Below are 56,525 nucleotides of genomic sequence, written 5' to 3'. Positions count from 1 at the left end.
TCTGCACAGCGTCAGCGCGGTGGGGCGCCCGGCGTAGTTTTTCAGCAGATCGTTGAATTCCGCCTGGAACGCCGGATCGCGCTGGGCACTGACAAAGGCTTCTTCCAGTTGTTGCAGTGCGGGCATCAGAATTTGCGGCACATACATGCCACCAAATTCACCGAAATAGGGGTTAAGCAGCGTCATTTTTTTTCCCGTCTTATCCATTAATTAGAATGATTGTGAATCAGTAGGCGCGTAGCGTCTGAAATACCGCAGCCAGAAGATTGGCATCTTTGATGCCCGGCTCGCTTTCCACGCCGGAGTTGAAATCCAGCCCGGCGCAGCCTAGCTGTGCGGCCGCGACGCAGTTGTCGGCGCTCAACCCACCGGCCAGCATGACGTTATCCAGCTTTTCGCCGTGCAACATGGCCCAGTCGAAGCGTTGCCCGCTACCGCCGGCACCGTTATCCAACAGATAGCGATCCACCTGCTGTAGGTTACGCGCCGGCAGACTGTCTTTCACACTCTGCGCCTTCCAGATCTGGCATTCGGCCGGCAGTTCGGCCCGCAGCGCATTGATATAGGCCTGGTCTTCCGCACCGTGCAACTGCACCGCGCGCAGCCCAAGCTGGCTGGCGGTTTGCGCCACGGTGCTCACTGGCGCATCGCAGAACACACCGACGTACTTCAGCGGTGCGCCGGCGATAATGCTGCGCGCACGGTCGATATCCACGCAGCGCGGCGAACGTTCGACGAAAATCAGCCCGCCGTAGTTAGCACCCGCCTGTTCAGCGGCGGCGGCGTCCTGTGGCCGGGTCAGCCCACACACCTTGTTATCGCCAAGCAGCACCTTGCGCACTGCAGCGCGCAGATTGTCTTCGGCCATCAGCGCGCTGCCAATCAGGAAGCCGTTGGCGAAGCGGCTGAGTTCGCGCACGTGGCCATAGCTGTTGATGCCGGACTCGCTGATTACCGTCACGCCGTGCGGCACGCGCGGCGCCAGGCTGCGGGTGCGATCCAGGTTGATGCTGAGATCCCGCAGATCGCGGTTATTGATGCCCACCACGCGGGCGCCGAGGGCGATCGCGCGTTGCAGCTCTTCTTCACTGATCACTTCGGTCAGCACGCCCATCTTCAGGCTGTGCGCTACGGCGGCGAGCTGACGGTATTGATCGTCATCGAGTACCGAGAGCATCAGTAAAATCGCATCGCCCTGGTAATAGCGTGCCAGGTAGATCTGATACGGATCGATGATGAAGTCTTTGCACAATACCGGCTGCGTTACCGTTTTGCTCACTTGCGTGAGGAACTCGAAATTGCCTTGGAAATACTTCTCATCGGTCAGCACGGAAATCGCCGAGGCGTAATCTTTGTAGACCGTAGCGATGCTGACCGGATCGAAGTCTTCACGGATCAACCCTTTGGAAGGAGATGCCTTTTTACATTCGAGAATAAACGCCGTTTTGCTGCCCTGCAGCGCATGGTAGAAACTGCGTGTGCTGGGAGTTATCTGGTTTTGAAAGCTGGCCAGCGGCTGTTGTTGCTGTCGTGCTGCGATCCATTGCGCTTTGTCACGAACAATTTTGTTGAGCACGGTTTCCTGCATCATTTATCCTCTTGCTGCCAATGCGGTCACACGCTGATAAGCCTGCCCGCTATGTATCATGTCCAATGCCTGCTGTGCGTTCTGCCGCAGGTCTTCATTACCGAAAAGTTTCAGCAGCAACGCCACGTTGGCGGCCACTGCGGCGGCATGCGCCGGCTCGCCCTTACCTTGTAACAACCGTGCCAGAATGTCACGGTTTTCTTCCGGAGAGCCGCCCTGCAACGCCTCCAGCGGGTAGGTTTGCAGGCCGAATGATGCCGGGTTCAGTGTATAGCTTTCAATCACGCCGTTATTGAGTTCGGCCACGTGGGTGGTGGTATGGATCGCCACTTCATCCATGCCGCCGCCGTGAACCACCGCTGCACGTTGGTAACCCAGCACGCGTAGAGTTTCAGCGATCGGCAACACCAATTCCGGGCTATAGACGCCAATCAGTGCCAGCGGTGGGCGCGCCGGGTTAATCAGCGGGCCCAGCACGTTGAAAAGGGTGCGGGTTTTCAACTGTTGGCGCACCGGCATCGCATGGCGGAACCCGGTGTGATACTGCGGGGCGAACAAGAAGCAAACGCCCAGATCGTCCAGCGCCTGGCGGGCTTCTTCCGCCGGCAGGTCAAGCCGGATGCCGAAGGCGGCCAGCAGATCGGAAGAGCCAGAGCGGCTGGAAACGCTGCGGTTGCCGTGTTTCGCCACTTTTGCTCCGCAGGCTGCCGCCACAAACGCGCTGGCGGTGGAAATATTGATGCTGTTGGTGCCGTCGCCGCCGGTGCCGACAATATCGGCGAACAGGTAGTCCGGCCTCGGGAATGGCTTGGCGTCCGCCAGCAGCGCCTGCGCCGCGCCGGCAATCTCTTCCGGACGTTCGCCGCGGATTTTCATGCTGATCAGCGCCGCCGCCAGTTGGCTGTTTTCCAACTCGCCGCGCACGATGCCGCCGAACAGCTGTTGGCTTTCCTGCTGGCTTAGCGGCTGGGCGCCGTACAGTTTTTCAAGAATAGGTTGCATGATGGTCACTCCTGTCTTTATTTCGCCAGCGCCCAGGCCAGCGTTTGCTCCAGCAAACGCGCGCCGTGGGTGGTCAGAATCGATTCCGGGTGGAACTGGAAGCCGCAAACGCGTTGCGCGTCATTGCGCACCGCCATCACCATTTCGCCAAAGTGCGCGTTGACGGTCAGTTCGGCGGGAATGTTGCTGCCGACCAGTGAGTGGTAGCGGGCCACCGGCAGCGGATTAACCATGCCGGCAAACATGCCTTCGCCGTCGTGGGTAATCGGCGATGCCTTGCCGTGCAGGATCTCGCCGGCCTGGCCGACATGGCCGCCGTAGGATTCGATAATGGCCTGGTGGCCAAGGCAGATGCCGATAATCGGCAATTGCCCACGCAGGCGTTGCAGCAGTTCCGGCATACAGCCAGCGTCGGCCGGCGTGCCTGGGCCAGGGGAGAGCACCAGCACCGGCTGCTCCATCTGTTGCAGGCGCTCGATGATGGTATCGGCGGCGATCTGGTTACGGTAAACCACCACCCGATGGCCGCTGGCGCGCAGTTGATCGACCAGGTTGTAAGTAAAGGAATCGACGTTGTCGAGTAACAGAATATCCGCCATCAGAACACCTCCTTGGCCTGATGCGCGCTGGCGATGGCACGCAGCACGGCACGTGCCTTGTTTCTTGTTTCATCCGCTTCCGCTTGCGGAACGGAATCCAGTACCACACCGGCGCCGGCCTGTACGGTCGCGATCCCGTCTTCAACATACGCCGAGCGGATGACAATACAGGTATCCAGATCGCCATGCGCGGTGAAATAGCCGACGGCACCGCCGTAGCTGCCGCGGCAGGAGCCTTCAGACGCGGCGATAAGCTGCATGGCGCGCACTTTCGGTGCGCCGCTGAGCGTGCCCATATTCATACAGGCCTGGTAGGCGTGCAGCACGTCCAGATCTTCACGCAGGGTACCGACCACGCGCGAGACCAGGTGCATAACAAAAGAGTAACGGTCGACTTTGGTCAAATCGGCGACGTAACGGCTGCCGGCCTGGCAGATGCGCGCCAGATCATTGCGCGCCAGATCCACCAGCATCAGGTGCTCGGCCAGTTCTTTATGATCGGTGCGCATTTCCAGTTCGATGCGGCTATCGAGATCCAGATCCAGCGAGCCGTCGGCGCGGCGGCCGCGTGGGCGAGTGCCGGCGATCGGGTAGATTTCAATCTGGCGGTTGTTGCCATCGTATTTCAGCGCGCTTTCTGGTGACGCGCCGAACAGCGTGAATTCGTTATCCTGCATAAAGAACATATAGGGGCTGGGGTTGTTTTCCTTCAGCGTTTTATACGCTGCCAGCGGTGCCGGGCACGGCAGTGAGAAACGGCGGGATGGCACGACCTGGAAAATTTCACCGTGACGAATAGCCTGTTGCAGGGTGCTGACGACGGTGCCGTATTCCTCATCACTCTGGTTGCAACTGAGCTGCATGTCTTCAATCTGCTGCTGGGGGATCGGCAACGGCGTTTGCTTGATTTGCGCCTGCAACTGCTCCAGGCGTTGCTGCAAGCGCTGTTCTTCGCCGGCGTCGGCGGTGAACAGGCTGGCCTGCAGGCGGGTAGTGCGGTGCTGGTGATCCAGCACCAGCAAGGTTTCCGCCAGATAGAAGCAAAAATCCGGGCAGCGCTGATCGTGGCGCAGCGCCGGCAGATCTTCGAACCCCGCCACCAGATCGTAGGCGAACAGCCCGCCGAGCAGCATGGCGTCACGCTCATCGACCGGCGTTTCGACCAGCGCCAGCAGGGTGCGCAGCGCATCGAATACCGATAACGAACGCAGGCGCGCGTCTTCGTCCTGCACGCTATCAATGACCGGGAACGTCAGCACGCGGCCATTGGGCTGCGCTTGAACCGCCACTTCCGCCGGTAATGCGTTGTCCAGCAGCGGCAATAAGGCCGCGCCGTTGGCGGTCAGCGCTTGGATGGTCACCGTGCGTTCCAGCGCCGTGATGCGCAGCGCACTGTCAACCACCAGCAGGCTTTTTAAATCTTCTTTGCTGTTGATCTCGGCCGATTCCAGCAGCAAGGTCGCCGGGCGCGCGCCGCACAGTTGGTTGAACAGACTGGTGGGATCCCCACGGTAGACGGCTTGCGCCGTGAGCAGTTTCAGCTGTGGTTTGGTGTTTATCATGATGATTCCAGTTGAATTTGGTCCATAAAAAAGCCCGCATGCGATGCGGGCTTAGGAAATCTGCAGTGTCAAATGACAGGTATGCGCGATTATACCGCCCGCGGAAGGGAGGTGCGCCACCAACGAAGAAGAGAAGTTTGCTTGCTCATTTATGTGCTCTCTTGAATTATCATTTAACCTGTAACTGGTGTACTAGTTAACTGGTTCAGTGAGGTAAAGTCAACCCCTTTCTGAAGAATGTTTTTGTCTCCCGCTGGCGGCACCTTTGCGGGCGCACAACCGGCGCGGTGATAATAGATTTCCGTCCGGCCGGGCATAACGGTTATGATAATCCTCCCAGCCATAGCCGGATATTTCTTTTGACACACACGCCGTTACCTTCTTCAGCATTCACCCTGTACGATCTCCACAGCCACACCACCGCGTCTGACGGCTATCTTTCGCCAACGCAACTGGTGCTGCGGGCGGTGGAAATGCGCGTCGGCGTGTTGGCGATTACCGACCATGACACTACCGACGGCCTGGCAGAAGCTGCTGCCGCCATCGCTCACCACCGGCTATCACTGCAACTGATCAATGGGGTGGAAATTTCAACCCAGTGGGAAAACCACGAAATACATATCGTCGGGCTGGGCATGGATATTCAGCACCCGGCGCTGCTTCAGCTTTTGGCCGAACAGGCCGAGCGCCGTCGGCAGCGCGCCCAGGCGATCGGCGAACGGCTGGCAAAAGCGCGCATTCCCGGGGCTTATGAAGGCGCACAGACGCTGGCGGGCAGCGGCGCGGTAACGCGCGGGCACTTTGCGCGCTACCTGGTGCAGTTTGGCGTGGCGGATAATCTGGCGCAGGTTTTCAAGAAATACCTGGCAAAAGGCAAAACCGGCTATGTTCCGCCGCAGTGGTGTACAATAGAACAAGCTATTGATGTGATTCATCAATCCGGCGGCCAGGCGGTCATGGCGCACCCTGGGCGTTACGATTTGTCGGCAAAATGGTTAAAGCGCCTGCTGGCGTATTTCGCCATGCAGGGCGGTGACGCGATGGAAGTGGCCCAATGCCAGCAGGCGCCGCATGAGCGCAGTCAACTGGCCGCCTACGCGCGGGATTACCAGTTATTGGCTTCCCAGGGGTCTGACTTTCACCAGCCCTGCGCCTGGATCGAACTGGGCCGTAAACTGTGGCTGCCCGGCGGCGTTGAGCCGGTGTGGCGCGATTGGTCGGCGCCAGGCGCCAACAACACAGAACAGATTTAACGCGGGCGGGGCCGCTCGCGAAGTGACTTTTAGGAGCAAGATATGGGCCAGCTTTTTTATATACACCCGGACAACCCCCAGGCACGCCTGATCAACCAGGCGGTTGATGTGCTGCGCAAAGGCGGGGTGATTGTCTATCCAACGGATTCCGGCTATGCGCTGGGCTGTATGCTGGGCGAGAAGAACGCCATGGAGCGTATCTGCCACATTCGCCAGTTGGGCAGCAACCATAATTTCACGCTGATGTGCCGCGATCTGTCGGAGCTTTCCACCTATGCTTACGTGGATAACAGCGCGTTTCGCCTGATCAAAAACAACACGCCGGGCAACTACACCTTTATTCTCAAGGCCACCAAGGAAGTGCCGCGTCGGCTAATGAATGAAAAGCGTAAGACGATCGGCCTGCGCGTGCCGTCCAATCCGATCGCGCTGGCACTGTTGGAATTGCTGAATGAGCCGATGATGTCGACCACACTGATGCTGCCGGGCAATGATTTTGCCGAATCCGATCCCGAAGAGATCAACGATCGCTTGGGCAAACAGGTGGATCTGGTGGTTCACGGCGGTTTCCTCGGCCAGCAACCAACTACGGTTATCGATTTGACCGAGTCTTCGCCGGTTATCGTGCGTGAGGGCGCCGGCGACGTTGCGCCGTTTCGCTGACAGGCCGCGGTCTCTGTCCGTTTTCTGAAAAAGTGCCAGCCTTGCAGTTATTTAGCATAAAAACCGCTATTCTGGTTGCCCTATACGGTTAACGGGCAGGATAGCAGGGCGATGATCAACAAAACACTTCTGATGCTGATGATCTTACTGGTGCCGGCGTTGGCACATGCCGGTTTCTATTCCGGCAGCACATTGTTGGCGCAAACGCAGGATTACACCAAACATAAGGCCGGGGCGGTGACCGCCAGCGAAGCCCTTAACAGCGGGCTGTTTATGGGCTACGTGGCCGGCGTGTTCGACAGTTATGCGATGCAGGGCAACCGCAATATTTGCCCCGGTTCCGGTATCAGCGTAGGCATGGCTGCCGATGCCGTCATGAAGTACCTTGATGATCACCCCGAACAACTGCACTACTCCGCGCCTTCTGTGGTGATGCTGGCGCTGACCACGGCGTTCCCTTGTGAACGGCACTAAGGCAATACGATTGTAGGTTCCAAGTGCGCATAAAGCCTGTATAATACCGGGTTTGGTTTTTCTAAATGATTGTTTTTGCTGTGGCCTTCCTGGCAGCAGTGAAGTCCCCCCGACGCCTGTGAAGGCGACACTAGAGGTTGCTCAATGAGCGAAAAGTTACAGAAAGTTTTAGCGCGTGCCGGGCATGGCTCGCGCCGTGAAATCGAAGCGATGATCCAGGCAGGCCGCGTCAGTGTTGATGGCAAAGTGGCCACGCTGGGCGATCGCGTTGAAGTGACGCCGGCGATGAAAATCCGCATGGACGGCCACATCGTCTCGATCAAAGAATCGGCAGAAGCGGTGTGCCGGGTGCTGGCCTACTACAAGCCGGAAGGCGAGCTGTGCACGCGCAGCGATCCGGAAGGGCGGCCAACGGTGTTCGATCGTTTGCCGAAGCTGCGCGGCTCCCGCTGGGTTGCGGTAGGGCGCCTGGACGTGAATACCTCCGGCCTGCTGCTGTTCACCACCGACGGTGAATTAGCCAACCGCCTGATGCACCCAAGCCGTGAAGTCGAGCGTGAATACGCGGTGCGCGTATTCGGCCAGGTTGATGATGAAAAAATGAAACTGTTAAGCCGAGGCGTGCAGTTGGAAGACGGTCCGGCGGCATTTCGCACCATCAGCTTCCAGGGTGGCGAAGGCCTGAACCAATGGTACAACGTTACTCTGACCGAAGGGCGCAACCGTGAAGTTCGCCGCCTGTGGGAAGCGGTCGGCGTCCAGGTCAGCCGCTTGATTCGCGTGCGCTATGGCGATATCGATCTGCCTAAAGGGCTACCGCGCGGTGGTTGGGCCGAACTGGATCTGCCGGCGATCAACTATCTGCGTGAGCTGGTGGAGCTGAAACCGGAAACGGTCAGCAAATTGCCGGTGGAGCGTGAGCGCCGCCGCGTGAAGGCGAACCAAATCCGCCGCGCGGTAAAACGCCACAGCCAGGTTGCTGGCGGCCGCCGCAGCGCACCAGGCAGCAAACCCGCCAAACCCGCCGCCAAGCGCGGCTGATAGCGGCCGTAGCCCACCCGGCGGTGCGGCTACGGCGCGTTTCCCTGCTACCAATCGATCCCTTTCTGCGCTTTGATGCCGGCGTCAAATGCGTGTTTCACCGGTCGCATTTCCGTCACCGTATCGGCCAGTGCCAGCAGCTCGCGGTGGCAGCCGCGCCCGGTGATGATCGCCGTTTGGTGCGCCGGGCGCCGCTTCAGCGCCGATAATAGCGCCTCCAGCGGCAGATAACCGTAACTGACCATGTAGGTCACTTCGTCCAGCAGCACCACGTCCAGGCTGCTGTCGGCCAGCATGCGCTTGCCGTGTTCCCATACCGCCAGGCAGGCTTCGGTGTCGGCCGTTTTGTCCTGGGTTTCCCAGGTAAAGCCGCTGGCCATCACCTGAAACTCCACATTGTGTTGCTGCAACAGGTTCTTTTCGCCGTTGGGCCATTCACCCTTGATGAATTGGATCACGCCGGCCTTCAGGCCGTGGCCGACGGCGCGGGTAAGGGTACCGAACGCCGCCGTGGTTTTTCCCTTGCCGTTGCCGGTAAACACCAACACCAGGCCGCGCTCTTGCTGTGCGTTGGCGATGCGGGCATCAACCTGTTCTTTCAGGCGCTGCTGGCGTTGTTGGTGGCGCTCTTCGTTCATAGCGGTGAACCTCTATTCAGCCGGGCCGGGCTTGCGTTTGGGTTGGGCATCAAAGCTCATACCGGTCTTGCGGCGGCTGTCGTCGCCCATCAGGTAGAGATACAGCGGCATGATGTCCGCCGGCGTTTTCAATTTGTTGCTGTCTTCCTGGGGGAAGGCGGCAGCGCGCATTTGGGTGCGGGTGCCGCCCGGGTTGACGCAGTTAACCCGCAGATGACTGCCTTTGTACTCGTCCGCCAGTACCTGCATCATGCCCTCGGTGGCGAACTTGGACACCGCATAGGCCCCCCAGTTGGCGCGGCCTACGCGGCCGACGCTGGAGCTGGTAAACACCAGCGATGCACTGTGGGATTTGAGCAACAGCGGCAGCAGCGCCTGCGTGAGCATAAAGGTGGCGTTCACGTTGACCTGCATCACTTCCGTCCACGTGGCAATGTCGGTTTCGGCCATCGGCACGATATCGCCCAGCAGCCCGGCATTGTTCAATACGCCATCCAGGCGCGGCACCTGTGTGGCCAGATCGCCGGCGATTTGTTGGCATTGTTCCGGGGTGGCGCGTAGCAGATCTAACGTGATGGTTAAGGCCGGTAGGCCGCCTAACTCGGCGATTTGCTGTTGCACCGCCAGCAGTTTGCTTGCGGTTCGGCCCAACAGCACCAAGCGGGCGCCGAACCGGGCATAGGTCAGCGCCGCTTCGCGGCCAATGCCGTCGCCCGCGCCGGTGACTAAAATAATACGTTGATCGAGCAGATCTTGTTTGGGTTGGTAATGCACAATAATTCCTCGTGCCGGAGGCAACCCTTGCGCGGGCGCCCCAGTGGGATACGTAGCCGGAACGGGAGCTGAAACCTCAACCGTTATGCCGGCGCCGCAGCGAATTTGCCTCATCATTTAGATGAATAATCTGTGTTATATGCCTGAAATGGAGCGTCATTTCAATGACTAGCCGGTGAAATCGGTATTCTTTTGTAACAAAAGCAGAACAATCCCAACGCGAAAGGCCCGTAGTGTATCCTCAGCCGTGAGTTTTCGTATTTAGCCGCGACAGACATGGCATCACTTGGCTAAAATGTGCAGAGTTATACTAACAACCTGTTAATCAAGGCGGAATCTGTGGAGTTTATATCTGAGTATGGCCTGTTTCTGGCCAAAGTGGCCACGGTGGTGATTGCAATCGCCGCACTGGTAGCGCTGGTGGTCAATCTTGGCCAGCGCAAAGGGCATCGCAAAGGGGAGTTGCAACTGACCGATCTGGGTGAACAGTACCGCGATATGCAGCGGGATATGCGCCTGGCGCGTATGGATGCCGCTGAGCAAAAGGCCTGGAGCAAGCAGTTTAAAAAACAGACCAAAGCGGATGAAAAGCTGAAGAAACAGCGGGTCAAATCCGGTTCTGCGGCAGTGGTTAAACCCTGCCTGTTCGTGATGGATTTTAAAGGCAGCATGGATGCCCATGAAGTGACCTCGCTGCGTGAAGAGATTTCCGCCGTGCTGGCGGTGGCGACCCCGCAGGATGAAGTGCTGCTGCGCCTAGAGAGCCCCGGCGGGGTGGTGCATGGCTACGGTTTGGCGGCTTCGCAACTGGAGCGGCTGCGCAAAGGCGGCATTCGCCTGACGGTGGCAGTGGACAAAGTGGCGGCCAGCGGCGGCTATATGATGGCCTGCGTGGCGGATCGCATCGTTGCCGCGCCGTTTGCCATTATCGGTTCGATCGGCGTCGTGGCGCAGATCCCCAACTTCCATCGCCTGTTGAAGAAAAACGACGTTGACGTCGAGCTGCATACTGCCGGCCAGTTCAAACGCACGCTGACACTCTTTGGTGAAAACACCGAGCAGGGGCGTGAGAAGTTCCGCGAAGAGCTGAACGAAACCCACGAACTGTTCAAGCAGTTTGTGCACCAACAGCGCCCATCGCTGGATATCGACAACGTGGCGACCGGTGAGCACTGGTTTGGCATTCAGGCGCGGGAGAAAGGGCTGATCGACGCCGTTGGCACCAGTGACGATCTGCTGATCGCCGAAATGGAAAACCATGAAGTGATTGGGGTGCGTTATACCCGCCGTAAACGCCTGATGGATCGCTTCACCGGCAGCGCGGCAGAAAGCGCCGATCGCCTGCTGTTGCGCTGGTGGCAGCGCGGTGAAAAGCCGTTACTCTAAGCCGAGTGTTTTCACCAGACAGGGGCCGCAGCGCCCCTGCTTTTTTAGGCGCTAATCAATCAGATGATATTTTTCTGACAGTTTGTGCGAGAGGTGCTTAAACATATTAAACACCGCCGTTGTTTTTGCCGTTGGCAATCCGTCCGGATCCAAAAAGAATTCCCCACGGAAAACTAAAACGTGGCCTTTTTGTTCAACCTCAGTGGCTACCATGCCGTGAAGATAATCTTCGTGCCCGCGGATGATGTTATTTGCTTCAGCCAAAAGGCTTTCCCGGTTGATCGGGGAGGTATTCGTGCGCATTTATTACACTCCAATCATAAACTCTGGCGGCATTCTAACGCTGGTTTGTGTTTATCCGCAAACTGGCTATGGTTTATTTGCGTAGCTTGCGGCATTCGGTAGATTGCAGTTGGCGAAAATGCATTTTCCATGCTAATTAGGTTGCGCAACGTTTTTTATCAGGTACAGTGTGGGATTTCGTGGTAATGGGTGGAAGGTTTTGTTTACGGCTTACATGTGCGCGCTTTGAGATACTTAAGTCGCGTTGATGAAAACCCCCGGCGATCAGCCACTTGTACCCCGGTTGCGTAATTGAGCGGCTATCAGGAAAAAACATGTTGATCTCTTGCCCGGGTGCCGCAATATAAAAAAGCGATATGGATTGCCGTGGCACGGCAGGATAGAAGACTTCTTTTTAGAAGAAATAAATTAGGTTAAAAGGTAAATATGGGTAAAGCTCTCGTAATAGTTGAGTCCCCGGCAAAAGCCAAAACTATTAATAAATACTTGGGGAATGACTACGTGGTGAAGTCCAGCGTGGGTCATATCCGTGATTTGCCGACCAGTGGCTCAGCCAGCAAAAAGAGCGCTGACTCGACCGAAGAAAAAGCCAAGAAGAAAGTTAAAAAAGATGAAAAGACGGCCCTGGTTAACCGAATGGGCGTCGATCCTTATCACGGTTGGAAAGCGCAATATGAAATCTTGCCGGGTAAAGAAAAAGTTGTCGCCGAGTTAAAATCATTAGCGGAAAATGCTGACCATATTTATCTCGCAACCGACTTGGACCGCGAAGGGGAAGCCATTGCCTGGCACCTGCGGGAAGTTATTGGTGGTGACGACAAACGCTTTAGCCGTGTGGTATTTAACGAAATTACCAAAAATGCTATCCAGCAGGCGTTCAGCCAGCCGGGCGAACTGAATATCGATCGTGTTAACGCACAGCAGGCGCGCCGCTTTATGGACCGCGTGGTGGGCTATATGGTCTCCCCGCTGCTGTGGAAAAAAATCGCCCGCGGCCTCTCCGCCGGGCGCGTGCAATCGGTGGCCGTGCGCTTGGTGGTTGAGCGTGAACGCGATATTAAAGCCTTCGTGCCAGAAGAATATTGGGAACTGCATGCCGATCTGCTGGCGAAGGGCGAAACCGCGCTGCAGATGGCGGTAACCCATGCTCACGACAAGCCGTTCAAACCGGTAAACCGTGAGCAGACGCACGCTGCGTTAAAACAGTTGGAAAATGCGCGTTACACGGTGCAGGATCGGGAAGACAAACCCACCAGCAGCAAGCCGGGCGCGCCGTTTATCACGTCCACGCTGCAGCAGGCCGCCAGCACCCGCCTGGGCTTTGGCGTGAAAAAAACCATGATGATGGCCCAACGCCTGTATGAAGCCGGCCATATCACCTATATGCGTACCGACTCCACCAACCTGAGCCAGGATGCGCTCAACATGGTGCGTGGCTACATCGGCGATAATTTCGGCGCCAAATACTTGCCGAAAGCCGCCAACCACTACAGCAGCAAAGAGAATTCGCAGGAAGCGCACGAAGCGATTCGTCCCTCCGACGTCAACGTGGTGGCGGAGCAATTGAAGGATATGGAAGCCGACGCGCAGAAACTGTATCAGCTGATTTGGCGCCAGTTCGTGGCCTGCCAGATGACGCCGGCGCAGTATGATTCCACAACGCTTATCGTCAACGCTGGCGATTACCAACTGCGTGCCAAGGGCCGTACCCTGCGCTTCGACGGCTGGACCAGAGTCATGCCGGCGCTGCGCAAAGGTGATGAAGACCGCACTCTGCCGCTGGTGGAAGTGGGCAGCGAACTGGATCTGCAAAAACTGATCCCAAGCCAGCACTTTACCAAGCCACCGGCGCGCTACAGTGAAGCTTCGTTGGTCAAAGAGCTGGAAAAACGTGGGATTGGGCGTCCATCTACCTATGCCTCTATCATTTCCACGATTCAGGATCGTGGCTATGTGCGGGTAGAAAGCCGCCGTTTCTATGCAGAAAAAATGGGTGAGATCGTCACGGATCGGCTGGAAGAAAACTTTCGCGAGCTGATGAACTATGACTTCACCGCCCGTATGGAAGACGGCCTGGATCAGGTGGCGAATAATCACGCCCAGTGGAAAGCCGTGCTGGACGAGTTCTTTGCCGAGTTCAGCGAACAGTTGGAAGTGGCGGAAAAAGATCCGGAAGAGGGCGGTATGCGCCCGAACCAGATGGTGTTGACCAGCATCGATTGCCCAACCTGCGGCCGCAAAATGGGCATTCGCACTGCCAGCACCGGCGTTTTCCTCGGCTGCTCCGGCTATGCGTTGCCGCCGAAAGAGCGTTGTAAAACCACCATTAACCTGGTGCCGGAAACCGAAGTGCTGAACGTGCTTGAAGGCGATGATGCGGAAACCAACGCCCTGCGCGCCCGCCGCCGCTGCCCGAAATGCGGCACCGCGATGGATAGCTACCTGATCGACAACCAGCGCAAGCTGCACGTATGCGGCAACAACCCGGCCTGTGACGGTTACGAGATCGAACAGGGCGAGTTCCGGCTGAAAGGCTACGATGGCCCGGTGGTTGAGTGCGACAAGTGCGGCGCTGAAATGCACCTGAAGATGGGGCGTTTTGGCAAGTACATGGGCTGCACCAACGAAAACTGCAAGAACACCCGTAAAATCCTGCGCAACGGTGAAGTGGCGCCGCCGAAGGAAGATCCGGTGCCGTTGCCGGAGTTGCCGTGTGAGAAGTCCGACGCGTATTTTGTGTTGCGCGACGGCGCCGCCGGCGTGTTCCTGGCCGCCAATACCTTCCCGAAATCGCGCGAAACCCGTGCGCCGTTAGTGGAAGAGTTGCAGCGGTTCAAAGATCGCTTGCCGGAGAAATTGCGCTATTTGGCGGAAGCGCCGGCGGTCGATCCGGAAGGCAACAAAACGTTGGTGCGCTTTAGCCGCAAAACCAAGCAGCAGTATGTGTCCTCGGAAAAAGACGGCAAAGCCACTGGCTGGTCTGCCTTCTACGTGGATGGCAAATGGGCGGAAGCGAAGAAATAGCCCGGAGAGTCCCCCTGAAAACCAGCCCCTGTGGCTGGTTTTTTACTGGTGCAAACCCCATCTCGCCGCAGGCTGCTATCATAATTGAATAACAGGCTTAGCCTTGATAATCACCCAGAATAATCATTACCATGCTGTGACACGGATCTATACTTGCCACAGTGACGTGGTATAGTGGTTATATAAAAATATTTCTTATGAAAAATGCTTATTACTTGCGGTATTTTCAGCCTCAGCATCGGGTTCTGAGCGAAACACGGCGTGTTTATAGCCTGTGATTGTTTCAACTAAACCCAAAATAATTCGAGTTGCAGGACAAAAACGCAAAAGCGTTTTTGAACAGCGCTAGCGCTGGCCCCGAAGGGGTGAGGCCGTATGGCCGAATCATGCGGCAACGCAGCGAATCCCCAGGAGCTTACTGGAGTAAGTGACTGGGGTGAGTAAGGAAAGCCAACACACCTGCAACTCGAAGTATGAAGGGGACATACCGGGGTAACGCCGATATACCTGGCTGCGGTTAAGCCGCAGTGTTTAACCTAGGATGGTATAAGAATGAAATTGCAGCAGCTTCGTTATATTGTGGAAGTGGTTAATCACAATTTGAATGTGTCATCGACTGCCGAAGGGCTTTATACCTCACAGCCGGGTATCAGCAAGCAGGTGCGGATGCTGGAGGATGAGCTTGGCATCCAGATCTTTGCCCGCAGCGGCAAACACCTGACGCAGGTGACGCCTGCCGGGCAGGAAATCATCCGTATTGCGCGTGAAGTGCTTTCCAAAGTGGATGCCATCAAGGCTGTTGCCGGTGAACATACCTACCCGGACAAAGGTTCGCTGTACGTTGCGACCACCCACACCCAGGCGCGCTATGCGCTGCCCAACGTCATCAAAGGGTTTATCGAACGCTACCCGCGCGTATCGCTGCATATGCACCAGGGCTCGCCAACCCAGATCGCGGAAGCCGTCTCCAAGGGCAACGCCGATTTCGCCATCGCTACCGAAGCCTTGCACCTGTATGACGATTTGATCATGCTGCCTTGCTACCACTGGAACCGTGCGGTGGTTGTGAAGCCCGATCATCCTTTAGCGGGCAAAAGCCAGATTAACATTGAAGAGCTGGCGGCTTACCCCATCGTGACCTACACCTTTGGCTTTACCGGCCGCTCAGAACTTGACACCGCCTTTAACCGCGCGGGGCTGACGCCGCGCATCGTGTTTACTGCCACCGACGCAGACGTGATCAAAACCTATGTGCGTTTGGGGTTGGGCGTGGGGGTGATTGCCAGCATGGCGGTAGACCCGATTCAGGATCCGGATCTGGTCACCGTCGATGCGCGCGATATTTTCAGCTACAGCACCACCAAAATCGGCTTCCGCCGCAGCACCTTCCTGCGCAGCTATATGTATGATTTTATCCAGCGCTTTGCGCCGCACCTGACGCGTGATGTGGTTGATACCGCAGTAGCGCTGCGTTCCAATGAAGAGATTGAAGCGATGTTCAAGGACATCAAGCTGCCGGTGAAATAACTCGCTCTTCGGGCAGGATCGATTCCAGGCCAACGCCTGTCGATCCTGCTCGCCACGTTTTAATCTCCTGCCTCAACGCCACCGTTACGCATTTCCTCCGCTATCACCAAGCTTTGTGGGTTTGATTGCCTGCGCCTGTTGTTGTTATCAGAACGTTAAATCAAGTTTGTGTTATCTTTAAGAAAGACCTCATTAAATACCCTGTTTTGACATAATAAAAAAGGAGGAGCTATGTCGTTGGATCTGCGTACAAAAAGTATGGATAAACTGGCGGTAGGGGATCGCGAATACCACTACTACAGCTTGCCGCTGGCGGCCAAACAACTGGGGGATATCGACCGGTTGCCGAAATCCATGAAAGTTTTGTTGGAAAACCTGCTGCGCCACGTGGACGGCGATACCGTGCAGGAGGACGATCTGGCCGCGCTTGCCGGCTGGCTGCAAACCGGCCATGCGGATCGTGAAATCGCCTATCGGCCGGCTCGCGTGCTGATGCAAGATTTCACCGGCGTACCTGCGGTGGTGGATTTAGCCGCGATGCGCGAAGCTGTGCTGCGCCTGGGCGGCAATGTGGAGCAGGTGAACCCGCTGTCGCCAGTGGATCTGGTCATCGACCACTCGGTCACCGTCGATGAGTTCGGTGACGATCGGGCCTTTGGCGATAACGTGCGTATCGAAATGGCGCGTAACCACGAGCGCTATACGTTTCTCCGCTGGGGGCAAAAGGCGTTTAACCGCTTTCGCGTGGTGCCACCCGGCACCGGTATTTGCCACCAGGTCAACCTGGAATATCTGGGCCAGACGGTATGGCATACCGAGGAGGGCGGCAAGCGCATCGCTTACCCGGATACCCTGGTCGGCACCGATTCCCACACCACCATGATTAACGGGCTGGGGGTGCTCGGCTGGGGCGTGGGCGGCATTGAGGCCGAGGCCGCCATGCTCGGCCAACCGGTATCAATGCTCATCCCGGACGTGGTGGGGTTTAAACTGACCGGTAAGCTGCAGGAGGGGATTACGGCCACCGACCTGGTGCTGACCGTCACCCAAATGCTGCGTAAGCATGGCGTGGTGGGTAAATTCGTTGAGTTTTATGGTGATGGACTGGCGGATTTGCCGCTGGCTGACCGCGCCACGATTGCCAACATGTCGCCGGAATTCGGCGCTACCTGCGGTTTCTTCCCCGTGGATGATGTTACGCTGGGCTATCTGGCGCTCAGCGGCCGCAGCGATGAGCAGATCGCGCTGGTTGAAGCCTACGCCAAGGCGCAAGGCATGTGGCGCAACCCAGGGGATGAACCGGTGTTCACCAGCACATTGGCGCTGGACATGTCTACGGTGGAATCGAGCCTGGCGGGGCCTAAACGCCCGCAGGATCGGGTTGCGCTCGCCAACGTGCCGGCAGCGTTCAATGCCGCAGCCGAGCTTGAGATCGGTAGCCAAAGCGCCGGTACCAGTGCCGTTCCCTTTACGCTCAATGGCGCCAGCCACACGCTGCATAGCGGAGCGGTAGTGATTGCCGCGATCACCTCCTGCACCAACACCTCTAACCCCAGTGTGATGATGGCCGCCGGTTTGTTAGCCAAAAAGGCGGTTGAGAAGGGGCTGCGCACGCAACCCTGGGTAAAAACCTCGTTGGCGCCCGGCTCGAAGGTGGTGACCGACTATTTCGCCAGCGCCGGGCTGACGCCCTACCTGGAAGAACTGGGCTTCAATCTGGTGGGCTACGGCTGTACCACCTGTATCGGTAACTCCGGGCCGTTGCCGGCGCCGATCGAGCAGGCCATTAAAGACGGCGACCTGACTGTGGGCGCGGTGCTTTCCGGCAACCGTAACTTTGAAGGCCGTATCCACCCGCTAGTGAAAACCAACTGGCTGGCTTCACCGCCGCTGGTGGTAGCTTATGCGCTGGCGGGCAGCATGAAAACCGATCTGCTCAACCAACCGCTGGGCGAGGGCCGCGACGGCCAGCCGGTTTATCTGAAAGACATCTGGCCAAGCAGCCAGGAGATCGCGCAGGCGGTGGCGAAAGTGCGCACCGAGATGTTCCATAAAGAGTACGGCGAAGTGTTCAACGGCGATGCCGACTGGCAGGCAATACAGGTGGCGGGATCCTCAACCTATACGTGGCAGGAGGATTCAACCTATATCCGCCATCCGCCGTTTTTCACGAGCATGAAAGCGCAGCCGGAGCCGGTGCAGGATATCAAAAACGCGCGTATTTTGGCGATCCTGGCGGATTCGGTCACCACTGACCATATCTCGCCCGCCGGCAACATTAAAGCCGACAGCCCAGCCGGGCGGTATCTGAGTGAGCATGGCGTGGCGGCGGATGCATTTAACTCATATGGCTCGCGCCGTGGCAACCACGAGGTGATGATGCGCGGCACCTTTGCCAACATTCGTATCCGCAACGAAATGGTGCCAGGGGTGGAAGGGGGCATTACCCGCCATGTGCCGTCGCAGGCGCAGATGCCAATCTATGACGCTGCGATGCAATATCAGCAGGAAAACGTGCCGCTGGCGGTGATCGCCGGTAAGGAATACGGCTCCGGCTCCAGCCGTGACTGGGCTGCCAAGGGGCCGCGGCTGCTGGGGGTGCGGGTGGTGATTGCGGAATCCTTTGAGCGCATCCACCGTTCCAACCTGATAGGCATGGGGATCCTGCCGCTGGAGTTCCCGCAGGGGGTGACGCGCAAAACGCTGGGGCTGAGCGGCGATGAACAGATCAGCGTCAGCGGTTTGCAGGTGTTACACCCCGGACAGACGGTGCCGGTGCATATCACCTATGTCGATGGCCGGGAAACCGTGATAGAGACGCGTTGCCGCATTGATACCGGCAATGAGTTGGTCTATTACCAAAACGACGGCATTTTGCATTACGTGATCAGAAAAATGTTGTGATGGGCGCCTGCCGGGCAGGCAAATTGTGCGATGAAAAAGCCCGCCGGGCTTAACCGGCGGGCTTTTTACGGCAAGGCGGCGTTATTGCTGATCCAGCAGATGCCCCATTTTGGCCGCTTTGGTGGCCAGGTAACGCTCGTTCTTTGGGTTACGGCCCACGATCAACGGCACGCGTTCGGTGATATTGATGCCCGCTTCGGTCAGGATCTCGACCTTCTTCGGGTTGTTGGTCAGCAAACGCACCGCATTCACGCCCAACAGTTTGAACATATCGGCGCACAGGGTGAAATCACGCTCATCGGCGGCAAAACCCAACTGGTGGTTTGCTTCTACCGTGTCAGCTCCTTTATCCTGCAGCGCGTAGGCGCGGATTTTATTCAACAGGCCGATATTACGGCCTTCCTGGCGATGGTACAGCAGAATACCGCGCCCTTCCTCGGCAATATGCTCCAGTGCGGCCTCCAGTTGGAAGCCACAGTCACAGCGCAGGCTGAACAGCGCATCGCCGGTCAGGCATTCCGAATGTACGCGTGAGAGCACAGGCGTATCGCCTGAAATATCACCGAAGACCAGCGCCAGATGATCGTGCCCGGTAGCCAGTTCTTCAAACCCCACCATCAGGAAATCGCCCCAAGGTGTTGGCAGTTTAGCTTCTGCCACCCGTTTAAGCTGCATGTTACTCTCCACAAACACACCCGATTTAATCACTGTTGCGCAGCGTACTTCCGGTACGACCTGATGACCAGAACTAAAAACACGCGTCAGCGAACTGTCGTTCGTTAAATATGCGCTATTTTGCCACAACTTCTTGCTCAGTGGTGCTCAGCAAAGCAGCATCCGGTGTTTTACCCGCCTTATTATTGCGATAGGTGCAAATACTGTTTAATTTTGCCCATGTTGCCGGGATGACAAGATTGTTACACTGCTGGTGGGTTCAAGCATAAGGATGAACGAATGTTAGAGATAGCAAAACGCACGGCGGTGGGCGCCATTCTGCTGTTGGTCATGCCGTTGTCGGTCTGGTTTTCGGGCTGGCAATGGCAACCTGGGGGCAATGAAACGGTATTGAAGGCCTTGTTTTGGGTCACGGAAACCGTGACATCGCCCTGGGGGACATTAACCAGCGTGCTGCTTTCCCTTTGGTTCCTGTGGTGCCTGCGCTTTCGGCTAAAGCCGGCGATAGCGCTGGTGGTTCTGCTGTCTGCCGCGGTGTTGATCGGCCAGGGGGTGAAGAACCTGATGAAAGAGCAAGTGCAGGAGCCGCGGCCTTATGTGGTGTGGCTGGAGCAGGTGCATGGCGTTGAGGGCAAGTATTTTTACTCGCTCCATCGCAAGGCGCGCAGCGCGCTGGTGCAGCAACAGCTTTTGGATCAGCCGCTGGTGCCGCAATGGCTGCGCCAACATTGGCAGTTCGAAACCGGCTTTGCTTTCCCCTCCGGCCATACCATGTTCGCTGCCACCTGGGCGCTGCTAGGCGTCGGGCTATTATGGCCGCGCCGCCATTATAAAACCGTGGCGGTGCTGATGGTTTGGGCGGTGGGCGTGATGGGCAGCCGTTTGTTGCTCGGCATGCACTGGCCGCGCGATCTGGCGATGGCTACGCTGATCAGTTGGCTGCTGGTCACCCTGGCATGCTGTCTGGCGCAGCGTTGGTTCGGCCCGCTGGCGCCGCAGGAACAGGAACCGCAGCGCAGCGCCCAGCGCGAGTAAGGCCGTTGTTATATCAATTAAGGTGACGATGTCACAAAATTCGGCGGCCTTTTTGCGGGCCGCCGTCCGGCCTGCGTTGTTTTGCTCCGATTTGCCCCCATATCCTGATAAATACGCCAGTTTGATAAGGTTTCTCATCAATGGGCTTAACTGTGCCTTTTTACTGCTGAATATCCCGGCAGACGGCCGCTTTTATCATGCCGAGGGTTTCCCTGCCAGCGGCGGAAATGCTAACTTAAGGGGCAGGGACGCCATAAATTGGCTTGATTCATCCGATTAACTCGGCATTACGGGAAAGAATGTGAAATATTTGCTGATTTTTTTGCTGGTTCTGGTGATTTTCGTGATTTCCGTCACCCTGGGGGCGCACAACGATCAGGTGGTGTCTTTCAATTACCTGATAGCACAAGGTGACTATCGCGTATCCACGCTGCTGGCCACGCTGTTTGGCGTTGGTTTCGTCCTTGGCTGGATCATTTGCGGCCTGTTTTACCTGCGCACCCGCATCGCGCTGGCGCGCGCTGAACGTAGAATAAAACGGCTGGAACTGCAGCAAGAGCCGCAAACCGAGCCGGTTCCCTCTGCTGTCAGCAAGGAATAATCCTCTATGTTAGAGCTGCTGTTTCTGTTGTTGCCCGTTGCTGCCGCCTATGGTTGGTATATGGGGCGCAGAAGTGCTCAGCATGATAAGCAGCAGGAAGCCAACCGCCTGTCGCGTGAATACGTGGCGGGGGTGAACTTCCTGCTTTCCAACCAGCAGGACAAAGCGGTCGATTTGTTCCTCGATATGCTGAAAGAAGACAGCAATACCGTTGAGGCGCACCTGACGCTGGGCAACCTGTTCCGTTCTCGTGGCGAAGTCGACCGCGCCATTCGCATCCACCAGGCGCTGATGGAAAGCGCCTCCCTGACCTTTGAACAACGTTTGCTGGCCATCCAGCAGTTGGGCCGCGATTATATGGCGGCCGGCCTTTACGATCGCGCCGAGGACATGTTCGGCCAGCTTATCGACGAGGAAGATTTTCGCATTTCCGCATTGCAGCAGTTGCTGATTATCCACCAGGCCACCAGTGATTGGCTAAAAGCGATCGACGTGGCGGAAAAACTGGTCAAGTTGGGAAAAGAGAAGCAGCGGATCGAGATCGCCCATTTTTACTGCGAACTGGCGCTGCAGGCGATGGGCAGCGACGATCTGGATAAGGCGATGAGCCTGTTGAAACGTGCCGCGGCGGCGGACAAACAGTGCGCGCGCGTCTCCATCATGGTCGGGCGCATCTATATGGCGCAGGAAGAGTACGCCAGGGCGGTGGAATCGCTCAAGCGCGTGTTGGAGCAGGATAAGGAGCTGGTTAGCGAAACGCTGCCGATGCTGCAAGAGTGCTACCGGCACTTGCCGCAGCAAGAAGGTGAATGGGCCGATTTTCTGCGGCGCTGCGTTGAGGATAATACCGGGGCAACCGCCGAATTGATGCTGGCGGATATTGTCGAACAGCATGAAGGGCGCGATGTGGCCCAGTTATACATCAACCGTCAGTTACAACGTCACCCAACCATGCGCGTGTTTTACCACCTGATGGATTATCACCTGGCGGATGCGGAAGACGGGCGGGCCAAAGAGAGCCTGGTGTTGTTGCGCGATATGGTTGGCGAGCAGATCCGCACCAAGCCGCGCTATCGCTGCCACAAATGCGGCTTTACCGCACATTCACTTTACTGGCACTGCCCGTCATGCCGAGCCTGGGCGTCGGTTAAACCGATCCGTGGCCTGGACGGGCAATAAAATACAGAGGGTTGTGCGGTTAACTGCTGCGGCAGGTGTGGCGTTGGCAGCACACGTTGCCGGTGTGTAGGCGGGGCCAACACACCGGCAACGTGAAGCAGGAGGCGGTTATAGCGTTTGGCTTATTTCTTCTTGCTGTTTTTTAACAGCTGGCGCAATTTCTTCAGTTCTTTCGGCGTCAGTGGTTGTTCAGGCGTTTCCTCGGTGCTTTGGTTATCCACTTCGCTGTGGTGAACCGCTGGCGCCGCAAAGCTGGCTTCCAGGCGTTCGCACACCAGTGCGCTCAGAGAAAGCTGCTGCTCAAGGGCCACTGCCTTGATTTTGTCCTTCAGTTCCAGAGGGATTTTAATGGTAAGTGTTGATATCTCGCTCATTTTGCAGCCTTTATTGCAGTAGGGTTACCTCAAGCTATGCCAGCTGCACCAAACTGTCCAGTATGTAATAAAAATTTAATCTAACTGTCATTTTTCGCGGCCTCACTTCTTGGGCCGCGGGCTGAACAGAAATGCCGCCAACGGCGGCCTGGCAACGCTGCGGCTGGGATTTCACGCCGCTGGCATGTAGAATGCGGCGGTCGGTTTTACAGGTAATGACGTAACTATGTCCATTTTACAGAAGGTAGAAGAAATGAAGTCTGGAAATAACAAGAACAACAATGACTTGAACTCATCACCGATCGTTGTGGCACTGGATTATGCAGACAAGGGTGCGGCATTGGCCTTTGTCGACCGTATTGATCCTCAAGACTGCCGGCTCAAAGTGGGCAAAGAGATGTTCACCCTGTTCGGGCCGCAGTTCGTGCAAGAGTTGCAGGCGCGCGGCTTTGAGGTTTTCCTCGATCTGAAGTTCCACGATATTCCGAATACCACCGCGCACGCGGTTGCCGCTGCGGCCGAGTTGGGCGTGTGGATGGTTAATGTGCACGCCAGCGGTGGCGCGCGCATGATGGCGGCGGCCAAAGAAGCCTTGCAGCCGTTTGGTGCCGATGCGCCGTTGCTGATCGCCGTTACCGTGCTCACCAGCATGGCGGCGGAAGATCTGCGGGCGATTGGTATCGATGCCAGCCCGGCAGAACATGCAGAGCGTCTGGCGCGCCTGACGCATGATTGCGGGCTGGATGGGGTGGTTTGTTCGGCCCACGAAGCCGAACGCCTGAAGCAGGCTTGTGGCCGGCAGTTCCAACTGGTGACGCCGGGCATTCGTCCGGAAGGCAGCGCCGCGGGCGACCAGCGCCGCATTATGACGCCGGTGCAGGCTCAGGCCGCCGGCGTGGATTATATGGTGATTGGGCGGCCCATCACGCAATCGGCCGATCCGGCGGCCACGCTGAAAGCGATTCGCGCCTCCCTGGCGTAAGGAGTTAACGATGAACGACAGTAATAGCCGCCTGGTTTATTCCACCGATGTTGGGCGGGTTAACCAACCCAAGGCGGCGCCGCAACGCCCCAAAGGGGACGGCATTGTGCGTATTCAGCGCCAAACCAGCGGCCGCAAGGGCAAAGGGGTCTGCCTGATCAGCGGTATCGATCAGGACGATGCCGCGCTGAGTAAACTGGCTGCGGAGCTAAAGAAAAAATGCGGTTGCGGTGGCGCGGTGAAAGACGGTGTGATTGAGATCCAGGGAGATAAACGCGATCTTCTCAAGCAACTGCTGGAAGCCAAAGGCATGAAGGTCAAGCTGGCCGGCGGCTGAAGTGTAAACCATGCCGCAGGGCGGCATGGTATGTTGTGGTGCGGTTATTGATGCAAGAAAACGCCACAGACAAAAGAGAACAGACCTGAAATTATTTTCGTTAATACGTCAAAGCGCTAAGGCTTTTGCTCGCCTGCTGGCAGAGGTATCTGGCAATTTATAATATTATTTACCTACCTGGTGGCCGATAATCCCGCCAACGGCAGCCCCGCCGAGTGTGCCAAGCGCACTGCCATCGGTTAATACCGCGCCGCCAATGGCGCCTGCGCCCGCACCGATCGCCGTATTGCGATCGCGTTTAGACATGTTGGAACAGGCCGTGAGTGACATTGCCAGAGTAATGGCCACTGCGGCGGTGGCAAAACGTTTATTCATCATAATGACTTCTCCTTAGCAAGGACTATATGGAAGTGCCTTGAGTAATAAGTATAGCTGCCTTACCGGTATGCCCGTCATATTTCACATCGCAGGCGTGCTGGCTGTTATTGCCGCCAAAATCAGTATAAATAACAATACCGGCCGGTATAGGTAAATAATCCTATATTTGGCGGGAATGCGCGCCTGCCGGTGCCTGAACCGCGTTTTATTGGTTTGTATCAAACGGTGCATGCGCTTTTACTTTATGATGGCCGGTAAGACAGATGGGCTTATCACAGATGCAGGAGTTGATATGGAGCTTTACCTTGATACCGCCGATGTTATTTCCGTTAAGCGGCTGGCACGGATACTGCCGTTGCACGGCGTTACCACTAACCCCAGCATCCTGGCCAGGGAAGGGAAACCTGTCTGGGAGGTTTTACCGGCGCTGCGCGATGCGCTGGGCGGCACCGGCAAACTGTTTGCGCAGGTGATGGCCAACGATGCGGAGCGCATCGTCGCGGAAGCCATGTTGTTGAACCAGCGGGTGCCCGGCCTGGTGGTGAAAATTCCCGCCACCGCCGAAGGGCTGGCGGCAATGAAGAAGCTGAAGGCGATGGCGATCCCGACTCTCGGCACTGCCGTATACGGTGCCGGGCAGGGTCTGCTGGCGGCGCTGGCCGGTGCCGAGTATGTGGCGCCCTACGTTAACCGCCTGGATGCGCAGGGGGGCGACGGCATCGCGATGGTGAGCGAACTGCAACAACTGCTGAAACTGCACGCGCCGCACGCCAAAGTGCTGGCCGCCAGCTTCAAAACGCCGCGCCAGGCACTGGCCTGCCTGCTGGCGGGCTGTGAGGCGATCACGTTGCCGGTGGATGTCGCGGAACAGTTTTTGGCCGCGCCTGCAGTGCAGGCGGCGGTGGAGAAATTTGAACAGGATTGGCAGGGCGCCTTCGGCTCTATGGTACTGAGTTAATCATGCGGTTTATTCTGCCGCCCGGTAAGGCGGCAGAATGGCGCGCTGCGGTTAGCTGCGGCTGGCGCTTTCCCGCAGGACGATCTCCGACTCATGTACCGTCGGCGCATCGGTGCGAAGCGCCCGGCGGATAGCCAGGAACGCCGAAACCAGCATGGTGACCGCCACCAACATAAAGAAAGCGCAAAGCGCGGCGTTAACCTGGTTGCTGAATACGATGGTTTCCATATCCCGCAGTGTTTTCGCCGGTGCGATGACCACGCCTTGCTCAATGCCGGCGGCGAATTTGTTCGCCTGCGCCAGGAAGCCGATGCTGGGCTTCTCGTGGAAGATTTTCTGCCAGCCGGCGGTCATTGAGGTGATGAACAGCCAAAGGGTTGGCAAAATGGTCACCCAGGCATAGCGCTGTTTTTTCATTTTAAACAGCACCACCGTGCCGAGGATCAACGCCATCGCCGCCAGCATCTGGTTACCGATGCCGAAAAGCGGCCACAGCGTGTTGATGCCGCCCAGCGGATCCACCACCCCCTGATAGACAAAGAAGCCCCAGCCGGCTACCGCAACGGTGGTGCCCGCCAGGTTGCCGAACCATGAACGGCTGTTGGCCAGGCTCGGCACGGCAACGCCAACCAGATCCTGCACCATGAAACGGCAGGCGCGGGTGCCGGCATCAACGGCGGTGAGGATGAACAGCGCTTCGAACAGGATGGCGAAATGGTACCAAAAGGCCATCATCGCCCGGCTATTGAAGATTTCGCTGATGATGTAGGCCATGCCGACGGCAAAGGTAGGGGCGCCGCCGGCGCGGGAAAGCACCGAATTCTCACCCACGTCTTTGGCGATCATCGCCAGGGTTTCCGGCGTGATGGTAAAGCCCCAGCTGTTAATCACCTGCGAGGCGCTTTCCACCGTGGTGCCGATCAGTGCCGCCGGCGAGTTCATGGCGAAATAGACGCCCGGCTCAAGCACGGAAGCGCAGATCAGCGCCATAATGGCGACAAACGATTCCATCAGCATCGCGCCATACCCGATAAAACGGATGTGGCTTTCGCGTTCCACTAGCTTTGGCGTTGTGCCGCTGGAAACCAGTGCGTGAAAGCCCGAGATCGCGCCGCAGGCGATGGTGATGAACAGGAAGGGGAACAAGGCGCCTGAGAACACCGGGCCGCTGCCATCGATAAAGCGCGACACCGCCGGCATTTTCAATTCCGGCATGGCGAATACAATCCCAATCGCCAGCCCAACGATGACGCCAATTTTCAGGAAGGTCGACAGATAGTCGCGCGGCGCCAGCAGCAGCCACACCGGTAGCACCGAAGCGACAAAGCCGTAAATCACCAGCACCCAGGTCAGGGTGGTGCCGTGCAGCGTGAAGAAAGGCCCCCAGTAAGGGTGTTGCGCCACGTTGCCGCCATACACGATCGCCAGCATCATCAATACAAAGCCGATGACGGAGACTTCCGCGATTTTACCCGGGCGGATAAAACGCATGTAAATCCCCATAAACAGCGCGATGGGAATGGTGGCCGCGATGGTGAACAGCCCCCACGGGCTATCGGCCAGCGCCTTAACCACCACCAGCGCCAACGCAGACAGGATTATGATCATCACGCCTAGCGCCCCAAGCATGGTCACTACGCCGGCAAAGGCGCCCAGTTCCTGTTTGGCCATTTCCCCCAGCGAACGGCCGTCGCGGCGGGTTGAGATAAACAGGATCAAAAAGTCCTGTACCGCCCCGGCCATCATCACGCCGACCAGGATCCAGATCGTCCCGGGCAGGAAGCCCATTTGCGCAGCCAAAATCGGGCCGACCAGCGGCCCGGCTCCGGCGATGGCTGCAAAGTGGTGGCCGAACAGCACCCATTTGTTGGTCGGTACATAATCCAGGCCATCGTTATGCCGTTCCGCCGGCGTTAGCCGACGATCGTCCAACTCGAATACTTTTTTAGCGATAAACAGGCTATAGAAACGGTAGGCGATGCTATAGCAGGCCACTGCGGCCACGACCAGCCAGACCGCGTTAACATGCTCACCCCGGCTTAGGGCCAGCATCGCGAAGGCAAATGCACCGACGAACGCCACTACCAGCCAGATAATCCCGGACTTGACGTTTTTCATAGTCAACGACTCCTTGGTATACAGAGGTAAAATAATTATTTTCGAGAGGTGGCTAACAGGTTAAAAATAGGAGTTTTGTGTACAAAAAGAAGCCGGATGAATAAGAAGTGTGAGCGCGGTAGGGTTAATTGTAAAAACAAGATGGTGTGTGCCGGCAATCGGTTATTGCGGCCAAGAAAAAGGCGATGCCAAGCATCGCCTTATGTCAACGCTACGGCGGCTAATCAGGCAGCCGGCCGGGCAATCACGCTGCGGTTTTCCATGCGCACTTCGGCGATGGTGACTTGCAGCGCATCGCCCTGGCGATACACCTCTTCACCTTTCACCTGCACGGTACCGGTATCCTGGCTGCATACCAGCTCGTCACGCACCGAGTGGATAAACGGCGCCGGGATAAAGGCAACGGCGCCGTTGCCCACCAGGCGCACGCGCAGGCCGCCGCGGGTTACGTCGATGATCTCCGCATTGAAGCGGGTATCCGTACCGGCCTTGTCTTGCAGGAAGCGCGCATACAGCCAGTCGCCGACATCGCGCTCCGCCATGCGGTTCAGGCGGCGGCGTTCCGCCAACTGCACCGTGACTTCCTCCTGCGGTTTTTCAGCCGCCTGCTCGCTGATAATTGCCTTCAGCAAGCGGTGGTTCACCATGTCGCCGTATTTGCGGATCGGCGACGTCCAGGTGGCGTAGGCTTCCAGGCCCAGGCCAAAGTGCGGCCCTGGCGTGGTGCTGATTTCTGCAAAGGTCTGGAAACGGCGAATGCGGCTGTCGAGGAACGAAGTCGGTAATGCATCCAGGTGGCGGCGCAGTTCGCAGAAGCCATCCAGCGTCAGCAGCTTTTCCGCCTCGGCTTCAACGCCGTTGGCCTGCAGAACGGCAACCGCCTGCTCAACCAGCGCCGGATCAAAGCCGCTGTGTATGTTATAGATGCCAAAGCCCAGCCGATCGCGCAGCACGATGGCAGCGCAGACGTTGGCGGCGATCATGCACTCTTCCACGATGCGGTTGGCCGTGCGGCGGTGTTCGGTAATGATATCCAGCACTTCGCCTTTTTCGCCCAGCACAAAGCGGTAATCCGGGCGATCCTTAAACACCAGCGCGTGTTGGGTGCGCCAGGCGCTGCGGGCATCGCTCACGCGTTTGAGCAGGGTGATTTGGCGCGCGATGGCGTCGCTTGGCGGCTGCCAGCCGGCAGTGCCTTCCAGCCAGTCGGAAACGTCTTCATACGCCAGTTTGGCTTTGGATTCGATTTCTGCGGCGAAGAAGCGAATATCGCTGCCCAGCGCGCCGTCAGCGCCGATGGTGACGCTGCAAGCCAGCACCGTGCGGTGTTCGTTGGCGCGCAGCGAGCACAGATCGTCAGACAGATCGCGCGGCAGCATCGGGATGTTAAAGCCCGGCAGGTAGTTGGTGAATGCGCGCTGGCGAGCGATATCATCCAGTTGGCTGCCTTCGGCGACGTATGCCGTTGGATCGGCAATGGCGACCGTCAACTGCAGCGAGCCGTCGGCGTTTTCCTGCACGAACAGCGCGTCATCCATATCTTCGGTGCTGGCGCTGTCGATGGTGACGAACTCCAGTGCGGTCAGATCTTCACGCGGCAGGCTGGCATCCGGCGTTTGCATGCTGACCATTTCCGGCGCTTCTTTTTCCAGATTATGGCGCGCCAGCGTAACCCACCACGGCGCGAAGTGATCGTCACCGGTCGTGATGAACTGGGTCAGGTCTGCGTAAAAGCCACGATCGCCTTTTAACGGATGACGGCGCATTTGCGCCACCGCCCAATCGCCGGCCTGGAAGTTATGCGCCAGATCGCGCGCAGGGCGGCACTGAATCGCGTCTTTCAACAACGGATGATCCGGCACGATAGACAGCCGATCGTCTTTTTTCTGCACCCGGCCGACAAAGCGCGACAGGAACGGTTCAACCAGCGTTTCCGGCTCGGCAATCTCACGGTCTTTTTCGGTATGCAAGGTGGCAACGATACGATCCCCGTGCATGACTTTCTTCATGTACGGCGGTGGGATGAAATAGCTTTTCTGGCCATCGACCTCAAGAAAGCCAAAACCTTTCTCAGTACCTTTCACCACGCCTTCGACGCGCGGGGTCTGAGAGTGAAGTTGCTGTTTAAGCTGCGCCAGCAGCGGGTTGTCTTGAAACATATCGTCCAGTGAATGGGTTATGGGTAGCATGATTTGCGGCAGACAGTTTTACGCTAATCACCCGCTGCGGGCAAGCGTAACGTCACGGTTTTCCCGTTGCTGCGCATCATTTTACCGCATTGGCGGGCGGGGCATTGCCGGTAAAAACCCGGCCGTCAAGGCCGGGAGCAAAGGGGCGCATACCGCGGGCGGATTTTCAGGCGATCCGAAAGGTTTGCGGTGCCACAGCGCAGCGGCGGATCGCCACCGGAATGGATTTGGAAGTTGGCGTACCGGTGCCGTCGCCAAAGCTGGCCAGCGGTACCAGCGGGTTGGTTTCCGGGTAATAGGCCGCCAGGTTGCCGCGTGGGATGTCATAACTCACCAGTTTGAACCCCTGGACTTTCCGCGTGATCCCATCGTTCCATAGCGTTTCGATTTCTACCTCGTCGCCGTCTTGCATGCCCAACGCGGCCAGATCTTCAGGGTTGATAAACAGCACTTCGCGCTGGCCGTACACGCCACGGTAGCGATCGTCCAGGCCATAGATGGTGGTGTTGTACTGATCGTGCGAGCGCAGGGTTTGCAAGGTGAACGGCGCCGGTTGCGGGAACAGCGTTGCCGGCAGCTCGGCGGCGCTGAACTCGGCCTTGTCGCTTGGCGTGGCGAAACGCAGCTCGGCGGCGGCGTTGCCAAGGTAAAAGCCGCCGGGTTGTTCGCAGCGCTGGTTAAAGTCTTGAAAACCGGGAAGGGTTGCTTCAATGAGGTTGCGGATCTGCGCGTAGTCCTCCGCCAGCGCCGGCCAGTCGAGATAGCGCTTGCCCAGCACAGCATCGGCAATGCCGCAGACAATGGCGGTTTCAGACCACTGCGTTTCCGCCAATGGCTTGCTCACGCCTTCCGAGGCGTGCACCATGCTGAAGGAGTCTTCCACCGTAATAAACTGTGGGCCGCTGGCCTGGATATCGCGTTCGGTGCGCCCCAGCGTCGGCAGGATCAGGGCATCTTTTTTGCCGGTGATCAGATGGCTGCGGTTGAGCTTGGTGCTGATATGCACGGTTAAATCGCAGTTGCGCAGGGCGCTGGCGGTGCGGTCGGTATCCGGCGCTGCCGCGGCTAAATTGCCACCCAACGCAATCAACACTTTGACCTCGCCCCGCAGCATGGCCTCGATCGCTTCTACGGTATTGTGGCCGTGTTCACGGCGCGCAGTGAAGTGAAAATGCTTTTCCAGGCTGTCGAGCAGCGCCGGCGGCGCTTTCTCGTCAATCCCCATGGTGCGGTTGCCCTGCACATTGCTGTGCCCACGCACTGGGCACAGGCCGGCGCCCGGCTTGCCTAATTGGCCGAACAGCAGTTGCAGATTGGTGATTTCACGCACCGTCGCCACCGAGTGTTTGTGTTGGGTCACGCCCATGGCCCAGGTGCAGATCACGCGTTCAGCGCTTTGATAAATCTGCGCCGCCTGGCGCAGTTGCGCCTCACTCAGGCCGGATTGTTGGATGATTTGTGCCCAGGAGGTGGCGTCTACCTGCGCCAGATAGTCCTCAACGCCCGTGCAGTGCTGCTCAATAAACGCCAGATCGAACAGTGGCGGCTCGCCCTGCGCCAGCCGCTGGCGATGGGTTTCCAGCAATGCTTTGACCATACCGCGCACTGCGGCCATATCGCCGCCCAGCTTAGGCTGAAAGTAGGCGGAACTGATGGGCGAGGAGATCGGCGTTAGCATCTGAATGGGGCTTTGCGGATCGGCAAAGCGCTCCAGCCCGCGCTCACGCAGGGTATTGAAACTGACGATACGCGCGCCGCGCCGGGCCGCATCTTTCAAACTGTGCAGCATGCGCGGGTGGTTAGTGCCTGGGTTCTGGCCGAAGACGAAAACGGCGTCTGCTTGCGTAAAATCATCCATGCGGATGGTGCCTTTACCCACGCCGATACTTTGTTTTAGCCCCACGCCGCTGGCTTCGTGGCACATATTCGAGCAATCAGGAAAGTTGCTGGTGCCGAGCATGCGGCCAAACAGTTGGTACAAATAAGAGGCTTCATTACTGGCGCGCCCAGAAGTGTACAGCTCAATCTGGTTAGGGTTGTCCATCTGGCGGATGTGTTCGGCGATCAGCGCCAGCGCATCCGGCCAACTGATGGGCAGGTAGCGATCGCTGGCGGCGTCGTAACGCATTGGGTGGGTTACGCGGCCTTGATACTCCAGAAAGTAGTCGCTTTGCTGGCGCAGGCTGCTGACGGTATGGGCGGCAAAAAACGCTGGATCCACCGCATTGCGCGTGGCTTCCCAACTGACGGCCTTGGCGCCGTTTTCACAAAAGCTGAAGGTGCTGTGGTTGTCGTCGCCCCAGGCGCAGCCCGGGCAGTCGAAGCCGCGCACTTTGTTAACGCGCATCAGGTTGCGCAGGTTTTTCAGCGCCTGCTTGCTGTCCAGCACGTAGCGGGTGGTGGCTTCTAACGAACCCCAGCCGCCGGCTGCGCCGGTGTAGGGTTTAATTGCCGGTTTGAATTTCATGATGATCTTCGCAGGTGATGGCTGTAATCAAAAAGTAAATGGCTCTTTACGTTTTTGAGTCTCTTATGTCACAAGTGTAGGAGTGTGCCGACACAGCGTCTAATTGAATAAGGCAATGGCGGGATAGAGGCGGTTTATCGCAGGCGGAAGGGGCGCGCGAACGTTATGGCATACAATCAGAGCATTTCAGCATAATACCGTCCGGCCTGATTGGTTACGCTGTTCTGGTTCTTACAGGAGAGAGTAACATGAAGAAAATCATTATATCTTTGGGCCTGCTGGCGGTTGCGCAAGGCGCCCAGGCGGATACGTTCAGCGTCAGCAGTACGGATATGCAGCCCGGCAAGCCGTTAAAAACGGCGCAGGTTTTCCAGGGTTTTGGGTGCCAGGGCGGGAATATTTCCCCACAGATTGCCTGGAAAAACGCGCCGCAGGGAACAAAAAGCTTTGCCGTTACTGCTTTCGATCCGGATGCGCCAACGGGCAGCGGCTGGTGGCATTGGACGGTGGTGAATATTCCCGCCGGCATAAACCGGCTCGCGGCGGGGGCCGGTAATAAAGATAATTTGTCGTTGCCGCAGGGGGCTGTCCAGGGGCGTAATGACTACGGTTTTGCCGGGTTTGGCGGCACTTGCCCGCCACAAGGAAATGCGCCGCACCGCTATCAATTTACGGTTTGGGCGTTAAAAACCGCAAACTTACCGATTGATAACAATGCCAGCGGCGCACTGGTGGGATTTATGCTTAAGGCGAACGTATTAGCCACGGCAGAATTGGAGGCCATCTACGGGCGTTGAAATGCAGCCATTGAACCACACCGAGCAGGTTGTCACCTTACAGGCTATCCGGGCGCGTTGCGCCCATGAGTTGCACCGGGTCACGTTGTTCGCGCCGGCGCTATGTCACGTGCGCCGGGGCAGCAAAGTGGTGCAATTTGCGGATTACCATGAGGTCGCCAGGGCGGATTCGCTGATCGTGTTCCCGGCGGGTAAAGAAATCAGCATCGCCAATCGGCCTGCCCAAGGGGAATATGCATCAGATATCATCTATATTCCTCAACGTTTTTTATCCCAGTTCAGGGCGCGATATCCTGCGCCTTTCACGGCAGAGCCGGCGGTGAAGCAGGCCAGCCTGTGTGTGCCGTTTGATGCACATACGCGGCAAATGTGGGATAGCCTGTTAAACACGCTTAACGATAACGCCCCCCAACAGCTGCAGGAACACCAGTTACAGGGGGTATTATTGGCGCTCCAATTGGCTGGTAATGCCGGGCTACTGCTGCGTGAGCGCCACGATCCTGTTTCTGCGCAGGTGCAGGGGTTGATCGCTTTGGCGCCCGCGCATGATTGGCAGGTCGCGGAAATGGCGGCGCATTTGCATATGGGCAGCTCAACGCTGCGGCGGCGGTTGGCGGCCGAGGGCCAGCATTTTCGCCATCTGCTTGAAAATGCCCGTATGGCCAATGCGTTGTACGAGGTGCAAAGCAGTGGGCGCAGCATCGGGGAGATCGCTTACCGTAACGGCTACGCCTGTGCGTCGCGTTTTGCCGCCCGCTTCTTGCAACACTTCGGCCTTAGCCCCCGGGCGCTGCGAGGGGCCATGCGCGATGGTTAGCCAGATCTCTAAGGCTGCTTAATTATTCCTGGCCGCAGGGTTGCGCGGTGTTCTGCGGGTGAAGAGAATCGATGATAAACTGCTTTTATCCGGCTGCCAGTGGCTGGAAAGCTGAAACCGCCGTTAGGTGAATCGCCTTTTATCTTTTTGTCGCTGATTGGAATAAAAAAATAGACATCAAGCAACTGATCTACCTGTGTAATCTTGAACAGGAACGCCATTTTGGCCGCGCCGCCGAAGCCAGCTTCGTCAGCCAGCCCACGCTTTCCATGCGCCTGAAGAACCTGGAAAGGGAACTGGGTGTCGCGTTGATCAATCGCGGCAACAATTTTGAGGGCTTTACCGCCGAAGGCGAAAGGGTGCTGGCGTGGGCGCGGGAGATCGTCTCGGTTTACCAGGGGCTGAAGCTGGAAGTGGAATCGCTCAAGCATGGCCTGAATGGCCGGTTGCGCATCGGTGCGGTGCCGCAGTGCAGTATTTCGCTGGCGCAGATGTTGAAGGCCGTCAGCGCAAGCTACCCGCAGCTTGATTACCGGGTGGCGGTGCTCAGTGCCGATCAACTGCTTGAAGCGCTCACCGCGCATACGGTGGATATCGGCATCGGCTTTTTCGAACTGCCCACGCTGGAAAAGCTGCATTTTCAGTCGCAGCCGCTTGCCGACAGCGGCATAGATCTGGTGTTTCATCCGCAGCATTTCCCCCAGTTGCTGGGGGAAGCGCCGTTGCCGCTGGCACAGGTTGCCGCACTGCCGCTATGCCTGGCGGAACCGACGCGCTATTTCCGCCGTTATCTCGATCATCACTTTCACGCCGCCGGTCTGGCGCTGCATGCGCGCCTGGAAACCACGTCTATCTTTCAACTGTTGCAGGGGATTTGGGTAGGGCTGGGCTGCGGGCTATTTCCCCGCGGCAATCTGCTGGCGCAGATGACGCCAGATTTGCAGCGCCGCCCGCTTGCTATTGCGCCGATGTCGCGGCATGCGGCGGTGGTGATTGCCGAACCGGGGCGGGCCACGCCGCTGGCCCAGCATTTCTTCGATGCCGCCCAGGCATGGCTACTGCAGGATGCTCTCTTCCGCGCCGGCTAAAGGCGCAAAATCGCCCAGGCTATGGCGCAGGCGGTTTTCCCAGGCATAAAGCGCGCTACTGAGGATCACTTCCAGCACCTGGGCCTGGCTTAGCCCGATATTGAACAGCGGTTGGACGCTTTGCGGCGTGAATTTCTCCGGTGAGCGGGTGAGCTCCGCAGCGGTGGCGATCACCGCCTGCGCCAGCGGTTCAGCCGTACTCTGGGCCGTATTGATGCTTTGCTGCAAGGATCGGGTTAGTGCCGCATCGGCCACCTGCGGTATCAGGCTGGCGACGCAGTAAGCGCTGCCGTTAATGCGTGAAACCACCAGCGCCGCCAGCGCTTTCAATTCGGCCGGCAGGCCATAGTCTCCGGCGTTAATCTGGTTGAAGACCCCGTTGCGTTCGCGCAGCGCGGCGGCGTCGTGCGCCAGCAGCCGGTAATAGGCATCATTACGTGCCTCGGGGTGGCTCTGATCCAGCACGTCCAATTGTTCGGCGGCGGCGGCCGCCAGCGTGATTTCCGGCAGCCGCGCTTGCCATACTTGCGGTTGTTCTGTGGCACTAAGGGCTTCGGCGTCGTCAACCACCGGGAACCCCGGCACCACTACCGCCGGCCGCCCGGCCAGCGCAGCGATGCCGGCGATAACGCGTGCCTGATAGCTGACGAAGCCGATGATTTGCGAAAAAGTGACGATATCTTCGGTGCTCAACTCAACGTCAACCAACTGTTGCAGGGCTTGCGGTGTGATCTGTGTGGGGTGTGTGGCTAACTGGCGGGCATATTGGGTGATTTGTGCCAGGCGGATGTTGCTTTTACGCGAGGCTTCTGGGCTATCCAGCGGGGCGAGGCGGGCCGCGTAGTGGCTACAAAGTGGCTGGATGCCGGTCACCTGGGCAACGGTCAGTGCGGTGCTAAGGCGATCATACAGTGACAATGTCACTTTTCTGCTTGGCGCGACGCGCTTGGGAAACAACCGGTGGTAACAGGCCAGCGAGGCGTCGAACACGCCTGCCCGCGCAGTGAGTGCGGTGTTCAGTGCTTCGTCGGCCAAAGCACCAAAGCCCTGCAGAAAGCGATCGCGGATGGTGGCCGCGCCGGGCTCCAACAGGTTACCGCTGTATACGCTGCTCTGGGTTTCGTGATACCACTGGGTATTGTGTTGTCGACGTAACGGTTCCATTGGCTTAATCCTTAATCATGACCAAAACCACCGCTCAGGTACCTCGGTGGTTGAGTGAAGGGGCAACAGCTGCGCAGGAGTGCAAGGGAAGGCGGGTTGCGGTGGCCGTTATCACAACATGCTGCGGCGCATGTTCCGCTGATAGCCGCGATGGCAGGCCGGCAGTGCTCTTGCTTTCCCATCAGATTGATATCCTGTTGAAGAGTGGGCTTTTCGTGCAGGATATCTTCACCGATCGTTATGGCGAGATAAAATAATGTTACGTGCTAATAAATAACTAAAGTGAATAAAATATACTGAGATATATTAAAAGGTAATTTACATTTGAGTTTAATGGATAACGTCACGTGCGGGATGGGGCTGCCGCGCCCTGATGGGCGCGGTTTGCGGCCGGGGAATCAGAAGCGGCCGCCGTCGCGCCGCCAGGCGTCTGCGGTCAGCGCCTCGCCAAAGTGGCTGGCGATCAGGCGTTTGGTGAGATCGTGCAGTGGCGCGGCCAATACATCTGCGGTGCTGCCGCGTTCCACCACTTCGCCTTCGTGCATCACCAGCACCTGATCGCTGATGTGTTTCATCATGCCAAGGTGCTGGGTCACGTAGATATAGGCGATGCCGTGTTTTTCCTGCAGTTCCAGCATCAGGTTAATGATCTGCGAACGCATTGACATATCGAGCGCGGCCAGCGCTTCATCGGCCACGATCACTTTCGGCTGTAGGATCAGCGCACGCGCCAGGGCGACGCGCTGTTTCTGGCCGGAAGCGAGCATATGTGGATAGTAATAGGCGTGATCCGGCAGCATCCCCACCTGGCGCAGCGTGAGATTGATGCGCTGTTCACGCGCGGCGCTGTCTAAATCGGTATTCAGGCGCAGCGGGGCATCCAGCAATTGGCCGATACGTTGGCGCGGATTGAGCGATGTACTGGGATCCTGGAAGATCATGCGGATGCGCTGGCTGCGGTAGCGATAGTCGCCATATTCCAGGCGATGATCGTCGATCAGCAGTTCACCTTCGCTGGGCTCAATCATGCCGGAGAGCATCTTCGCCAGCGTGGATTTCCCCGAGCCGTTTTCACCGATGATCGCCAGTGTTTGGCCTTCGTGCAGAGTAAAGCTGACAGACTTCACCGCTTCCACATGCTGGCGGCGGAACAGCCCGGTGCGGTAGCGGTAGGTTTTGGCCAGATTGCGCACTTCCAACAGCGTTTCCATTTTAGTTATCCTCCATATTCAGCGGGAAGTGGCAGGCAAAAAGATGGGTTTTTACCGGGCGCAACTGCGGCGCTTCGATGCATTTTTTCTGTGCATAAGGGCAGCGTGGCCCCAGGCGGCAGCCAATCGGTAGGTGCTCCAGTGAGGGGATCGCCCCCGGCAGGGTGTTCAGCCGGCTTTTATGCGGCAGCGAACGGCCAAAATCCGGCATAGCGCGGATTAACGCCTGCGTGTACGGGTGGTGCGGCGCGGCCAGCAAATCCTCGCACTGGGCGCTTTCCACCGTTTGGCCGCAGTACAACACGTTTACCCGGTTCGCCCATTTGCTCATGATTTGCAGATCGTGGCTAATCAGCAAAATCGTCGTGTTGTTGTTCTGGTTGAGCCGCGCCAGCAGGCGGAAAATTTGCGCCTGGGTGGTGGGTTCCATGGCGTTGGTCGGCTCATCGGCGATCAACAGCCGCGGCTGGTTGGCCAGCGCAATGGCAATCATCACCTTTTGGCATTCACCTTCGGTCAGTTCGTAGGGGAAAGAACCCATAATGTCTTGGTGATCTTTGATGCCAACGCGGTGCAACAGCTCAATGGCGCGGCGTTTGCGCCAGTGGAAGCGTTGCCACCAGCGGCCTTTATACGTCCAGCCAGGGATCGCCTGTACCAATTGCTGACCGATGCTTTCGGAAGGATCCAGGCAGGACTGCGGTTCTTGGAAAATCATGGAAACATTGTGGCCGACCAGTTTGCGCCGTTCGCGCGGCGTCAACTGGAGCAGATCAATGTCGTTAAAGCGCATGCGATCGGCGGTCACCCGCCAATTGTCTTTGGTCACGCCGCAGATGGCCTTGGCGATCAGGCTTTTGCCGGAGCCGGACTCCCCGACCAGGCCGCGCACTTCGCCTTCGGTGAGCGTGATGCAGACGCGATCGACGGCTTTGACCGGCCCTTCGGCGGTCATAAACTCAATGGTCAGATTGCGGATATCGAGTAACGGCATTATTCCACTCCCGCATTAATTGCCCGGCGTATACCATCGCCTAATAGGTTAACCAACAGCACGCTAACCAGGATCGCCGCACCCGGCAGCATCACTGTCCATGGCGCAACGTACACCAGCTCCAGTGAATCACCCAGCATGGCTCCCCATTCCGGGGAAGGCAACTGCGCGCCAAGATCGAGAAAGCCCAGCGCGGCGATATCCAAAATGGCCATTGACAGCGCGCGGGTGAATTCGGTCACCAGCACGGCGGCAATGTTCGGCAAAATGGCATACCACAGTATCTGGCGGGTAGAGGCGCCATCCAGACGCGCGGCAACCACATACTCTTTTTCCAGCTCGTCATGCACCGCACTGTAAATGGTGCGTACCATGCGCGGCAGCAGCGCCAGCCACACCGCCAGCATTGCGTGCGGCAGCGCCGGCCCGATAAACGCCACCACAATGATCGCCAGTAGCAGCGAAGGGATGGAGAGCAGGGTATCAAGAATATGGTTGAGCACCGCCGAACGCAGGCCGTGGGTAACACCGGCGAAGACGCCGAGGACTACGCCAAAACAGGCGGCCACCACGGTGACGATCAGCGCAGAACCGTAGGTGGCGGCGGTGCCGGTCAGCAGGCGGCTGAGGATATCGCGGCCCAGATCGTCGGTGCCGAGGAAGAAAGAAACATTGCCGTGGCGCGACCAGGAAGGCGGCAACAGTTGGTAGCCAAGAAATTGCTGATCGAGCGCATAAGGCGCCAGCCAACTGCCGAAAACCGACAGCAGTAAAAGCAGGATGACGCCGTAAAAGCCGATCATGGCCAGCGCATCGCCGTAAAACAGCCGCCAGGTATATCGCAGCGGGCTGGGCATTTTCTTTTCGCGGTATACGTTATCGAAGGGCATACCATTCCTTATGTTTCAGCGGATTAGTTGCAGCGCCTAAAATATCTGACAACACGTTGATGGTGATAACCAGCATGCCGATCACCATCACGCCAGCAGAAATCGCCGCAAAATCCTGTTGGCGGATGGCATTTACCAGCCAGCGCCCAAGCCCAGGCCAACTGAAGACCACTTCGGTAATCATCGCCAGCGTCAGCATGGTGGAAAATTGCAGCCCCAGCTTGGGAATGATCGGCGGCAACGCATTGTGCAGCACGTGGCGGCGGATAATGGTGAAGCGCGACAGGCCGCGAATGGCAGCCGCTTTGATATAGTTCTGGTCGCTGACGTCGTCGGTGCTGATGCGCATCAGACGGATCACTTCCGTTACCGGCGCCACCGCCAGCGCGGCCACCGGCAGCACCATATGGCGCAGCGCACTGGCGATCATTTCCGTACGGTACGGTGAATCCGACAGCCAGGCGTCGATCAGGGCAAAACCGGTCACGGGCCGCACCTGGTATAGCAAATCAAAACGCCCGGAAACCGGCAACCAGCCAAGGTGCAGCGAGAAGAACAGCATCAGCAATAGCGCCAGCCAGAATACCGGCATGGAAAAGCCGATCAGCGCGAAGGTGCTGATGGCGGTATCCTGCCATTTTCCGCGCATCACGCCCGCGATAATGCCCAGCGGGATACCGATAAACAACGCCAGGGTAAAGGCCAACAGGCACAGTTCCATGGTGGCGGGAAACACTTCGCGCAGTTGAGCGTTGATCGCCTGGCCATTGATGCTGGAAACGCCAAAATCCCAATGCAGCAGGCTGACCAGGTAAAAGCGGTAGGCATCCCACAGCCCGGCGCCGCTGAGCGGCGCATGCGGCGTAAAGTAGCTGAGGCTAAAGCTGACCAGCGTGAGCAGGAATAGTGTGATCACCAGCAGCAGCAGGCGGCGCAAGGTAAAGATAATCACTTTTTCGCCCCCTCGTCAGATTCACGGTACACCCCGGCAAACGACGCGTTGCCGAATGGGCTTAGCACCAGCCCGCGGATATCATAGCGGTAGGCCTGCAGGCGCAGCGAAGAGGCCAACGGCAATACCGGCAGCTCTTGCTCAAGAATTTTTTGCGCTTGCTGGTAGCTGTCGATCCGCTGTGACAACTGTTGCGACAGCAGGGCGTTTTGCAGCAGCTCATCAAATGCGGGGTTGCACCAGTGAGCATAGTTGGTTTGCGAGCGGATTGCCGCACAGCTTAACAGCGGGCGGAAAAAACTATCAGGATCGTTACTGTCGGTGGCCCAGCCGGTCAGGGTTAAATCGTGGTTGCGCTCCATCAGGCGGGCTTCCTGAAAGCGGCCTTCCACCGGCACGATATCAACCCTGATGCCGACCTGGCCCAGATCGGCCTGGATCAGTTCGGCGGTTTTCAGCGGGCTTGGGTTATAAGCCTGTGAAGCGGTCGGCACCCATAGCTTTAAGTGCAGTTGTTCTGCACCGGCCTGGCGCAGCATCTCACGGGCCAGCGCCGGGTTGTATTCGGTGATGTGCGCATCGTTGTCATAGGCCCAGGAGGCGCGCGGCAGAATCGAGGCCGCGGTTTCCGCCGTGCCGTAATAGATGGATTGCATCAGGCGCTGGTTATTGATCGCCAGCGCAACCGCCCGGCGGATTTTCACATTGTTAAACGGCGGTTTTTCCGTGTTAAAGGCCATGTAAGCAATGTTCATCCCCGGGCGCAGCGTCAGGCGCAGGCGCGGATCGTCACGCAGGATCGACAGCTGGCTGGCCGCCGGGTAGGCCAACACGTCGCACTCGCCGGTTAACAGTTTGGACAGGCGCCCGGTGCCGCCGGCGCCCAGATCGATCACCACCTGCGCCATGCGCGGCAGGCCTTTCCAATAGGCCTGGTTACGCGCCAGGCGGATATATTGCCCGGAGCGATATTCATTGAGCATAAATGGCCCGGTGCCGACCGGTTCACGGTCGATCAGCGGCTGTTTATCCCGTTTGGTCAGCGTGCCGGCATATTCGGCCGAGAGAATCGGCGCGTAGTGGGTGGCGATATGCCACAGGAATGAGGCGTCCGGCGCTTGGAGGCGGATCTCAACGGTATAGTCATCAATCTTTTTCACGCTCTGGATCGCATCGCCAAACTGCAGGCTGTCAAAATACGGGTATTCGCCGCCATTGACGTTGTGATACGGGTGTTTTTGATCGAATACGCGCTCGAAGCTGAATACCACGTCGTCGGCGTTCATCAGGCGCGTTGGCGTAAACCAGTCGGTGGTCTGGAACGGCACGTCACGGCGCAGGTGGAAACGGTAGGCGGCGCCGTTATCCAGCACTTCCCAGCTTTGCGCCAGTTCCGGGATCAGGCGATAGGTGTAAGGATCGACATCCAGCAGGCGATCGTACAGCTGTGCCGCCAGGGTATCGACCGTCAGGCCGCTGCTGGCCATTTGCGGATTGAAGGTATTGAGTATGCCGCTGACACAATAAACAAAGCCGCTTTGGCGGATATCCGGCAGCGGCGCTGCGGCGGCAGGGGCAGCGGGTGTTGAGGCGATGGCGGAGCCTGCCAGGCAGCTCAACGACAGTATCCAAAGGGGTAAAGCACGCATAGACGCTTCATGAGTTATTAAGCAATAACGATAGTGTACCGTACTCTGGCGAGCGACCCAATTCCTTGCGAAAAATGGTTGAATTTTCTACTTTTTGGCCAACTCTGCGGCAGATTGCAGCGGGCAATCGCCGGTTTTGGCCGGTGGGCGTTTTCATGGCAGGCGCCGCAGGCCAAATACGTGGCGTATCGGGCACAATACCTGCCTTTGCACGCGTAACGGATTTGCAGATCCCCCGTTACCGGGGGAGAACGCACAATGTTGATATGGTAATGAGAAAAATTCTCAACAAAGTGCTTTACAGCTGATACTGATAACCATTATCATCACCTGGCACTTCACGGAAGGTAACGCCTCGTTGCTTTTTGTGGAAGGCACGACATTGCTCACATTGCTTCCAGTGTTTTTTAAGCCAGCTCGGGTGCTGGCTTTTTTTTGCCCGCCGATTATTCGCCCGCCATTTGTCCGCCTTCATCTTCATGGCCGTTTTGCATTAACGTATGTTTTTTCAACATTCCGCGTAGCTGGTGGTAAGTCAGCCCGAGCAGGTCTGCCGCTTTGCGCTGGTTAAAACGGCCCTGTTTGAGCGCCGCTTCCAGCAGCGCCTTTTCCTGCTCCAACTGCCAGGCCTTCAAATCCAGCGGCAGCGCGGGCAGACGGCTATTCGGCTCGCTTTGGGCGGTTGGCGGCGGCGTATCGTGCCGGGCGAACGGGTTAATGACGATCTCGTCCAGCTCGCTGTCGCTGGTGCCATGGCGGTAAACGGAACGTTCGACCACGTTTTTCAGTTCGCGCACATTGCCGGGCCAGCCGTAGCCCAGCAGCGTGGCACGCGCCCTGGCGGTGAACCCTGGGAACAGCGGCAGCGAAATCTCACGGCACATCTGAATGGCGAAATGCTCCGCCAGCAACATGATGTCCTGCTGGCGTTGGCGCAGCGGCGGCAATTGCACCACGTCGAACGCCAGCCGATCGAGCAGATCGGCACGGAACTTGCCCTGCGCGGCCAGCGCCGGCAGATCGTCATTGGTGGCGCAAACCAGCCGCACGTCCACCTGCAACGGCTGGCTGCCGCCCACGCGCTCCAGCCGGCCGTATTCAATCACCCGCAGCAGCTTTTCCTGCACCAGCATCGGCGCGGTTGCCAACTCATCAAGAAACAGCGTGCCGCCATCGGCGCGTTCAAAGCGCCCCAGGTGGCGCTTTTGTGCGCCGGTAAAGGCGCCCGCCTCGTGGCCGAACAGCTCGGAATCCAGCAGGTTCTCATTGAGCGCCGCACAGTTAAGTGAAATAAACGGCCCCTGCCAGCGGTTGGAAAGGTAATGCAGCCGGTGGGCGATAAGCTCTTTACCGGTGCCGCGCTCGCCAATCACCAACACCGGCTTATCCAGTTTGGCCAGTTGCGAAACCTGTTCCAGCACCTCGACAAACGAATTGGCCTCGCCCAGCAGGTTTTCGATCGGTGTAGTCATGATGAAATTCGCCAATGTTTGGTGAAAATACTCACTCTACAGCATGCTGCCAGAGAGTCAAAAATAAATATTCCTTTAATTTCAATATAATAAAAGTTGGCACGGGTTTTGATTAATCCAGTAGCAAGCTGTACCAACTCATGTGGCGCTGTAGACGCCGCCAGAAACAAAGAGGAAGTGAATTATGGGTATTTTTTCTCGTTTTGCCGATATCGTGAACGCCAACATCAACACGCTGCTGGATAAGGCGGAGGACCCGCAAAAACTGGTGCGACTGATGATCCAGGAGATGGAAGATACGCTGGTTGAAGTGCGTTCAACCTCGGCCCGGGCGCTGGCAGAGAAAAAACACCTGCTGCGCCGTATTGAGCAGGCGGAAACCCAGCTCAGCGACTGGCAGGACAAGGCCGAACTGGCGTTGCGTAAGGATAAGGAAGATCTGGCCCGCGCGGCGCTGATCGAAAAACAAAAGGTCACCGATCTGATTACCACGCTCAGCAGCGAAGTGGCCGCGGTGGAGGAAACCCTGAGCCGCATGAAAGGCGAGATCGGCGAGCTGGAAAACAAGCTGACCGAAACCCGCGCCCGCCAACAGGCGCTGGCGTTGCGCCACCAGGCCGCGTCTTCTTCACGCGACGTGCGCCGTCAGTTGGACAGCGGCAAGCTGGATGAAGCGATGGCGCGTTTTGAGCAGTTCGAACGCCGCATCGACCATATGGAAGCCGAAGCGGAAAGCGTCAGCATCGGTAAAAAGAAATCGCTCGATCAGGAGTTTGCGGAACTGAAAGCGGATGACGCCATCAGTGAACAGTTGGCGGCGCTAAAAGCAAAAATGAACCGTTCAGAGTAATGTAGCGGCGTGGCCACAGTGAGTGTGGCCGCCCAATCAAGATGAATAAGAAGGAAAACCAATGACTGCCTTGTTACTTGCCATCCCGTTGACAATTTTCGTGTTGTTTGTCGCACCGATTTGGCTTTGGCTGCATTACAGCAATCGCCAGCAGAACGGTATCCAACTCAGCGGCCAGGAGATGCAACGCCTGGCGCAACTGACGGACAACGCCAAACGTATGCGTGAACGCATTCAGGCGCTGGAAGAAATTCTGGACGCAGAACACCCGAACTGGAGACAGTCTTAATGAGCAATCCGTTGGGCAGTAAAAAACTGTATCGCGTGCCGGAAGAGGGCATGCTGAAAGGGGTTTGCGCCGGCCTGGCGCACTATCTGGACGTGCCGGTGCGGTTGATTCGCGTGATCGTGGTGCTGTCGCTGTTTTTCGGGCTGTTTTTCTTTACCGTGGTGGCCTATATCGTACTGGCGTTTGTGCTGGACGAAGCGCCCTCCAGCAGCTTTGCCGGCGAACAACAGAAAACACCGCGCCAGTTGCTGGACCAACTGGAGTATGAGTTGGGCAGCGGCGAACAACAGCTGCGCCAGGTTGAGCGTTATGTCACTTCCGACGCCTTTGGCGTGCGCAGCCGCTTTCGCAACCTGTAACCCGCCTACCATCAAAGGCCCGCATCATGCCGGATGGCGGGCCTGAGGTGCGCCTGTATTCCCCACATCTAATGCCGGAGGGCAAGCATAATGACGAAAACTTTAAGCGCGAACGCCCCAAAATCGCATGCATTTAAACAAGGGGCAGGTGCAGTGTTGAAGACACTGGCGAAAGTGCTCATCATAGCGCTAATGAGCTATGGGCCAGCGGGCGCCACCTCATGGCTGCTGAAAACCGTTAGCCGCAAGCCGCTGCGCTTGATCCTGGCTATGATACTGGAACCGATGTTTCGCAAAGGGTTAACCAAGGCCTTTGGGCGCTTTGCCAAGGAGAACAATGAAACGACTGCAAAATGAGTTAACGGCACTGGTCAACCGGGGGATGGATCGCCACCTGCGTTTGGCCGTCACCGGCCTGAGCCGCAGCGGCAAAACGGCCTTTATTACTGCACTCGTAAACCAATTGCTGCATATTCACAGCGGCGCGCGCTTGCCGCTGTTTTCGCCCGCGCGCGAGGAGCGCTTGCTGGGCGTGAAACGCATTCCGCAACGCGATCTGGGCATTCAACGCTTTACCTATGATGAAGGGCTGGCGCAACTGTACGGCGTGCCGCCGAGCTGGCCGACGCCGACGCGCGGCGTGAGCGAGATCCGCCTGGCACTGCGCTACCGCTCCACTGATTCGCTGCTGCGCCATTTCAAAGAGACATCCACCCTCTACCTGGAAATTGTCGATTACCCCGGCGAGTGGCTGCTCGATTTACCGATGCTGGAGCAGGATTACCTGGCCTGGTCGCGCCAGATGGCGGGGCTGTTGCAGGGCGAGCGCGCCGAATGGGCCAAACCCTGGCTGGCGTTGTGCCAAACTCTCGATCCGCTGGCGCCCGCGGATGAAAACCGGCTGGCGGCGATTGCCCAGGCTTATACTGACTACCTGCTGCGTTGCAAAGCCGAAGGGCTGCATTTTATCCAGCCCGGGCGCTTTGTGCTGCCGGGGGATATGGCCGGCGCGCCGGCGTTGCAGTTTTTCCCGTGGCCGAATATTGATGACAGCGGCGAAACGAAGCTGGCCCAGGCGGATAAACAAAGCAATTTCGGGATGTTGCGCACCCGCTTTAACTACTATTGCCAGTCGGTCGTTAAAGATTTTTATAAAGAGCACTTTGTGCGCTTCGATCGCCAGATCGTCTTGGTTGATTGCCTGCAACCGCTCAACAGCGGACCACAGGCGTTCAACGATATGCGCCTGGCGTTGACCCAACTGATGCAAAGTTTCCACTATGGCAAACGCACCCTGTTTCGCCGTCTGTTTTCCCCCACCATCGACAAGCTGATGTTCGCCGCCACCAAGGCCGACCACATCACTGCCGATCAGCACGCCAACCTGGTTTCGCTGTTGCAGCAACTGGTGCAGGAAGCGTGGCAAAACGCCGCCTTTGAAGGCATCAGCATGGACTGCGTCGGCCTGGCTTCGGTGCAGGCGACCGAAAGCGGCATGGTGGAATATCAGGGCCAGCTTATTCCGGCGCTGAAGGGCAACCGCCTGGCAGACGGCGCGCCGCTGACGGTCTTTCCCGGCGAAGTGCCGGCCCGTTTGCCGGGGCTGCCGTTTTGGCAAAACCAGGGGTTCCACTTTGACGCCTTTCGCCCACGCCCGATGAGCCCGGATAGTCCGTTGCCGCATATTCGGCTGGATGCCGTGATGGCGTTTTTACTGGGAGATAAGTTGCGATGAGCGAACCATTGAAACCCCGTATTGATTTCGAAACGCCGTTGCAGCCGCCGCAAGAGCCGCCGCTCCGTTCGGGCCTGACCTTCGACGAACGCCAGGCGGAATATTTTCATCCGGCCGAGCCGGAACGCCAACTGGAGGATGAGGAAGGGCGCGCCGAAGGCATCGTCAACGCGGCGCTCAAACCTAAACGCAGCCTGTGGCGCAAGATGGTTCACGCCGGGCTGGCGCTGTTCGGCGTCAGCGTAGTGGCGCAGGGCGTGCAGTGGCTGCATAACGCCTGGGTACAGCAGGATTGGATCGCCCTTGGCGGCGGCGTCGCCGGCGGTTTGATCGTCTTTGCCGGCGTGGGGGCGCTGGCGACCGAATGGCGCCGCCTGTACCGCCTGCGCCAGCGCGCGCAGGAGCGTGACGTGGCGCGTGAATTGCTGCACAGCCACGGCCTGGGCCAGGGGAGGGCGTTTTGCGAGAAACTGGCGCGCCAGGCCGGCCTGGATCAGGGCCACCCGGCTTTGCAGCGCTGGCAGGCATCGCTGCATGAAACGCAAAACGATCGTGAAGTGGTGGCGCTGTACGCCAACCTGGTGCAGCCGGTGCTGGACGAACAGGCGCGGCGGGAAATCAGCCGCTCGGCGGCGGAATCGACGCTGATGATCGCCGTCAGCCCGCTGGCGCTGGTGGACATGGCGTTTATCGCCTGGCGCAATATCCGCCTGATTAACCGTATCGCGGCGATATACGGCATTGAGCTGGGCTATTTCAGCCGTATCCGTCTGTTCCGGCTGGTGTTACTCAACATCGCTTTTGCCGGCGCTTCGGAGCTGGTGCGAGAAGTGGGGATGGACTGGGTATCGCAGGATTTGGCGGCACGCCTTTCCGCGCGTGCGGCGCAGGGCATTGGCGCCGGCCTGCTGACCGCGCGTCTTGGGATAAAGGCGATGGAGCTGTGCCGCCCGTTGCCGTGGCTGGATGGCGATAAGCCAAAGCTGTCTGATTTCCGTGGCCAGTTGATCGGCCAGTTGAAAGACGTGATGGCGAAAGGGGCCAAAAAGGATAAATAGCCCGCCGGCTGCGCCTGGCCGGGCGCAGCCAACACTGCGGCGTAAGGTTAATTTGCCGCCCGCGAGATGTTGCGCTAAAAAACCGCCGCCCCGTGCAATCATCCACCAGCCGTGTGGTATATCATCTCCGATTGTCGCTTGCCTGGTGCAAAAGCCATCGGAAAGCACGCGAATACGGATTCCTGTCAACTTTTGCTGACAGATGGCTTCTTCCCCGCAGGGGGAGAGAGTATTATCGTTGCCAGTTATCCCGCACCTGCAGAGAGAAGGTCTTACTGATGCGTTTGGAAGTATTTTGCGAAGACAGGCTCGGCCTGGCCCGAGAGCTGCTCGATCTTTTGGTTTTGCGTAATATCGATTTGCGCGGTATCGAGATCGCGCCGATCGGCCGAATTTACCTGAATTTTGCCCAATTGGATTTTGACACCTTCAGCGCGCTGATGATGGAGATCCGCCGTATCGACGGCGTGACCGATGTGCGCACCGTGAGCTTTATGCCTTCGGAGCATGAGCACCGCTCGCTGCGTGCACTGCTGCAATCGATGCCGGAACCGGTATTTTCCATTGATATGAAAGGGAAGGTCGAACTGGCTAACCCGGCGGCGCAGGCGCTGTTTTGCCTGGATGAGGACAAGCTGCGCAACCAGACCGCCGGGGCGCTGATCGGCGGTTATAATTTCGGCCGCTGGCTGGAGACCGGCAACAGTACGCCGCACTCCGAGCGAGTAGTGATCCGCAGCCAGGATTTCCTGATGGAGATCACGCCGATTTGCCTGGAAGACGAAAGCCAGCAGCAGGCGACGGTCGGGGCCGTGGTGATGCTGAAATCCACCGCGCGCATGGGGCGCCAGTTGCAGAACCTGGCGGTTAATGACGACAGCGAGTTTGCACATATCGTCGCCACCAGCCCGAAAATGCGCCAGGTGCTGGAACAGGCGCGCAAACTGGCGATGCTGGACGCGCCGCTGCTGCTGATTGGCGAAACCGGCACCGGTAAAGATATCCTGGCGCGCGCCTGCCATCTGCGCAGCCCGCGCGGCAAGCAACCCTTCCTGGCGCTGAACTGTGCGGCCCTGCCGGATGACGTGGCGGAAAGCGAGTTGTTCGGCCATGCGCCGGGCGCCTATCCGGGGGCGACCGAAGGCAAGAAAGGCTTCTTTGAGCAGGCAAACGGCGGCTCGGTGTTGCTGGATGAGATCGGCGAAATGTCGTCGCGGATGCAGGCCAAGCTGCTGCGCTTTATCAACGACGGCACCTTCCGCCGTGTGGGTGAAGAGCACGAAGTGCACGTGGATGTGCGCGTGATCTGCGCCACGCAGAAGAACCTGATCGAACTGGTGCAGCGCGGCGAGTTCCGTGAAGATCTGTACTACCGCCTTAACGTATTGGCGCTGAACATCCCACCGTTGCGCGAACGCCCGCAGGACATCATGCCGTTGACCGAGTTGTTCGTGGCGCGCTTTGCCGACGAGCAGGGCGTGGCGCGGCCAAAGCTCTCTAACGATCTGAATGCCTTCCTAAGCAAATACGGCTGGCCTGGTAACGTGCGCCAGTTGAAGAATGCCATTTACCGTGCGCTCACCCAAACCGAAGGCTATGAACTGCGCCCGCAGGATATTGTGCTGCCGGAGTTTGAATCGGAAATACCGCTGGGCGATGAGGCGCTGGATGGGTCGCTGGACGATATCAGCAAGCGTTTTGAACGCTCGGTGCTGACGCGCCTGTATCGCACCTACCCGAGCACGCGCAAGCTGGCAAAGCGGCTGGGCGTATCCCATACAGCGATCGCCAACAAGCTGCGCGAGTATGGGCTGGGCAATCGTAAGGCGGCAGACGACGGCGAAGAATAACGCCGCGCCGCGCAATGCGTCGATAAAACAAATAAGCAGCGCGGTTGCGCTGCTTATTGTTTACTCAAACCAAGAAACGCCTGGCTTCTGGCGCTTTATTTCAGTGCCGCCAGCGCTGCATCGTAATCAGGCTCATTGGTGATTTCATTCACCAGTTCGCTGTAGATCACCTTATCCTGGCCGTCCAACACTACCACCGCGCGCGCAGTCAAGCCTGCCAGCGGGCCTGCGGCGATCGCCACACCGTAATCCTGTTTGAACTCGGCACCACGCAGAGTGGACAGGGTAACCACGTTGGTCAACCCTTCCGCGCCGCAGAAGCGGGACTGGGCAAACGGCAGATCGGAAGAAATGCACAGCACCACGGTGTTATCCAATTCGCTGGCCAATTGGTTGAATTTGCGCACGGATGTGGCGCAGACGCCGGTATCAATGCTTGGGAAAATGTTCAGAACTTTGCGTTTCCCCGCGAAGCTATTCAGCGTTACGTCGGACAGGTCTTTGGCGACCAGCGTGAAAGGCTTGGCCTGTTCGCCAGCTTGCGGCAGTTTACCGTCAACGGTTACCGGGTTGCCTTGAAAATGTACTGTCTGGGTCATTGCTGGATTCCTTTTACAGGTGTTGATAACAAAGGGCACAGCCGATACGAACATCGCCTGCGCCGGGCCGCGCCCGCGGCGATTGACTGCTGTTCGGGGGCGCCGCCTGCGGCTTACTCGTGACGCAAGTTTATGTCAACATGGGTAAATTGGATATATAAAGTTTGCTAATAGACTGTATCCGCCAGGTTAAACCGTGCCATAAATCAACCGGCTGCAACCGCTAACGGCATGGCCGAAAGCGGGGTCAGGTGCGGTAGGCCAACAGTTCCACCATCGCCTCAAGGTATTGTTCGCTGGCCGCGTCGGCGGAAATCGGCGGCAGTTCTGCGGTGATGCACGGCAATGATAAATCCGCGCACCAACTGCCAAACGATCCCGGCGTTTCATAACCAACGCTGCTCACCAGCGGCAGGGCAAACTGGCGCGCCAGCCAGATCCCAAGGCGCGAGCTGCCGGCATCTTCAATGCACGCCAGCGGTTCATGAAAGGAAACCACCCACTGTGGCTTCAGGCTATGGATCAGGCGGCACAGCGCCTGGGTTTCCGGTTCCGAGCCCGGCCGGCCGCCGGTGGAAAGGCGCACATCCCGTGTCTTGGCCGCGCTGTTCCAGCGGTAAACCGTATCGCCGGAGCGCCAGTTGGCGGCGGGGAAGTTGCGGTTGAGATCCACGCCGTTCGCGTTGGCCCGCAGCCCCAGTTGGCAGCCGTCGGGGTTCACGGCCAACACCACATGGTGCCGGCGCTGGTTGGGCGCAATACTGCGCAGCGCGCATGATAGCGCCACCACGGCGGCGGTTTCGTCACCGTGGGTACCGGCCAGCACCAGCCCGGCTTCGGTGGTGCCGGTTGCCGCAGGGAAATACAGCAGCGGTGCGCCCAATAACGATTTGCCATAGCTTTCGCCGGCTATGGTCAATTGGCCACGTTCACTGCGCGGGCGTTGTGGGATCATGGTTTATCGCTCCGTGCGCCAGGAAAAGGTGATTATTATTTTATTCAGTGTATTAGGCTTGTGCCGCTAGCGACAGATAATGTTTACTGTGTGGCTGATGCCATATGCGCTGACGCTGTTGTTATACTATCCAGGCATCGGCCTAACCATATCAAGAGGATGTTCTATGCCCATTGCCAGAATAATTGCCCGCTACACCGAAAACGAAAATGACAGCCTGACGTTGCTGTGCGGTGTGGATGATGAAAAACAGATCCGCCAGGGGGCATGGTTTGGCGTAGTGAGAAACGACGATGGCCGCGGTGACGAATCCAACTATCCATTCACGCTGCATATCGACTACCAAAACGCCGCTTTTTACCTGGATTACGGCTATGACGATATCAATGCCCGGCAGTTGCAGCGCATTGACATTCAACAAAGCCCGCTGGCGGAAAAAGGCTACTTCACCATTTATGATGACGAAGAGGGTGAAGAGTTCTGCTACCAGATCGCCAGTATTCACCTGTACGACTAAGCCGCCAGCCGTGGGTTGGTATTGAACGCCCCGCTAAAGCGCTAGTGGGTGCCGATCTTGTGCTATACCCTTCATACTTCAAGCTGCAGGTGTGTTGGCTTTCCTCGCTCACCCCAGTCACTTACTCAAGTAAGCTCCTGGGGGTTCGCTGTGTTGCCGCCTTCCTGCAACTCGAATTATTTTGGGTATATAGGATAAATAATTCATAGGGTTAACGGGGATAATTGACGATGGCGGGAATCAAAGGGCGGATGGCGCTGTGCGCGGTGCTTGTCAGTACGGGGATCAACAGCGCGGTGGCTGCCGAGGTGCCTGCCGGCACCGTGCTGGCGGACAAGCAGGAAATCGTGCGCCATATCAAGGATGAGCCGGCCTCGCTTGATCCAATCAAAGCGGTGGGCCTGCCGGAAGCACAGGTGGCGCGCGACTTGTTCGAAGGCCTGGTGAACCAGGATGCCAACGGTAAAATCATTCCCGGCGTGGCCACGGCGTGGAGCACCACAGATAACCAGACCTACATTTTCACGCTGCGCAAAGACGCACGTTGGTCTAACGGTGACCCTGTCACGGCAAAGGATTTTGTTTATAGCTGGCAGCGGCTGGTGGATCCGAAAAGCCTGTCGCCGTTTGCCTGGTTTGCTCAGTTGGCCGGTATCCAGAATGCCGGCGATATCATCGCCGGCAAACAGCCGGTTAATCAACTGGGCGTCAGCGCGGTGGATGACCATACGCTTAAAGTACAGTTGGATAAACCCGTACCGTACTTCCCCAGCCTGACGGCCAATTTCAGCCTGTTCCCGGTGCCGCAAGCGGTGGTTGAAAAGTTCGGCAACGACTGGACCAAAGTCGGTAACCTGGTCGGCAACGGCGCCTATCAACTGCAGGAACGGGTGGTGAATGAAAAACTGGTGCTGGCGCCCAACCCACACTATTGGGATCACGCCCATACGGTGCTGACCAAGGTCACCTTTGTGCCGATTAATCAGGAATCCAACGCGACCAAGCGCTACCTGGCGGGAGATATCGATATTACCGAGTCTTTCCCGAAAAACCTGTACCAGAAACTGTTGAAAGATATCCCTGGCCAAGTGTACACCCCGGATCAGCTCGGCACCTATTATTATGCCTTTAATACCCAACGGCCGCCGACCAGCGATGTGCGGGTGCGCCAGGCGTTGTCCTATGCCATCGATCGTAAAATCATTGCCGAAAAGGTACTCGGTACCGGTGAAAAACCGGCCTACCATTTCACTCCGGACGTGACCGCCGGCTTCACACCGGACAACGGCCTGCTGAAACAACAATCCCAGGCTGAGCTGGACGCACAGGCCAAAACGCTGCTGCAGGCGGCAGGTTTCGGGCCAGGCAATCCGTTAAAACTGACGTTGCTATACAACACCTCGGAAAGCCACCAGAAAATCGCCATCGCCGTCGCCTCGATGTGGAAGAAGAAGCTGGGCGTGGAGGTGAAACTACAAAATCAGGAGTGGAAAACCTACATTGATAGCCGCAACAGCGGGAATTTCGATGTGATTCGCGCGTCTTGGGTGGGGGATTATAACGAAGCTTCAACGTTCCTTTCGCTGCTAACTTCCAGCCACAGCGGCAATATCGCCAAATTCCGCAGTGCTGATTATGATCGGGTGTTGGAGCAGGCTAGCCGTGAAACCGATCCTGCCGAACGCAACGCCGATTACAACCGGGCCGAGCAGATCATTGCCGAACAGGCGCCGATTGCGCCGATTTATCAATACACCAATGGGCGTTTGATTAAGCCCTGGGTAAAAGGCTACCCGATCACCAATCCGGAAGACGTGGCGTACAGCCACACGATGTATATCATCAAGCATTAGAGTAGGTTGGCACACGCGCTTTTCATTAAGCACGCTTATCTGCGTCAGGGGTCATTGCGGCCCCTTTGCTGATGAGGCGGGGGAGAAAATCAGTGTGCTGTTATCAGAGCCGATCCGGCATGATATCAACGACAACACGCCCGGCCATATCGGTTTGCGTCACGCGGTAAGAGGTGGGGTAAGAGCGGCGGGTGCTGAAGTGATCGTGTACTGACACTTTGCCCACCGGCTTGCCGGAAGCGTCTTTCACAATAAATTCGCTGATTTCTTCTTGGCCTTGGTTATGCAGGTGAATATTGCGTACTTTCTCTAACGTGCAGCTTTTATCGATTTTTAAGTGATCTCTTAACATAACTACCTCCTCGTAGTTAAATAGAGTATAGGCCTCATATAAGTGAGGTTAAACAAACTTATGTTAATTTTTTATTTTATTTTCGCATTATCATTGATGCGATTATGTTATCGCTTGATAAGGCGTTGGCCGACAGGTGGCCGTTTGGGGAAATCGCACGTTACGTTATCGGCAATTACTCCCCAGCTGCGTCTTTGATTTGTAAGGTATTAACGCTAGACTCACGCGTATTGGCACAACAAAGGGGATGACGGATGGATGTCATTGAAGGGCGAACAGTACAGGTATCTGACGCGGTCTATGCCTATCAGTTTGACGGCAAGGGCGGTGTAACCCCCATCGATAATGAAGCCGCAATTACCAGTGAAAAGCCTTGCTGGCTGCATCTGGACTACGCCCACCCGGCCAGTGCGCAATGGCTGAACACCACGCCGTTACTGCCTGATTCGGTGCGCGAAGCCTTGGCCGGTGAAAGCACCCGCCCACGGGTCAGCCGGCTGGGCGACGGCACCATGATTACGCTGCGCGCTATAAACTTCAATGCCGACTCGCGGCCGGATCAACTGGTGACCTTCCGGGTTTATATGACCGATCGGCTGATTGTTTCTACCCGCCACCGCAAGGTGTACTCGATTGATGAAGTGGTTAACGATCTGCAAAGCGGCACCGGGCCGATCAACAGCGGCGACTGGCTGGTGGAGATTTCCGATGCGTTGACCGACCACGCCAGCGAATTTATTGAAGATTTGCACGATAAGATCATCGATCTGGAAGACGCCTTGCTGGAGCAGCAGATCCCGGAGCGTGGTCAACTGGCGCTGATACGCAAACAGCTGATTGTGCTACGCCGCTACATGGCGCCGCAGCGCGACGTCTACTCCCGCCTGGCCAGCGAGCGCTTGCCGTGGATGGAAAATGACGATCGCCGCCGCATGCAGGATATCTCCGACCGTTTGGGGCGCGCGCTGGACGATCTGGACAGCAGCATCGCCCGCACCGCGGTGTTATCCGACGAAATCACCACGGTGATGGCGGACGCCATGAACCGCCGTACTTATACCATGTCGTTATTGGCGATGGTGTTCCTGCCCACAACCTTTCTGACCGGGTTGTTTGGCGTTAACCTGGGCGGGATCCCGGGGAATACCGATAACTACGGATTCGCCGTCTTTTGCCTGATGCTGGTGGGGTTGGTACTGGGCGTCGCCTGGTGGCTGAAACGCAGCCGTTGGTTGTAGTGAAAGCGGGGATAATTCGGTTTTCTATTGAGCAAAATCAATATTTGGCCGGGCAAACTACGGCATTCTTGATCTCGCAGGTGAATGCAACGTCAAGCGATGGGCGTTGCGCTCCATAATTGTCTTACTTTCTTATTTTAGAATTACTGCATAGCACATTTAATTCGTATGATGCCGGCCTAAACGCCGGCATTTTTTTTGCCTGCTGCCTGCTGCCTGCTGCCTGCTGCCTGCTGCCTGCTGCCGCGTTGCATCGTGCAGGTGGCAACAGGCCGGGGTTTATTTTATTTCCAGCACGTCCAGGCGTTGAACCACCGGCGCGTCTTCGGCATCTTCCGGCTGCCAGCCCACCGGCTGTAGAGGAAGCTCCTCACGGTCAAACGCCAGATCGCCGCCGCCCACCACTTCGCTGCCGTGATGGATCCCCTTGAAATCGAACAGTTCGGTATCGCACATGTGCGAGGGCACCACGTTCTGCATGGCGCTGAACATGGTTTCCAGGCGGCCTGGGTAGCGTTTATCCCAGTCGCGCAGCATATCGCCGATCACCTGGCGCTGCAGGTTGGGCTGTGAGCCGCACAGGTTGCAGGGGATGATCGGGAAGGCTTTGGCCTGCGCGAAGCGTTCAATGTCTTTTTCGCGGCAGTAAGCCAGCGGCCGAATCACCACGTGCTTGCCGTCATCGCTCATCAGCTTGGGCGGCATGCCTTTCATTTTGCCGCCGTAGAACATGTTGAGAAACAGGGTCTGCAGGATGTCGTCGCGGTGGTGGCCAAGGGCGATTTTGGTCGCACCCAGCTCGGTGGCGGTGCGGTAAAGGATGCCGCGGCGCAGGCGGGAACACAGCGAACAGGTGGTTTTGCCCTCCGGAATTTTTTCTTTCACGATGCCGTAGGTGTTTTCTTCAACGATCAGGTACTCCACCCCCAAATTTTCCAGATACGCGGGCAGAATGTGCTCAGGGAACCCCGGCTGCTTCTGATCCAGATTCACCGCCACCAGAGAGAAATTCACCGGCGCGCTTTGCTGCAAGTTGCGCAGAATCTCCAACATGGTGTAGCTGTCTTTGCCGCCGGACAGGCAGACCATGATGCGATCGCCTTCTTCAATCATGTTGTAGTCGGCGATGGCTTCACCCACATTGCGGCGCAGGCGCTTTTGCAATTTGTTCAGGTTATACTGCTCTTTAGGAGTAACTGACTGATTTTCTGTCATTTTTAAACTTCTCAATCTCTAAGGGGGCAACGTTGGGGCAAAACCTATCATCGTGCAAGCCTGTCGCCGGGCCTGCTGATTATTCAATCCGTGCGCCATAAATTACAGACACCATTTTCGCCTTATCATGCCCCATTCGATTCACGATAAAAAACGGGTTTCACCGACTGGCAATCGCCAGCCTAGATACACTAAATAATTCGAGTTGCAGGAAAGCCAACACACCTGCAACTTGAAGTATGACGAGTATAAAAGTATGCCGCGTATGGTACGGATTACGGCGGCGAATGCCAGCGCGTTTTACGCCGCGCCCACCTTGTGCCGAACGATAATCGCGAATAGCGCGGTTTTTACCCTGGTTTGATCAGGCCGTGCCGGTGTTAGCGAAGCTCATTGCCCCGGCATAGCGCACCAATGCACTGATTTGGTGCATAATAATGATGCAAAGGTATTTTTGTCTGATATTTGAACATTATACCGTGGGTTAACGCGATAAATTCTGGCGCAGGGTTTGCATTAGGGTTGCCGCCAGTTTTTGCTGGTTTCTTTTTTTTGGGGATGTTGAACTATGAATTTTAGAGCATTGCTTG

General features: G+C 57.5%; 52 protein-coding genes, 2 pseudogenes and 1 other annotated feature (2 of these 55 running past the window's edge). Of the genes and pseudogenes, 28 read left to right on the top strand and 26 right to left on the bottom strand.

The window, feature by feature from the left end; all coding sequences use genetic code 11:
• The 4 genes and pseudogenes from trpB to ACN28Q_RS25040 form a co-directional block, all read right to left on the bottom strand.
• Positions 1-186, bottom strand: the start of a protein-coding gene (trpB, locus tag ACN28Q_RS25060) for a tryptophan synthase subunit beta (protein ID WP_095848829.1). The gene continues 1,005 nt to the left of window position 1, outside the view; 186 of the gene's 1,191 nt are visible here — the first part of the coding sequence; it begins with the start codon at positions 184-186; its stop codon lies off the left edge, out of view.
• A 40-nt stretch (positions 187-226) separates the two neighbouring features.
• Entirely contained in the window at positions 227-1,588 is a 1,362-nt protein-coding gene (gene trpCF / locus ACN28Q_RS25055) for a bifunctional indole-3-glycerol-phosphate synthase TrpC/phosphoribosylanthranilate isomerase TrpF (RefSeq protein WP_183096702.1), read from the bottom strand.
• Between the two features lie 3 nt (positions 1,589-1,591).
• A pseudogene (trpD, locus tag ACN28Q_RS25215) lies at positions 1,592-3,189 on the bottom strand (bifunctional anthranilate synthase glutamate amidotransferase component TrpG/anthranilate phosphoribosyltransferase TrpD).
• Complete coding sequence (locus tag ACN28Q_RS25040) at positions 3,189-4,751, bottom strand: anthranilate synthase component 1 (protein WP_095848825.1); 1,563 nt, start codon at positions 4,749-4,751, stop codon at positions 3,189-3,191. The pseudogene trpD and the gene ACN28Q_RS25040 overlap by 1 nt, the downstream one beginning before the upstream one ends.
• 24 nt (positions 4,752-4,775) lie before the next feature.
• Positions 4,776-4,879: a sequence feature (Trp leader region), on the bottom strand.
• A gap of 231 nt (positions 4,880-5,110) precedes the next feature.
• Between ACN28Q_RS25040 and rnm the strand changes: the two genes are divergently transcribed.
• From rnm to rluB, 4 genes are all read left to right on the top strand, one after another.
• On the top strand, positions 5,111-6,004 hold the full coding sequence (rnm, locus tag ACN28Q_RS25035; protein ID WP_095848824.1) for an RNase RNM: 894 nt from the start codon (positions 5,111-5,113) through the stop codon (positions 6,002-6,004).
• Positions 6,005-6,046: 42 nt separating this feature from the next.
• The gene (locus ACN28Q_RS25030; RefSeq protein ID WP_095848823.1) at positions 6,047-6,667 is read left to right on the top strand and encodes an L-threonylcarbamoyladenylate synthase; all 621 of its coding nucleotides are present in this window, start codon (positions 6,047-6,049) and stop codon (positions 6,665-6,667) included.
• Between the two features lie 111 nt (positions 6,668-6,778).
• Positions 6,779-7,141, top strand: a complete 363-nt coding sequence (locus ACN28Q_RS25025) for a Rap1a/Tai family immunity protein (protein ID WP_095848822.1) — start codon at positions 6,779-6,781, stop codon at positions 7,139-7,141.
• A gap of 144 nt (positions 7,142-7,285) precedes the next feature.
• Positions 7,286-8,182: a 23S rRNA pseudouridine(2605) synthase RluB gene (rluB, locus tag ACN28Q_RS25020; protein ID WP_095848821.1), complete on the top strand. Its 897-nt coding sequence runs from the start codon at positions 7,286-7,288 to the stop codon at positions 8,180-8,182.
• Positions 8,183-8,229: 47 nt separating this feature from the next.
• Here rluB and cobO read toward each other — a convergent pair whose 3' ends face one another.
• Both cobO and ACN28Q_RS25010 read right to left on the bottom strand, forming a co-directional pair.
• On the bottom strand, positions 8,230-8,820 hold the full coding sequence (gene cobO / locus ACN28Q_RS25015) for a cob(I)yrinic acid a,c-diamide adenosyltransferase (RefSeq protein WP_095848820.1): 591 nt from the start codon (positions 8,818-8,820) through the stop codon (positions 8,230-8,232).
• Positions 8,821-8,832: 12 nt separating this feature from the next.
• Positions 8,833-9,594 (bottom strand): YciK family oxidoreductase, encoded by a 762-nt coding sequence (locus tag ACN28Q_RS25010; RefSeq protein WP_095848819.1) that lies wholly within the window; start codon positions 9,592-9,594, stop codon positions 8,833-8,835.
• Positions 9,595-9,933: 339 nt separating this feature from the next.
• Between ACN28Q_RS25010 and sohB the strand changes: the two genes are divergently transcribed.
• Positions 9,934-10,980 carry a protease SohB gene (gene sohB / locus ACN28Q_RS25005; protein ID WP_095848818.1) on the top strand — a complete coding sequence of 349 codons (1,047 nt, stop codon included), beginning with the start codon at positions 9,934-9,936 and terminating at the stop codon, positions 10,978-10,980.
• Positions 10,981-11,031: 51 nt separating this feature from the next.
• On the opposite strand, the gene ACN28Q_RS25000 is transcribed toward sohB, so the two are convergent.
• Positions 11,032-11,283 carry a YciN family protein gene (locus ACN28Q_RS25000; protein WP_095848817.1) on the bottom strand — a complete coding sequence of 84 codons (252 nt, stop codon included), beginning with the start codon at positions 11,281-11,283 and terminating at the stop codon, positions 11,032-11,034.
• 426 nt (positions 11,284-11,709) lie between these two features.
• Here ACN28Q_RS25000 and topA point away from each other — a divergent pair, with 426 nt between their 5' ends.
• The 3 genes from topA to acnA all read left to right on the top strand — a co-directional run bounded on the left by topA (position 11,710) and on the right by acnA (position 18,738).
• Positions 11,710-14,307, top strand: a complete 2,598-nt coding sequence (topA, locus tag ACN28Q_RS24995) for a type I DNA topoisomerase (protein WP_095848816.1) — start codon at positions 11,710-11,712, stop codon at positions 14,305-14,307.
• 552 nt (positions 14,308-14,859) lie between these two features.
• Entirely contained in the window at positions 14,860-15,834 is a 975-nt protein-coding gene (gene cysB, locus ACN28Q_RS24990) for an HTH-type transcriptional regulator CysB (protein WP_095848815.1), read from the top strand.
• Positions 15,835-16,065: 231 nt separating this feature from the next.
• Positions 16,066-18,738 (top strand): aconitate hydratase AcnA, encoded by a 2,673-nt coding sequence (acnA, locus tag ACN28Q_RS24985; protein ID WP_095848814.1) that lies wholly within the window; start codon positions 16,066-16,068, stop codon positions 18,736-18,738.
• Between the two features lie 81 nt (positions 18,739-18,819).
• Here the strand turns inward: acnA and ribA are convergent, their stop codons facing one another.
• Positions 18,820-19,413 (bottom strand): GTP cyclohydrolase II, encoded by a 594-nt coding sequence (gene ribA, locus ACN28Q_RS24980; protein WP_095848813.1) that lies wholly within the window; start codon positions 19,411-19,413, stop codon positions 18,820-18,822.
• 279 nt (positions 19,414-19,692) lie between these two features.
• Between ribA and pgpB the strand changes: the two genes are divergently transcribed.
• From pgpB to lapB, 3 genes are all read left to right on the top strand, one after another.
• Entirely contained in the window at positions 19,693-20,448 is a 756-nt protein-coding gene (gene pgpB, locus ACN28Q_RS24975; protein WP_095848812.1) for a phosphatidylglycerophosphatase B, read from the top strand.
• Positions 20,449-20,749: 301 nt separating this feature from the next.
• The gene (locus ACN28Q_RS24970; RefSeq protein WP_095848811.1) at positions 20,750-21,049 is read left to right on the top strand and encodes a LapA family protein; all 300 of its coding nucleotides are present in this window, start codon (positions 20,750-20,752) and stop codon (positions 21,047-21,049) included.
• Between the two features lie 6 nt (positions 21,050-21,055).
• Entirely contained in the window at positions 21,056-22,228 is a 1,173-nt protein-coding gene (gene lapB, locus ACN28Q_RS24965; protein ID WP_095848810.1) for a lipopolysaccharide assembly protein LapB, read from the top strand.
• Between the two features lie 122 nt (positions 22,229-22,350).
• Here lapB and ACN28Q_RS24960 read toward each other — a convergent pair whose 3' ends face one another.
• Complete coding sequence (locus ACN28Q_RS24960) at positions 22,351-22,602, bottom strand: hypothetical protein (RefSeq protein WP_095848809.1); 252 nt, start codon at positions 22,600-22,602, stop codon at positions 22,351-22,353.
• A 253-nt stretch (positions 22,603-22,855) separates the two neighbouring features.
• Here ACN28Q_RS24960 and pyrF point away from each other — a divergent pair, with 253 nt between their 5' ends.
• Together pyrF and yciH are read left to right on the top strand one after the other, a co-directional pair.
• Positions 22,856-23,584 carry an orotidine-5'-phosphate decarboxylase gene (pyrF, locus tag ACN28Q_RS24955; RefSeq protein ID WP_183096463.1) on the top strand — a complete coding sequence of 243 codons (729 nt, stop codon included), beginning with the start codon at positions 22,856-22,858 and terminating at the stop codon, positions 23,582-23,584.
• Positions 23,585-23,594: 10 nt separating this feature from the next.
• Complete coding sequence (gene yciH, locus ACN28Q_RS24950; protein WP_095848807.1) at positions 23,595-23,921, top strand: stress response translation initiation inhibitor YciH; 327 nt, start codon at positions 23,595-23,597, stop codon at positions 23,919-23,921.
• Between the two features lie 165 nt (positions 23,922-24,086).
• Here yciH and osmB read toward each other — a convergent pair whose 3' ends face one another.
• Positions 24,087-24,299: an osmotically-inducible lipoprotein OsmB gene (gene osmB / locus ACN28Q_RS24945; protein ID WP_095848806.1), complete on the bottom strand. Its 213-nt coding sequence runs from the start codon at positions 24,297-24,299 to the stop codon at positions 24,087-24,089.
• A 292-nt stretch (positions 24,300-24,591) separates the two neighbouring features.
• Here osmB and fsa point away from each other — a divergent pair, with 292 nt between their 5' ends.
• The gene (gene fsa / locus ACN28Q_RS24940) at positions 24,592-25,257 is read left to right on the top strand and encodes a fructose-6-phosphate aldolase (protein WP_095848805.1); all 666 of its coding nucleotides are present in this window, start codon (positions 24,592-24,594) and stop codon (positions 25,255-25,257) included.
• Positions 25,258-25,308: 51 nt separating this feature from the next.
• Here fsa and ACN28Q_RS24935 read toward each other — a convergent pair whose 3' ends face one another.
• The 3 genes from ACN28Q_RS24935 to ACN28Q_RS24925 all read right to left on the bottom strand — a co-directional run bounded on the left by ACN28Q_RS24935 (position 25,309) and on the right by ACN28Q_RS24925 (position 32,031).
• Positions 25,309-27,375 (bottom strand): carbon starvation CstA family protein, encoded by a 2,067-nt coding sequence (locus tag ACN28Q_RS24935; RefSeq protein ID WP_095848804.1) that lies wholly within the window; start codon positions 27,373-27,375, stop codon positions 25,309-25,311.
• Positions 27,376-27,599: 224 nt separating this feature from the next.
• Positions 27,600-29,534 carry an exoribonuclease II gene (locus ACN28Q_RS24930; RefSeq protein WP_095848803.1) on the bottom strand — a complete coding sequence of 645 codons (1,935 nt, stop codon included), beginning with the start codon at positions 29,532-29,534 and terminating at the stop codon, positions 27,600-27,602.
• Positions 29,535-29,730: 196 nt separating this feature from the next.
• Positions 29,731-32,031 carry an FdhF/YdeP family oxidoreductase gene (locus tag ACN28Q_RS24925; protein ID WP_095848802.1) on the bottom strand — a complete coding sequence of 767 codons (2,301 nt, stop codon included), beginning with the start codon at positions 32,029-32,031 and terminating at the stop codon, positions 29,731-29,733.
• Positions 32,032-32,279: 248 nt separating this feature from the next.
• On the opposite strand from ACN28Q_RS24925, the gene ACN28Q_RS24920 reads away from it, so the two are divergent.
• Positions 32,280-32,828, top strand: coding sequence for a kinase inhibitor (locus ACN28Q_RS24920; RefSeq protein ID WP_095848801.1), 549 nt, complete (start codon positions 32,280-32,282; stop codon positions 32,826-32,828).
• 1 nt (position 32,829) lies between these two features.
• Positions 32,830-33,645, top strand: a complete 816-nt coding sequence (locus ACN28Q_RS24915) for an AraC family transcriptional regulator (protein WP_095848800.1) — start codon at positions 32,830-32,832, stop codon at positions 33,643-33,645.
• An 8-nt stretch (positions 33,646-33,653) separates the two neighbouring features.
• On the opposite strand, the gene ACN28Q_RS24910 is transcribed toward ACN28Q_RS24915, so the two are convergent.
• Positions 33,654-33,866, bottom strand: a complete 213-nt coding sequence (locus tag ACN28Q_RS24910; RefSeq protein WP_131928995.1) for a hypothetical protein — start codon at positions 33,864-33,866, stop codon at positions 33,654-33,656.
• Between ACN28Q_RS24910 and ACN28Q_RS24905 the strand changes: the two genes are divergently transcribed.
• The gene (locus tag ACN28Q_RS24905; protein WP_095848799.1) at positions 33,816-34,733 is read left to right on the top strand and encodes a LysR family transcriptional regulator; all 918 of its coding nucleotides are present in this window, start codon (positions 33,816-33,818) and stop codon (positions 34,731-34,733) included. The genes ACN28Q_RS24910 and ACN28Q_RS24905 overlap by 51 nt on opposite strands.
• Here ACN28Q_RS24905 and ACN28Q_RS24900 read toward each other — a convergent pair.
• The 7 genes from ACN28Q_RS24900 to pspF form a co-directional block, all read right to left on the bottom strand.
• Complete coding sequence (locus tag ACN28Q_RS24900) at positions 34,701-35,897, bottom strand: CMD domain-containing protein (RefSeq protein WP_095848798.1); 1,197 nt, start codon at positions 35,895-35,897, stop codon at positions 34,701-34,703. The two genes, ACN28Q_RS24905 and ACN28Q_RS24900, sit on opposite strands and share 33 nt — an antisense overlap.
• A gap of 398 nt (positions 35,898-36,295) precedes the next feature.
• Positions 36,296-37,108: a putrescine export ABC transporter ATP-binding protein SapF gene (gene sapF / locus ACN28Q_RS24895; RefSeq protein ID WP_095848797.1), complete on the bottom strand. Its 813-nt coding sequence runs from the start codon at positions 37,106-37,108 to the stop codon at positions 36,296-36,298.
• Between the two features lies 1 nt (position 37,109).
• Entirely contained in the window at positions 37,110-38,102 is a 993-nt protein-coding gene (sapD, locus tag ACN28Q_RS24890) for a putrescine export ABC transporter ATP-binding protein SapD (RefSeq protein WP_095848796.1), read from the bottom strand.
• Positions 38,102-38,992, bottom strand: coding sequence for a putrescine export ABC transporter permease SapC (gene sapC / locus ACN28Q_RS24885; RefSeq protein ID WP_095848795.1), 891 nt, complete (start codon positions 38,990-38,992; stop codon positions 38,102-38,104). The genes sapD and sapC overlap by 1 nt, the downstream gene beginning before the upstream one ends.
• On the bottom strand, positions 38,979-39,944 hold the full coding sequence (gene sapB / locus ACN28Q_RS24880; protein WP_095848794.1) for a putrescine export ABC transporter permease SapB: 966 nt from the start codon (positions 39,942-39,944) through the stop codon (positions 38,979-38,981). The genes sapC and sapB overlap by 14 nt, the downstream gene beginning before the upstream one ends.
• Positions 39,941-41,593 (bottom strand): ABC transporter substrate-binding protein SapA, encoded by a 1,653-nt coding sequence (gene sapA, locus ACN28Q_RS24875; RefSeq protein WP_095848793.1) that lies wholly within the window; start codon positions 41,591-41,593, stop codon positions 39,941-39,943. The genes sapB and sapA overlap by 4 nt, the downstream gene beginning before the upstream one ends.
• 446 nt (positions 41,594-42,039) lie before the next feature.
• Positions 42,040-43,065: a phage shock protein operon transcriptional activator gene (pspF, locus tag ACN28Q_RS24870; protein WP_095848792.1), complete on the bottom strand. Its 1,026-nt coding sequence runs from the start codon at positions 43,063-43,065 to the stop codon at positions 42,040-42,042.
• A 184-nt stretch (positions 43,066-43,249) separates the two neighbouring features.
• Here pspF and pspA point away from each other — a divergent pair, with 184 nt between their 5' ends.
• The 7 genes from pspA to tyrR all read left to right on the top strand — a co-directional run bounded on the left by pspA (position 43,250) and on the right by tyrR (position 49,206).
• On the top strand, positions 43,250-43,915 hold the full coding sequence (gene pspA / locus ACN28Q_RS24865) for a phage shock protein PspA (RefSeq protein WP_095848791.1): 666 nt from the start codon (positions 43,250-43,252) through the stop codon (positions 43,913-43,915).
• 61 nt (positions 43,916-43,976) lie between these two features.
• A complete protein-coding gene (gene pspB / locus ACN28Q_RS24860; protein WP_095848790.1) occupies positions 43,977-44,204 on the top strand; it encodes an envelope stress response membrane protein PspB in 228 nt (75 codons plus the stop codon).
• The gene (gene pspC, locus ACN28Q_RS24855) at positions 44,204-44,563 is read left to right on the top strand and encodes an envelope stress response membrane protein PspC (protein WP_095848789.1); all 360 of its coding nucleotides are present in this window, start codon (positions 44,204-44,206) and stop codon (positions 44,561-44,563) included. Before pspB ends, pspC begins: the two co-directional genes overlap by 1 nt.
• Before the next feature lie 90 nt (positions 44,564-44,653).
• A complete protein-coding gene (gene pspD / locus ACN28Q_RS24850) occupies positions 44,654-44,920 on the top strand; it encodes a phage shock protein PspD (protein WP_095848788.1) in 267 nt (88 codons plus the stop codon).
• Positions 44,901-46,298 (top strand): YcjX family GTP-binding protein, encoded by a 1,398-nt coding sequence (locus ACN28Q_RS24845; protein WP_095848787.1) that lies wholly within the window; start codon positions 44,901-44,903, stop codon positions 46,296-46,298. Before pspD ends, ACN28Q_RS24845 begins: the two co-directional genes overlap by 20 nt.
• Positions 46,295-47,356, top strand: a complete 1,062-nt coding sequence (locus ACN28Q_RS24840) for a YcjF family protein (RefSeq protein WP_095848786.1) — start codon at positions 46,295-46,297, stop codon at positions 47,354-47,356. Before ACN28Q_RS24845 ends, ACN28Q_RS24840 begins: the two co-directional genes overlap by 4 nt.
• Before the next feature lie 278 nt (positions 47,357-47,634).
• Positions 47,635-49,206, top strand: coding sequence for a transcriptional regulator TyrR (gene tyrR / locus ACN28Q_RS24835; RefSeq protein WP_095848785.1), 1,572 nt, complete (start codon positions 47,635-47,637; stop codon positions 49,204-49,206).
• A gap of 95 nt (positions 49,207-49,301) precedes the next feature.
• Here tyrR and tpx read toward each other — a convergent pair whose 3' ends face one another.
• A complete protein-coding gene (tpx, locus tag ACN28Q_RS24830) occupies positions 49,302-49,805 on the bottom strand; it encodes a thiol peroxidase (protein ID WP_095848784.1) in 504 nt (167 codons plus the stop codon).
• A gap of 247 nt (positions 49,806-50,052) precedes the next feature.
• Positions 50,053-50,760: a murein tripeptide amidase MpaA gene (gene mpaA, locus ACN28Q_RS24825; RefSeq protein WP_095848783.1), complete on the bottom strand. Its 708-nt coding sequence runs from the start codon at positions 50,758-50,760 to the stop codon at positions 50,053-50,055.
• 166 nt (positions 50,761-50,926) lie between these two features.
• Between mpaA and ACN28Q_RS24820 the strand changes: the two genes are divergently transcribed.
• Together ACN28Q_RS24820 and ACN28Q_RS24815 are read left to right on the top strand one after the other, a co-directional pair.
• Positions 50,927-51,277: a hypothetical protein gene (locus tag ACN28Q_RS24820; protein ID WP_095848782.1), complete on the top strand. Its 351-nt coding sequence runs from the start codon at positions 50,927-50,929 to the stop codon at positions 51,275-51,277.
• A 230-nt stretch (positions 51,278-51,507) separates the two neighbouring features.
• The gene (locus tag ACN28Q_RS24815) at positions 51,508-53,130 is read left to right on the top strand and encodes a peptide ABC transporter substrate-binding protein (protein WP_095848781.1); all 1,623 of its coding nucleotides are present in this window, start codon (positions 51,508-51,510) and stop codon (positions 53,128-53,130) included.
• A 103-nt stretch (positions 53,131-53,233) separates the two neighbouring features.
• Here ACN28Q_RS24815 and ACN28Q_RS24810 read toward each other — a convergent pair whose 3' ends face one another.
• On the bottom strand, positions 53,234-53,482 hold the full coding sequence (locus ACN28Q_RS24810; RefSeq protein WP_095848780.1) for a hypothetical protein: 249 nt from the start codon (positions 53,480-53,482) through the stop codon (positions 53,234-53,236).
• Between the two features lie 254 nt (positions 53,483-53,736).
• On the opposite strand from ACN28Q_RS24810, the gene zntB reads away from it, so the two are divergent.
• Positions 53,737-54,720 carry a zinc transporter ZntB gene (zntB, locus tag ACN28Q_RS24805; RefSeq protein WP_095848779.1) on the top strand — a complete coding sequence of 328 codons (984 nt, stop codon included), beginning with the start codon at positions 53,737-53,739 and terminating at the stop codon, positions 54,718-54,720.
• A 279-nt stretch (positions 54,721-54,999) separates the two neighbouring features.
• Here zntB and ttcA read toward each other — a convergent pair whose 3' ends face one another.
• Positions 55,000-55,935: a tRNA 2-thiocytidine(32) synthetase TtcA gene (gene ttcA, locus ACN28Q_RS24800; protein ID WP_095848778.1), complete on the bottom strand. Its 936-nt coding sequence runs from the start codon at positions 55,933-55,935 to the stop codon at positions 55,000-55,002.
• Positions 55,936-56,014: 79 nt separating this feature from the next.
• A pseudogene (locus ACN28Q_RS24795) lies at positions 56,015-56,285 on the bottom strand (site-specific integrase); the annotation flags it as partial.
• Between the two features lie 218 nt (positions 56,286-56,503).
• Here ACN28Q_RS24795 and fraE point away from each other — a divergent pair.
• A protein-coding gene (fraE, locus tag ACN28Q_RS24790) for a fructose-asparagine asparaginase (protein ID WP_095848777.1) crosses the window boundary here: on the top strand, positions 56,504-56,525 show its beginning. It continues 1,022 nt past the right edge of the window; the window shows 22 of its 1,044 coding nt (coding positions 1-22); it begins with the start codon at positions 56,504-56,506; the stop codon falls past the right edge of the window.

Origin of the sequence: Gibbsiella quercinecans, assembly GCF_002291425.1 — a bacterium.
Taxonomy (GTDB): Bacteria; Pseudomonadota; Gammaproteobacteria; order Enterobacterales; family Enterobacteriaceae; genus Gibbsiella; species Gibbsiella quercinecans.
Note: the sequence above shows the minus strand (reverse complement) of the source record. Positions and strands in the feature narration are given on the sequence as shown.

What these genes read in the sequence shown, in the direction of transcription:
- yciH (WP_095848807.1), top strand. Translation starts at nt 23,595, where the DNA reads ATGAACGACAGTAATAGCCGCCTGGTTTATTCCACCGATGTTGGGCGG.
- ACN28Q_RS24845 (WP_095848787.1), top strand. Translation starts at nt 44,901, where the DNA reads ATGAAACGACTGCAAAATGAGTTAACGGCACTGGTCAACCGGGGGATG.
- ACN28Q_RS24935 (WP_095848804.1), bottom strand. Translation starts at nt 27,375, where the DNA reads ATGAAAAACGTCAAGTCCGGGATTATCTGGCTGGTAGTGGCGTTCGTC.
- osmB (WP_095848806.1), bottom strand. Translation starts at nt 24,299, where the DNA reads ATGATGAATAAACGTTTTGCCACCGCCGCAGTGGCCATTACTCTGGCA.
- ACN28Q_RS24925 (WP_095848802.1), bottom strand. Translation starts at nt 32,031, where the DNA reads ATGAAATTCAAACCGGCAATTAAACCCTACACCGGCGCAGCCGGCGGC.
- ACN28Q_RS25030 (WP_095848823.1), top strand. Translation starts at nt 6,047, where the DNA reads ATGGGCCAGCTTTTTTATATACACCCGGACAACCCCCAGGCACGCCTG.
- topA (WP_095848816.1), top strand. Translation starts at nt 11,710, where the DNA reads ATGGGTAAAGCTCTCGTAATAGTTGAGTCCCCGGCAAAAGCCAAAACT.
- sapC (WP_095848795.1), bottom strand. Translation starts at nt 38,992, where the DNA reads ATGCCCTTCGATAACGTATACCGCGAAAAGAAAATGCCCAGCCCGCTG.
- pspD (WP_095848788.1), top strand. Translation starts at nt 44,654, where the DNA reads ATGACGAAAACTTTAAGCGCGAACGCCCCAAAATCGCATGCATTTAAA.
- ACN28Q_RS24815 (WP_095848781.1), top strand. Translation starts at nt 51,508, where the DNA reads ATGGCGGGAATCAAAGGGCGGATGGCGCTGTGCGCGGTGCTTGTCAGT.
- pspF (WP_095848792.1), bottom strand. Translation starts at nt 43,065, where the DNA reads ATGACTACACCGATCGAAAACCTGCTGGGCGAGGCCAATTCGTTTGTC.
- ACN28Q_RS24840 (WP_095848786.1), top strand. Translation starts at nt 46,295, where the DNA reads ATGAGCGAACCATTGAAACCCCGTATTGATTTCGAAACGCCGTTGCAG.
- tyrR (WP_095848785.1), top strand. Translation starts at nt 47,635, where the DNA reads ATGCGTTTGGAAGTATTTTGCGAAGACAGGCTCGGCCTGGCCCGAGAG.
- zntB (WP_095848779.1), top strand. Translation starts at nt 53,737, where the DNA reads ATGGATGTCATTGAAGGGCGAACAGTACAGGTATCTGACGCGGTCTAT.
- sapA (WP_095848793.1), bottom strand. Translation starts at nt 41,593, where the DNA reads ATGCGTGCTTTACCCCTTTGGATACTGTCGTTGAGCTGCCTGGCAGGC.
- lapB (WP_095848810.1), top strand. Translation starts at nt 21,056, where the DNA reads ATGTTAGAGCTGCTGTTTCTGTTGTTGCCCGTTGCTGCCGCCTATGGT.
- fsa (WP_095848805.1), top strand. Translation starts at nt 24,592, where the DNA reads ATGGAGCTTTACCTTGATACCGCCGATGTTATTTCCGTTAAGCGGCTG.
- mpaA (WP_095848783.1), bottom strand. Translation starts at nt 50,760, where the DNA reads ATGATCCCACAACGCCCGCGCAGTGAACGTGGCCAATTGACCATAGCC.
- acnA (WP_095848814.1), top strand. Translation starts at nt 16,066, where the DNA reads ATGTCGTTGGATCTGCGTACAAAAAGTATGGATAAACTGGCGGTAGGG.
- ACN28Q_RS24810 (WP_095848780.1), bottom strand. Translation starts at nt 53,482, where the DNA reads ATGTTAAGAGATCACTTAAAAATCGATAAAAGCTGCACGTTAGAGAAA.
- pgpB (WP_095848812.1), top strand. Translation starts at nt 19,693, where the DNA reads ATGTTAGAGATAGCAAAACGCACGGCGGTGGGCGCCATTCTGCTGTTG.
- trpCF (WP_183096702.1), bottom strand. Translation starts at nt 1,588, where the DNA reads ATGCAGGAAACCGTGCTCAACAAAATTGTTCGTGACAAAGCGCAATGG.
- cysB (WP_095848815.1), top strand. Translation starts at nt 14,860, where the DNA reads ATGAAATTGCAGCAGCTTCGTTATATTGTGGAAGTGGTTAATCACAAT.
- sapF (WP_095848797.1), bottom strand. Translation starts at nt 37,108, where the DNA reads ATGGAAACGCTGTTGGAAGTGCGCAATCTGGCCAAAACCTACCGCTAC.
- tpx (WP_095848784.1), bottom strand. Translation starts at nt 49,805, where the DNA reads ATGACCCAGACAGTACATTTTCAAGGCAACCCGGTAACCGTTGACGGT.
- ACN28Q_RS25025 (WP_095848822.1), top strand. Translation starts at nt 6,779, where the DNA reads ATGATCAACAAAACACTTCTGATGCTGATGATCTTACTGGTGCCGGCG.
- ACN28Q_RS24960 (WP_095848809.1), bottom strand. Translation starts at nt 22,602, where the DNA reads ATGAGCGAGATATCAACACTTACCATTAAAATCCCTCTGGAACTGAAG.
- ribA (WP_095848813.1), bottom strand. Translation starts at nt 19,413, where the DNA reads ATGCAGCTTAAACGGGTGGCAGAAGCTAAACTGCCAACACCTTGGGGC.
- ACN28Q_RS24900 (WP_095848798.1), bottom strand. Translation starts at nt 35,897, where the DNA reads ATGGAACCGTTACGTCGACAACACAATACCCAGTGGTATCACGAAACC.
- ACN28Q_RS25040 (WP_095848825.1), bottom strand. Translation starts at nt 4,751, where the DNA reads ATGATAAACACCAAACCACAGCTGAAACTGCTCACGGCGCAAGCCGTC.
- sapD (WP_095848796.1), bottom strand. Translation starts at nt 38,102, where the DNA reads ATGCCGTTACTCGATATCCGCAATCTGACCATTGAGTTTATGACCGCC.
- pspB (WP_095848790.1), top strand. Translation starts at nt 43,977, where the DNA reads ATGACTGCCTTGTTACTTGCCATCCCGTTGACAATTTTCGTGTTGTTT.
- ttcA (WP_095848778.1), bottom strand. Translation starts at nt 55,935, where the DNA reads ATGACAGAAAATCAGTCAGTTACTCCTAAAGAGCAGTATAACCTGAAC.
- ACN28Q_RS24920 (WP_095848801.1), top strand. Translation starts at nt 32,280, where the DNA reads ATGAAGAAAATCATTATATCTTTGGGCCTGCTGGCGGTTGCGCAAGGC.
- ACN28Q_RS24915 (WP_095848800.1), top strand. Translation starts at nt 32,830, where the DNA reads ATGCAGCCATTGAACCACACCGAGCAGGTTGTCACCTTACAGGCTATC.
- pspC (WP_095848789.1), top strand. Translation starts at nt 44,204, where the DNA reads ATGAGCAATCCGTTGGGCAGTAAAAAACTGTATCGCGTGCCGGAAGAG.
- pspA (WP_095848791.1), top strand. Translation starts at nt 43,250, where the DNA reads ATGGGTATTTTTTCTCGTTTTGCCGATATCGTGAACGCCAACATCAAC.
- pyrF (WP_183096463.1), top strand. Translation starts at nt 22,856, where the DNA reads ATGAAGTCTGGAAATAACAAGAACAACAATGACTTGAACTCATCACCG.
- cobO (WP_095848820.1), bottom strand. Translation starts at nt 8,820, where the DNA reads ATGAACGAAGAGCGCCACCAACAACGCCAGCAGCGCCTGAAAGAACAG.
- ACN28Q_RS24910 (WP_131928995.1), bottom strand. Translation starts at nt 33,866, where the DNA reads ATGGCGTTCCTGTTCAAGATTACACAGGTAGATCAGTTGCTTGATGTC.
- ACN28Q_RS24930 (WP_095848803.1), bottom strand. Translation starts at nt 29,534, where the DNA reads ATGTTTCAAGACAACCCGCTGCTGGCGCAGCTTAAACAGCAACTTCAC.
- rluB (WP_095848821.1), top strand. Translation starts at nt 7,286, where the DNA reads ATGAGCGAAAAGTTACAGAAAGTTTTAGCGCGTGCCGGGCATGGCTCG.
- ACN28Q_RS25000 (WP_095848817.1), bottom strand. Translation starts at nt 11,283, where the DNA reads ATGCGCACGAATACCTCCCCGATCAACCGGGAAAGCCTTTTGGCTGAA.
- ACN28Q_RS24820 (WP_095848782.1), top strand. Translation starts at nt 50,927, where the DNA reads ATGCCCATTGCCAGAATAATTGCCCGCTACACCGAAAACGAAAATGAC.